The sequence below is a fragment of the Streptomyces sp. NPDC048349 genome (genome assembly GCF_040651925.1).
Classification (GTDB): Bacteria; Actinomycetota; Actinomycetes; order Streptomycetales; family Streptomycetaceae; genus Streptomyces.
This window is the reverse complement of the sequence record NZ_JBEZLA010000024.1, coordinates 42,206-86,697: the sequence shown is the minus strand read 5'-3', so window position 1 is coordinate 86,697 and position 44,492 is coordinate 42,206. Positions and strand designations below refer to the sequence as shown.

44 protein-coding genes are annotated in these 44,492 nt (G+C 71.9%); 13 read left to right on the top strand and 31 right to left on the bottom strand.

What is annotated here, in order from left to right:
* Nucleotides 1-133 precede the first annotated feature (133 nt).
* The 9 genes from trpA to hisI all read right to left on the bottom strand — a co-directional run bounded on the left by trpA (nt 134) and on the right by hisI (nt 7,067).
* Complete coding sequence (gene trpA / locus AB0D44_RS15910) at nt 134-964, bottom strand: tryptophan synthase subunit alpha (protein WP_362590313.1); 831 nt, start codon at nt 962-964, stop codon at nt 134-136.
* Entirely contained in the window at nt 961-2,205 is a 1,245-nt protein-coding gene (gene trpB, locus AB0D44_RS15905; protein ID WP_362590311.1) for a tryptophan synthase subunit beta, read from the bottom strand. Before trpB ends, trpA begins: the two co-directional genes overlap by 4 nt.
* A 214-nt stretch (nt 2,206-2,419) precedes the next feature.
* Nucleotides 2,420-2,632 carry a tryptophan synthase subunit(beta) gene (locus tag AB0D44_RS15900; protein WP_362590308.1) on the bottom strand — a complete coding sequence of 71 codons (213 nt, stop codon included), beginning with the start codon at nt 2,630-2,632 and terminating at the stop codon, nt 2,420-2,422.
* 8 nt (nt 2,633-2,640) lie between these two features.
* The gene (trpC, locus tag AB0D44_RS15895; protein WP_362300112.1) at nt 2,641-3,450 is read right to left on the bottom strand and encodes an indole-3-glycerol phosphate synthase TrpC; all 810 of its coding nucleotides are present in this window, start codon (nt 3,448-3,450) and stop codon (nt 2,641-2,643) included.
* Between the two features lie 171 nt (nt 3,451-3,621).
* Nucleotides 3,622-4,101 (bottom strand): DUF2752 domain-containing protein, encoded by a 480-nt coding sequence (locus tag AB0D44_RS15890; protein ID WP_362590306.1) that lies wholly within the window; start codon nt 4,099-4,101, stop codon nt 3,622-3,624.
* A 53-nt stretch (nt 4,102-4,154) separates the two neighbouring features.
* Complete coding sequence (locus AB0D44_RS15885; protein WP_362590303.1) at nt 4,155-4,406, bottom strand: HGxxPAAW family protein; 252 nt, start codon at nt 4,404-4,406, stop codon at nt 4,155-4,157.
* Between the two features lie 121 nt (nt 4,407-4,527).
* Nucleotides 4,528-5,178 carry a TIGR02234 family membrane protein gene (locus tag AB0D44_RS15880; RefSeq protein WP_362590300.1) on the bottom strand — a complete coding sequence of 217 codons (651 nt, stop codon included), beginning with the start codon at nt 5,176-5,178 and terminating at the stop codon, nt 4,528-4,530.
* A 14-nt stretch (nt 5,179-5,192) separates the two neighbouring features.
* Entirely contained in the window at nt 5,193-6,683 is a 1,491-nt protein-coding gene (locus AB0D44_RS15875) for an anthranilate synthase component I (protein ID WP_362590297.1), read from the bottom strand.
* Nucleotides 6,684-6,698: 15 nt separating this feature from the next.
* A complete protein-coding gene (hisI, locus tag AB0D44_RS15870) occupies nt 6,699-7,067 on the bottom strand; it encodes a phosphoribosyl-AMP cyclohydrolase (RefSeq protein WP_362590295.1) in 369 nt (122 codons plus the stop codon).
* 92 nt (nt 7,068-7,159) lie between these two features.
* Here hisI and AB0D44_RS15865 point away from each other — a divergent pair, with 92 nt between their 5' ends.
* A complete protein-coding gene (locus AB0D44_RS15865; RefSeq protein WP_362590292.1) occupies nt 7,160-7,792 on the top strand; it encodes a TIGR03085 family metal-binding protein in 633 nt (210 codons plus the stop codon).
* Nucleotides 7,793-7,802: 10 nt separating this feature from the next.
* Here the strand turns inward: AB0D44_RS15865 and AB0D44_RS15860 are convergent, their stop codons facing one another.
* The 10 genes from AB0D44_RS15860 to hisD all read right to left on the bottom strand — a co-directional run bounded on the left by AB0D44_RS15860 (nt 7,803) and on the right by hisD (nt 15,625).
* Nucleotides 7,803-8,450 (bottom strand): NYN domain-containing protein, encoded by a 648-nt coding sequence (locus tag AB0D44_RS15860; RefSeq protein WP_362590289.1) that lies wholly within the window; start codon nt 8,448-8,450, stop codon nt 7,803-7,805.
* A gap of 131 nt (nt 8,451-8,581) precedes the next feature.
* The gene (locus tag AB0D44_RS15855) at nt 8,582-9,787 is read right to left on the bottom strand and encodes a DNA sulfur modification protein DndB (protein WP_362590286.1); all 1,206 of its coding nucleotides are present in this window, start codon (nt 9,785-9,787) and stop codon (nt 8,582-8,584) included.
* A 133-nt stretch (nt 9,788-9,920) separates the two neighbouring features.
* Nucleotides 9,921-10,676, bottom strand: a complete 756-nt coding sequence (hisF, locus tag AB0D44_RS15850; protein WP_362590283.1) for an imidazole glycerol phosphate synthase subunit HisF — start codon at nt 10,674-10,676, stop codon at nt 9,921-9,923.
* A complete protein-coding gene (locus tag AB0D44_RS15845) occupies nt 10,673-11,062 on the bottom strand; it encodes a RidA family protein (protein ID WP_362590280.1) in 390 nt (129 codons plus the stop codon). Before AB0D44_RS15845 ends, hisF begins: the two co-directional genes overlap by 4 nt.
* On the bottom strand, nt 11,059-11,796 hold the full coding sequence (gene priA / locus AB0D44_RS15840; RefSeq protein WP_362590277.1) for a bifunctional 1-(5-phosphoribosyl)-5-((5-phosphoribosylamino)methylideneamino)imidazole-4-carboxamide isomerase/phosphoribosylanthranilate isomerase PriA: 738 nt from the start codon (nt 11,794-11,796) through the stop codon (nt 11,059-11,061). Before priA ends, AB0D44_RS15845 begins: the two co-directional genes overlap by 4 nt.
* Nucleotides 11,796-12,440 (bottom strand): imidazole glycerol phosphate synthase subunit HisH, encoded by a 645-nt coding sequence (gene hisH / locus AB0D44_RS15835; protein ID WP_362590274.1) that lies wholly within the window; start codon nt 12,438-12,440, stop codon nt 11,796-11,798. The genes priA and hisH overlap by 1 nt, the downstream gene beginning before the upstream one ends.
* Nucleotides 12,437-12,604 (bottom strand): hypothetical protein, encoded by a 168-nt coding sequence (locus AB0D44_RS15830; protein WP_362590272.1) that lies wholly within the window; start codon nt 12,602-12,604, stop codon nt 12,437-12,439. The genes hisH and AB0D44_RS15830 overlap by 4 nt, the downstream gene beginning before the upstream one ends.
* A 2-nt stretch (nt 12,605-12,606) precedes the next feature.
* The gene (hisB, locus tag AB0D44_RS15825) at nt 12,607-13,200 is read right to left on the bottom strand and encodes an imidazoleglycerol-phosphate dehydratase HisB (protein ID WP_361751629.1); all 594 of its coding nucleotides are present in this window, start codon (nt 13,198-13,200) and stop codon (nt 12,607-12,609) included.
* Nucleotides 13,197-14,324 (bottom strand): histidinol-phosphate transaminase, encoded by a 1,128-nt coding sequence (locus AB0D44_RS15820; protein ID WP_362590269.1) that lies wholly within the window; start codon nt 14,322-14,324, stop codon nt 13,197-13,199. The genes hisB and AB0D44_RS15820 overlap by 4 nt, the downstream gene beginning before the upstream one ends.
* Nucleotides 14,303-15,625 (bottom strand): histidinol dehydrogenase, encoded by a 1,323-nt coding sequence (gene hisD / locus AB0D44_RS15815; RefSeq protein WP_362590266.1) that lies wholly within the window; start codon nt 15,623-15,625, stop codon nt 14,303-14,305. Before hisD ends, AB0D44_RS15820 begins: the two co-directional genes overlap by 22 nt.
* Nucleotides 15,626-15,750: 125 nt before the next feature.
* Here hisD and AB0D44_RS15810 point away from each other — a divergent pair, with 125 nt between their 5' ends.
* From AB0D44_RS15810 to ybaK, 3 genes are read left to right on the top strand one after another with little or no spacing between them, the layout of a single operon-like run.
* The gene (locus AB0D44_RS15810) at nt 15,751-17,346 is read left to right on the top strand and encodes an oxidoreductase (RefSeq protein ID WP_362590264.1); all 1,596 of its coding nucleotides are present in this window, start codon (nt 15,751-15,753) and stop codon (nt 17,344-17,346) included.
* A 34-nt stretch (nt 17,347-17,380) separates the two neighbouring features.
* The gene (locus tag AB0D44_RS15805) at nt 17,381-18,118 is read left to right on the top strand and encodes an LON peptidase substrate-binding domain-containing protein (protein WP_362590261.1); all 738 of its coding nucleotides are present in this window, start codon (nt 17,381-17,383) and stop codon (nt 18,116-18,118) included.
* The gene (gene ybaK / locus AB0D44_RS15800) at nt 18,118-18,612 is read left to right on the top strand and encodes a Cys-tRNA(Pro) deacylase (protein WP_362590258.1); all 495 of its coding nucleotides are present in this window, start codon (nt 18,118-18,120) and stop codon (nt 18,610-18,612) included. The genes AB0D44_RS15805 and ybaK overlap by 1 nt, the downstream gene beginning before the upstream one ends.
* A gap of 123 nt (nt 18,613-18,735) precedes the next feature.
* Here the strand turns inward: ybaK and AB0D44_RS15795 are convergent, their stop codons facing one another.
* The 4 genes from AB0D44_RS15795 to AB0D44_RS15780 form a co-directional block, all read right to left on the bottom strand.
* Complete coding sequence (locus AB0D44_RS15795; protein WP_362590255.1) at nt 18,736-19,380, bottom strand: hypothetical protein; 645 nt, start codon at nt 19,378-19,380, stop codon at nt 18,736-18,738.
* A gap of 49 nt (nt 19,381-19,429) precedes the next feature.
* The gene (locus tag AB0D44_RS15790) at nt 19,430-20,227 is read right to left on the bottom strand and encodes an ABC transporter permease (protein ID WP_362590345.1); all 798 of its coding nucleotides are present in this window, start codon (nt 20,225-20,227) and stop codon (nt 19,430-19,432) included.
* Nucleotides 20,228-20,250: 23 nt separating this feature from the next.
* Complete coding sequence (locus AB0D44_RS15785; RefSeq protein WP_362590342.1) at nt 20,251-21,213, bottom strand: ABC transporter ATP-binding protein; 963 nt, start codon at nt 21,211-21,213, stop codon at nt 20,251-20,253.
* A 103-nt stretch (nt 21,214-21,316) separates the two neighbouring features.
* Nucleotides 21,317-22,627, bottom strand: coding sequence for an NYN domain-containing protein (locus tag AB0D44_RS15780; RefSeq protein WP_362590253.1), 1,311 nt, complete (start codon nt 22,625-22,627; stop codon nt 21,317-21,319).
* A gap of 222 nt (nt 22,628-22,849) precedes the next feature.
* Here AB0D44_RS15780 and AB0D44_RS15775 point away from each other — a divergent pair, with 222 nt between their 5' ends.
* Nucleotides 22,850-23,014, top strand: a complete 165-nt coding sequence (locus tag AB0D44_RS15775; RefSeq protein WP_362590250.1) for a hypothetical protein — start codon at nt 22,850-22,852, stop codon at nt 23,012-23,014.
* Nucleotides 23,015-23,089: 75 nt separating this feature from the next.
* Here AB0D44_RS15775 and dnaE read toward each other — a convergent pair whose 3' ends face one another.
* Nucleotides 23,090-26,632 (bottom strand): DNA polymerase III subunit alpha, encoded by a 3,543-nt coding sequence (gene dnaE / locus AB0D44_RS15770; protein ID WP_362590247.1) that lies wholly within the window; start codon nt 26,630-26,632, stop codon nt 23,090-23,092.
* Nucleotides 26,633-26,800: 168 nt separating this feature from the next.
* On the opposite strand from dnaE, the gene AB0D44_RS15765 reads away from it, so the two are divergent.
* The 5 genes from AB0D44_RS15765 to AB0D44_RS15745 all read left to right on the top strand — a co-directional run bounded on the left by AB0D44_RS15765 (nt 26,801) and on the right by AB0D44_RS15745 (nt 32,722).
* Nucleotides 26,801-28,162, top strand: coding sequence for a DUF2252 domain-containing protein (locus AB0D44_RS15765; protein ID WP_362590244.1), 1,362 nt, complete (start codon nt 26,801-26,803; stop codon nt 28,160-28,162).
* A 59-nt stretch (nt 28,163-28,221) separates the two neighbouring features.
* Nucleotides 28,222-28,911, top strand: coding sequence for a hypothetical protein (locus tag AB0D44_RS15760; protein ID WP_362590242.1), 690 nt, complete (start codon nt 28,222-28,224; stop codon nt 28,909-28,911).
* A gap of 45 nt (nt 28,912-28,956) precedes the next feature.
* Nucleotides 28,957-29,751, top strand: a complete 795-nt coding sequence (locus tag AB0D44_RS15755; protein ID WP_362590239.1) for a DsbA family protein — start codon at nt 28,957-28,959, stop codon at nt 29,749-29,751.
* A gap of 133 nt (nt 29,752-29,884) precedes the next feature.
* Nucleotides 29,885-31,546 carry an alkaline phosphatase D family protein gene (locus AB0D44_RS15750; protein ID WP_362590236.1) on the top strand — a complete coding sequence of 554 codons (1,662 nt, stop codon included), beginning with the start codon at nt 29,885-29,887 and terminating at the stop codon, nt 31,544-31,546.
* A 222-nt stretch (nt 31,547-31,768) separates the two neighbouring features.
* On the top strand, nt 31,769-32,722 hold the full coding sequence (locus AB0D44_RS15745; RefSeq protein ID WP_362590339.1) for a zinc metalloprotease: 954 nt from the start codon (nt 31,769-31,771) through the stop codon (nt 32,720-32,722).
* A 157-nt stretch (nt 32,723-32,879) separates the two neighbouring features.
* Here the strand turns inward: AB0D44_RS15745 and AB0D44_RS15740 are convergent, their stop codons facing one another.
* Nucleotides 32,880-33,458, bottom strand: a complete 579-nt coding sequence (locus AB0D44_RS15740) for a dienelactone hydrolase family protein (protein WP_362590233.1) — start codon at nt 33,456-33,458, stop codon at nt 32,880-32,882.
* A 68-nt stretch (nt 33,459-33,526) separates the two neighbouring features.
* Here AB0D44_RS15740 and AB0D44_RS15735 point away from each other — a divergent pair, with 68 nt between their 5' ends.
* The gene (locus tag AB0D44_RS15735) at nt 33,527-34,570 is read left to right on the top strand and encodes a mechanosensitive ion channel domain-containing protein (RefSeq protein WP_362590336.1); all 1,044 of its coding nucleotides are present in this window, start codon (nt 33,527-33,529) and stop codon (nt 34,568-34,570) included.
* Between the two features lie 7 nt (nt 34,571-34,577).
* Here the strand turns inward: AB0D44_RS15735 and AB0D44_RS15730 are convergent, their stop codons facing one another.
* Nucleotides 34,578-35,159 (bottom strand): helix-turn-helix domain-containing protein, encoded by a 582-nt coding sequence (locus AB0D44_RS15730; protein WP_362590230.1) that lies wholly within the window; start codon nt 35,157-35,159, stop codon nt 34,578-34,580.
* Between the two features lie 63 nt (nt 35,160-35,222).
* Here AB0D44_RS15730 and AB0D44_RS15725 point away from each other — a divergent pair, with 63 nt between their 5' ends.
* The gene (locus tag AB0D44_RS15725) at nt 35,223-35,708 is read left to right on the top strand and encodes an SRPBCC family protein (protein ID WP_362590227.1); all 486 of its coding nucleotides are present in this window, start codon (nt 35,223-35,225) and stop codon (nt 35,706-35,708) included.
* 1 nt (nt 35,709) lies between these two features.
* Here AB0D44_RS15725 and AB0D44_RS15720 read toward each other — a convergent pair whose 3' ends face one another.
* The 5 genes from AB0D44_RS15720 to AB0D44_RS15700 all read right to left on the bottom strand — a co-directional run bounded on the left by AB0D44_RS15720 (nt 35,710) and on the right by AB0D44_RS15700 (nt 40,556).
* Complete coding sequence (locus AB0D44_RS15720) at nt 35,710-37,296, bottom strand: Na+/H+ antiporter (protein ID WP_362590224.1); 1,587 nt, start codon at nt 37,294-37,296, stop codon at nt 35,710-35,712.
* A gap of 127 nt (nt 37,297-37,423) precedes the next feature.
* A complete protein-coding gene (locus tag AB0D44_RS15715) occupies nt 37,424-37,846 on the bottom strand; it encodes a GNAT family N-acetyltransferase (protein WP_362590333.1) in 423 nt (140 codons plus the stop codon).
* A 44-nt stretch (nt 37,847-37,890) separates the two neighbouring features.
* Nucleotides 37,891-38,832, bottom strand: coding sequence for an RluA family pseudouridine synthase (locus AB0D44_RS15710; RefSeq protein ID WP_362590221.1), 942 nt, complete (start codon nt 38,830-38,832; stop codon nt 37,891-37,893).
* Nucleotides 38,833-38,873: 41 nt separating this feature from the next.
* Nucleotides 38,874-39,434 carry a signal peptidase II gene (lspA, locus tag AB0D44_RS15705; RefSeq protein ID WP_362590218.1) on the bottom strand — a complete coding sequence of 187 codons (561 nt, stop codon included), beginning with the start codon at nt 39,432-39,434 and terminating at the stop codon, nt 38,874-38,876.
* 123 nt (nt 39,435-39,557) lie between these two features.
* Nucleotides 39,558-40,556: a TraR/DksA family transcriptional regulator gene (locus tag AB0D44_RS15700; protein WP_362590215.1), complete on the bottom strand. Its 999-nt coding sequence runs from the start codon at nt 40,554-40,556 to the stop codon at nt 39,558-39,560.
* A 549-nt stretch (nt 40,557-41,105) separates the two neighbouring features.
* Between AB0D44_RS15700 and ileS the strand changes: the two genes are divergently transcribed.
* A complete protein-coding gene (gene ileS, locus AB0D44_RS15695) occupies nt 41,106-44,252 on the top strand; it encodes an isoleucine--tRNA ligase (RefSeq protein ID WP_362590212.1) in 3,147 nt (1,048 codons plus the stop codon).
* Nucleotides 44,253-44,492: the final 240 nt, after the last annotated feature.

Sequence of the window (44,492 nt, the reverse complement as noted above, 5' to 3'; positions counted from 1 at the left end):
GGAGCAGCTCTTCCTGCCCGTCCTGCACACCCACGCGCTGGAACGCACCGAGAACGACGCCGAATGGCTCCGCCTCCCCGCCCCCACTTCCACCTGATCGGGCTACAGAACTCGGTCAGGTGTGCGCTTCACGTCAGCTCCTGCGTACGCCTTCCGCAAGCTCGCCCGCCAGCGACCGTACGGCGGCCAGCCCGGCCTGCTGGTCCGGCGCGTCCAGCAGCAGCTTGACGAAGGCCGAGCCGACGATCACGCCGTCCGCGAAGCCGGCCACCTCCTTGGCCTGCTCGGCGTTGGAGACGCCCAGGCCCACGCAGACCGGCAGCTCGGTGGTCCGGCGGGTGCGTCCGACGAGCTCCTTGGCCTCGGCGCCGACCGAGGCGCGGGTGCCGGTGACGCCCATCAGGGAGGCCGCGTACACGAAGCCGGAGCCGGCCGCCGTGATCGTGGCCAGCCGCTCGTCCTTGCTGCTGGGAGCGACGACGAAGACGGTCGCCAGACCGTGTTTGTCCGCGTGCTCGCGCCACAGCGCGGACTCCTGGACCGGCAGGTCGGGCAGGATGCAGCCGGCGCCGCCCGCCGCCGCCAGCTCGGCGGTGAACCGCTCGACGCCGTACCGGTCGATGGGGTTCCAGTACGTCATCACCAGGATCGGGGCACCGGTGGCCTCGTGCGCCTCGCGGACCGTGCGGATCACGTCGGCGATCTTGACTCCGCCGCGCAGGGCGATGTCGTCGGCGGTCTGGATGATCGCGCCGTCCAGGACCGGGTCGCTGTGCGGGAGCCCGACCTCGACCACGTCCGCGCCGCCCGCGATGACGGCCTTGACCGCCTCGATGGCGCCGTCGACGGTCGGGAAGCCCGCCGGGAGGTAGGCGACGAGGGCCGCGCGGTCCTCGGACTTCGCCTTGGCGAGGGTGTCGCCCAGCAGCTGGATGCGCCCGGTCTTCTCGCTGGCCGTGCTCACTTCGACTCCTCCTCGGCGGCGTCGTACAGCCCGAAGTAGCGGGCGGCCGTGTCCATGTCCTTGTCCCCGCGGCCGGAGAGGTTGACCACGATCAGCCCCTCGCGGCCCAGCTCCTTGCCCAGCTCGAGGGCGCCGGCCAGGGCGTGCGCCGACTCGATCGCCGGGATGATCCCCTCGGTGCGGGAGAGCAGGCGCAGGGCCTGCATCGCGGCGTCGTCGGTGACGGCGCGGTATTCGCCGCGGCCCGTGTCCTTGAGGTACGAGTGCTCCGGGCCGATGCCCGGGTAGTCCAGACCGGCCGAGATGGAGTACGGCTCGGTGATCTGGCCCTCCTCGTCCTGCAGGACGTACGAGCGGGAGCCGTGCAGGATCCCGGGCTCGCCCGCGGTCAGCGTGGCCGCGTGCTCGCCGGTCTCGACACCGTGCCCGGCGGGCTCGAAGCCGACCAGGCGGACCTCGGTGTCGGGGATGAAGGCGTGGAAGAGGCCGATGGCGTTGGATCCGCCGCCGACGCAGGCCGCGACGGCGTCGGGCAGCCGGCCGGCGCGCTCGATGATCTGGCGGCGTGCCTCGACGCCGATGACCCGGTGGAAGTCGCGGACCATGGCCGGGAAGGGGTGCGGGCCGGCGACCGTGCCGAAGAGGTAGTGGGTGCGGTCCACGTTGGCGACCCAGTCGCGGAACGCCTCGTTGATGGCGTCCTTCAGGGTCCGGGAGCCGGACTTCACGGCGATGACCTCGGCGCCCAGCATCCGCATCCGGGCCACGTTCAGGGCCTGGCGCTGGGTGTCGATCTCGCCCATGTAGACGGTGCACTCGAGGCCGAAGAGCGCACAGGCGGTGGCGGTGGCCACGCCGTGCTGGCCGGCGCCGGTCTCGGCGATGACGCGGGTCTTGCCCATGCGCTTGGTGAGCAGCGCCTGGCCCAGCACGTTGTTGATCTTGTGCGAGCCGGTGTGGTTGAGGTCCTCGCGCTTGAGGAAGATCCGCGCGCCGCCGGCGTGCTCCGCGAACCGGGGCACCTCGGTGAGGGCGCTGGGACGGCCGGTGTAGTTGACCATCAGGTCGTTCAGCTCGGCCGTGAAGTCCGGGTCGTTCTTGGCCTTCTCGTACTCGACCGCGACCTCGTCCACGGCGGCGACGAGCGCTTCCGGGATGAACTTGCCGCCGAAGTCGCCGAAGTAGCCCTCGGCGTTCGGAACGTGACCCTCCGGGTCCGGGATGAAGAATTGGCTGGACATGCCAGTGCTCCTACGGGAACGGGATGCGACGAGTGGTCTTCACCGTATGGCGCCGCCCGCCCGCGACACGCGTACGCACGCACCCCCACGGGAGTCGGTCGCACGGCCTGCGGAACGAGGACCCGCCGCCGGAGCCGTCGGGCCCGGGCAGCGGGCCGCAGGGGACCGCCACGAAGCGGCACGATGGGTCTCGTACCGCCCGCCGGGGGTCCTCCTACGGCGCGTCTCCGGGGCGCCATCGCATGCCGTTGACCTGACCGGGCTCGGAGCCGATCACGTACCGGACCCGCCGCCCGTGCACGCGCCGGGCCGGGGCGCGGCAGCCGCGGGGGCGGCAGCCGCGCGCCAGGGGCGCGTACGCCGCCGGCACGCCGACCGGGCCGCGACGGCCGGGTCGGGTGCTGGCGGAGGGACGGTCGTGGGCCATGGGGGCGGTCAGCTCCGCCCGTGGCGCAGGGCGGGGTGGGCGCCGGCGGCGACGAGGTCGGCCACGGCCGCCTTCGGGTCGCGTCCGGTCACCAGGGACTCCCCGACGAGGACGGCGTCGGCGCCCTCGTTGGCGTAGGCGATCAGGTCGTGCGGACCACGGATGCCGGATTCGGCGATCTTGACGATGTGGGCCGGGATCTCGGGGGCGACGCGCTCGAAGGTGGAGCGGTCGACCTTGAGGTCCTTGAGGTTGCGGGCGTTGACACCGATGATCTTGGCACCGGCGGCGACTGCGCGCTCCACCTCCTCCTCGTCGTGCACCTCGACGAGCGGGGTCAGGCCGATGGACTCGGCCCGCTCGATGAGGGAGACGAGGGCCTCCTGCTCCAGCGCCGCGACGATCAGCAGCACGAGGTCGGCGCCGTAGGCGCGGGCCTCCCAGAGCTGGTACGCCGTGACGATGAAGTCCTTGCGCAGGATCGGGATGTCCACGCGGGCGCGGACGGCCTCCAGGTCGGCCAGCGAGCCGCCGAAGCGGCGCTGTTCGGTGAGGACGGAGATGACCGCCGCACCGCCCGCCTCGTAGTCGGCGGCGAGCCCGGCCGGATCGGCGATCGCTGCCAGCGCGCCCTTGGACGGGCTGGAGCGCTTGACCTCGCAGATCACCTTGACGCTGTCACCGCGCAGTGCGGCGACGCCGTCCTTGGCCTGGGGCGCCTTGGCGGCACGCTCCTTGAGCTCGTCGAGGCTCACGCGGGCCTGCCGTTCGGCAAGGTCTTCGCGGACCCCTTCGATGATCTCGTCGAGCACACTCACGCGAGCGGCCCCCTTCCGGGTCGATGACGGTCGGCCGCCTTGCAGACACGTACAACTGCAAGGTCAGCAATCAAATGGTATCCGCAGGAGGCCTTGCCCTCCGCACGCGGTTGACGCCGTCCCAGTAACTGGACATTCGGAATCGGGCCCTCATCCGGGCCCGTACGGGCCTCAGGGGGCCAGCGCGGATCCGAAAGAAAGATTTCGGACGACGGCGAACACCAGGGCCGCCCCGCCGATCCCCCACCAGTACCGCGGGCGCAGGGCCAAACGGGGCACGGGTCCGCCGCGAAGGGCGCGCACCAGCCACAGGAGCATGAATCCCGCGAAGACGAAGTAGCCGGTGACGGCCAGGGCATTTGCCCCGAAAGCCGCGATCAGATCGCCGTGGGCGAACGCGTGCGCGCTGCGCAGGCCGCCGCAGCCGGGGCACAGGATTCCGGTCAGCCGCAGCAGCGGACAGACCGGGTAGTGGCCCGGTTCGTTCGGATCCACGGTGCCCACGTAAGCAAACGCCGCGGCCGCCGCGGCCAGGGTGAGCGCCGGTGCGCGCAGGCGCCGGGCCCGGCTCACCGGTGCGGCGGGCGCGGGCCGCGGCGGGCGGGCATCGGGGGTGTCGGAGGCGTCCACCCGCTGATTGTCACCGGTCATGACAAAAGGCGCAGCCCGACGGGGCCGCGCCTTTCGGTTCCTGCGTACCGCGCTCAGACCTTGGCGGGGACCTTGGAGGCCGCGATGACCTCGGCGAGGTCCTTGTGCGCGGCCTTGGGCGCACCCATGCCCGCCGCCTTCATCGCCAGGCCGACGACACCGCCGACCGCGACCACGACCATGCCGGCCCAGAAGCCGAGCGGGTTCGCGAGCACCATGAAGGCGCCGGAGATGCAGAAGCCGATGAAGGCGATGATGACACCGGTCCAGGCGGCCGGGGTGTGTCCGTGGTCTGTGCCCGCCATGAGTTGCTCCTCGTTGCTCTGTCGCGGTGCTCTGTCGAGCGCGCGGTGTGTCGCGGTGTGTGTCGAACGCTCGGTGCCCATTGTCCCGCACCGGGCGGGGCCGCCGTCCACGGGGGGTCGGTCAGCCGGTCGGGTCCTCGCCGCGGTCCAGAGCCTTCCACAGATCCTCCGGCCGGTCCGGATCCACCACGGCCGGCTTGCGGGTCCGCGGGCTGCCGCTCCGCTCGTAGCGGCCGCCCATCGCGGGCCAGCTGCGGCCGAAGCGCAGGGCCAGCAGCCCGGCGGCCAGGATCAGGGCCGCGCCGGCGGCCGTGACGTACGGCCACGCCGTCTGGGTCAGTCCCGCCACCTGGGCGGCGGTGTCCGCGGTGGTACGCGCGGCCTCCGCGTCCAGGGCCCGGCGGCCGTCGGCGGCCAGGACCGCGGACAGGGCGGCGCCCAGGCCGCTGAGGGCCAGCAGTCCCGACACCAGCAGCCGGCCCTTGCCGCGTACGGCGAAGACGGCGACCAGGGCGGCGAGGGCGACGATGGCCAGGGCCGCGGGCAGACCCGTGACGGCCTGCCCGTCCGCGGTCACGGCGAGCGAATCGCCGCCGACGGCCGCGGTGCCCCGGGCCCAGACCCGGCCGGAGGCGAGCAGGACGACGGTGGAGCCGAGGGTGCCGAGGAGCAGGGCGACGGCCACGCTGCGGCGGCTGCTCTTGCTGCCGGGGGCCTCGGCTTCGTTTCCGACGGGGGGCGGGGGCGGGGGTACGGCACTCACGTACCCCACTATCCCCTACGCCCTCAAGAGCGGTGGAGGCGGTTCGCCGCTCCCACCGCGCGCAGCACGGCGGCCGCCTTGTTGCGGCACTCGTTGTCCTCCAGCTCGGGCACCGAGTCGGCCACCACCCCGGCGCCCGCCTGCACGTACGCGGTGCCGTCGCGCAGCAGCGCGGTGCGGATGGCGATGGCCGTGTCGGAGTCGCCGGCGAAGTCCAGGTAGCCCACGCAGCCGCCGTACAGGCCGCGGCGGGAGGGCTCCAGCTCCTCGATGATCTGCATGGCGCGGGGCTTGGGCGCGCCGGAGAGGGTGCCCGCCGGGAAGCAGGCGGTGAGCACGTCGAAGGCGGTCCTGCCCTCGGCGACCCGCCCGGTGACGGTGGACACGATGTGCATGACGTGCGAGTAGCGCTCGATGCTCATGAAGTCGACGACCTCCACGGAGCCCGGCTCGCAGACCCGGCCCAGGTCGTTGCGGCCCAGGTCGACGAGCATCAGGTGCTCGGCGCGCTCCTTGGGGTCGGCGAGCAATTCCTCGGCGAGGTCGTGGTCCTCCTGCGGGGTGGCGCCGCGGTGCCGGGTGCCGGCGATGGGGTGGACCATGGCCCGCCCGTCCTCGACCTTGACCAGCGCCTCGGGGCTGGAGCCGACCACGTCGAAGCCGTTCTCGAAGCGGAAGAGGTACATGTACGGGGAGGGGTTGGTGGCGCGCAGCACCCGGTAGACGTCCAGCGCGGAGGCCTCGCAGGGGGTCTCGAACCGCTGCGAGGGCACCACCTGGAAGGCCTCGCCGGCCCGGATGCGCTCCTTGATGTCCTCGACGGCCGCCTGGTACTTCTCGCCGCCCCACAGCGCCGAGAACTCCGGAAGCTCGGAGGCGGGCAGCGGGGTCGGGGTGTACGGCGCGGGCCGGGCGAGGTCCGCCTCCATGGCGTCCAGGCGCGCCACGGCGTCGGCGTACGCCTCGTCCACACCGGTGTCGAGGTCGTTGTGGTTGATGGCGTTGGCGATGAGCAGGACGGTGCCGTCCCAGTGGTCCATGACCGCCAGGTCGGAGGTGAGCAGCATGGTCAGCTCGGGCAGTTCCAGGTCGTCGGCCGTGTGCTCGCCGATGCGCTCCAGGCGGCGCACGATGTCGTAGCCGAGGTAGCCGACCATGCCGCCGGTGAAGGGCGGCATCCCGCCCGCGAGGTCGCGGGGAGTGTGCAGGGCCTCGACGGTGGCGCGCAGCGCGTCCAGGGGGTCGCCGCCGGTCGGTACGCCCACGGGCGGGGTGCCGATCCAGTGCGCCTGCCCGTCCCGCGCGGTCAGGGTCGCGTCGCTGCGCACGCCGACGAAGGAGTACCGGGACCAGGAGCGGCCGTTCTCGGCGGACTCCAGCAGGAAGGTGCCGGGGCGTTCGGCGGCCAGCTTGCGGTAGAGCCCGACGGGGGTGTCGCCGTCGGCCAGCAGCCGGCGGCTCACGGGGATGACGCGGCGGTCGGCCGCGAGCTTGCGGAACGTATCGAGATCCATGTGCGTGGGGCCTACCTAGTCGGCGTCGCGGAGGAGGACATCGTCGTCGAAGCAGGTGCGGGCGCCGGTGTGGCAGGCGGCCCCGACCTGGTCGACCTTGACGAGCACGGTGTCGGCGTCGCAGTCGAGGGCGACGGACTTCACGTGCTGGAAGTGGCCGGACGTGTCCCCCTTCACCCAGTACTCCTGGCGGCTGCGGGACCAGTAGGTGCAGCGGCCGGTCGTCAGGGTGCGGTGCAGGGCCTCGTCGTCCATCCACCCGAGCATGAGCACCTCACCGGTGTCGTACTGCTGGGCGATGGCCGGTACCAGGCCGTCGGCGGAGCGCTTGAGGCGTGCGGCGATGGCGGGATCGAGGCTGCCGGAGCGGGGGGACGTACTCATGGGGCCATTGTGCCGGGCCGCGGTGCCCGGCACGGATCTCCGTCCGCCTGATGAGCGGGCGCGCGCCGCGTTCCAGCCGTAGGCTGGCCCGCATGTCTACCCATGCGAAGCGTGAACGACTGCTGCTGGCCGACCTGTTGGAGGCGGCCGGACCGGAGGCGCCGACGCTGTGCGACGGCTGGACCTGCCGGGTACTGGCGGCGCACGTGGTGGTGCGGGAGCGCCGCCCGGACGCGGCGGGCGGCCTGCTGCTGAACGTGCTCAAGACCCGCTTGGACGCGGCGATGGCGGAGTACGCGGCCAAGCCGTACGAGGAGCTCATCCAGCTGATCCGCACCGGCCCGCCGAAGATGTCGCTCTATGCCCTGAAGCAGATCGACGAGGCGGCGAACGCGGTGGAGTTCTTCGTGCACGCGGAGGACGTCCGGCGGGCCCAGCCGGACTGGTCCCCGCGGGAGCTGGACCCGGTGTTCTCGGACTCCCTGTGGTCCCGCCTGGAGAAACTGGCCCGCCTGACGGGCCGCCGCTCCCCGGTCGGCCTGGTCCTGCGCCGCCCGAACGGCCAGACGGCGGTGGCGCACAAGGGCGCACCGGTGGTGACGGTGACGGGCGAGCCGGGCGAGCTGACCCTGTTCTGCTTCGGCCGCCAGGACGCCGCCGCCGTCACCCTCGACGGCGAAAAGGAGGCCGTCGCCAAACTGACGACGGCCAAGCTGGGCATCTAGATCATGGCTCTCACTTCCACCCGGCGGGACGGCTGTAGACGGCTCCCGTGGCGGCCTCGGTGACGGTGTCGGGCAGCTGGCTGTTGCGCAGGGCCGCCTCGTTGATCGTGAACGCGCCGACCGAGCGGAAGTGCGGGCTCGGCCGCGCGTAGCCGGGCGGCAGGGCCAGGTAGATCTTGCGCAGCGGGTCCAGTCGCTGGGCGGCCTCGACCGCGGGCACCAGGTCGGAGTCAGCGGACACGATCAGCGCGACGTCCGAGGCTCCTCGCGCGCTGTCCTCGACGAGGCGGGCGCCGATGGCCACGTCGGTCCGCTTCTCCTCGAAGCGGCGGAACCGGCGGGGCGGGGTGCAGCCGCACCGGTACCCCTGCCGGCAGGAGGCGCAGCGCGGCTTCTGGACGGTGTAGTGGCCGAGCTCGGTCCGCACGTCCCGGGGGCGGTGCGCGGCGAGCGCGTCCAGGTGCGTCTTCTGGTCCGCGAGTGCCGCGGGGTCCTTCACGACCAGGGTGGTGCAGTACTGGACGCGCTCGAGGGTGTCGTCGGGCCGCAGCCGCTCCACCAGCGCCGCGAGGTCCAGCCAGAGGTACCGGTGGCCGAAGGCGGCTCGGATGGAGTAGTCGAGGTTGGGCCCGTCGACGTAGGCGATCACGCTGCTCACAGGTTCTCCCGGCGGGGACGGCCCGCCTGTTAGTGTGACGTCATACGAGTTCGGCGGTCACGCCGACAGGAACGGCCCCGGCGACGGGGCCGTTTTTTCGTGCTCGTCCGTGCGTGCGTGCCCGGGGCCGTTCAGAGCGCCGGTGAGGACGGCTCGCCGCGGACGACCCGGTAGGCGGGGCTCGCGGGATCGTTCAGGGCGCCGAACACGGCGTACGCGGACTGCTTGGGCCCGTTGATCGTGTACTTGCCCTTGGGGGTCTGGGTGAGCACGGTGCCCAGCCAGTGGTCACCCTTGCGCCAGTCGACCGCCTTGAGGCCGGCGAGCAGGCCTTCGAGACGCACGGCGCGCTCCTCGCCCGAGACGTCGAGCAGGGGCCGGCCCATGGCTCCGACCGCGGCGAAGACGCTGCCCATGGCCGCGACGCACTCCTCCCGGTCGGTGATCTCCTCGGCGAAGGCCTCCGCGTAGGCCGCGAGCCATGCGCGCGCCGCGGATTCCAGGTCGGCCAGATCGACGTGGCCGATGGGGGCGGGCTTGGTCCCGTACTGCACACCCGAGATCCCGTGCACCATGTTGATCACGAACTGGCGCAGGTCCTGGAGTTTGACCACCTTGGGGCTGTTCTTCTTGATCTGCCGCGAGATGCGCTCGACCTTGCCGCGGAAGAAGGGGATCTCCTCCGACAGCCGTCCGACGACGTCCATCAGCGGGTCGGTGGTGTCCATGCTGAGTGCGATGGCCGAATTGACCCGGACACCGAGCACGTTGAGGTCGTAGAAGAACTTGCGGGCCTCCAGCGGGGGCCTGTCGTCGTGCACCACGGCGCTCAGGTACACGGTGTCGTGCAGGTTCTTGGTCTCCTGGCCGACGGCGGGGTTCCGCTGCAGGTAGTAGTGGCTGGCCAGCTGGGTCTCGCCGTCGATGGCGATCAGTTTCAGGCCGTGCGGGACACAGAGGAAGCTCTGCTGCGCGCCGCCCTGGTCCGCGTACTGCACGAGGGAGAGGGGTTCTTCGGTCCACAGGTGGATGGGGGGGAGCACGCCCGCGCGGTCCCCGGTCACGAAACTCTCGATGTACGCCGCGTACTTGGGGATGTTGGTCTTCTTCCCCAGCTCCAGGCCCCGCTGGACCAGCGAATGCAGTTCGACGTCCTCGTCCTTGACGTCCGTGGGCCGCAGCTTGGCGTTTCCGGGCTGCAGGACCACCGGGTCGTGGGTGATCACCCTCAGCTGTTTGAACGGGACGCGGATGTGCGTCGTCCGCTCGTCCACCTGCAGGCAGCGGATGAACGTGCCGGCGGAAAGGTCGAGCACGTCGGAATTCAGCTTGGCCACAGTCCCCACCCGTCTCCTCAGCCTCATTGCTGATGTGAACCAGGGTAGGGGTCAACTCCAGTTCGCCGCAGGGCTTTCTCGAGAAAGGACTTCCGTCATCTTGAGAAGGCCCCGCGGCGACACCGCGGCGGGCTCAGCGGACCGGGTGGCCCGCTTCGCGGAGGGCGGTTTTGACCTCGGAGATCCGCAGGTCGCCGAAGTGGAACACCGAGGCGGCCAGGACCGCGTCGGCGCCCGCCGCGATCGCCGGCGGGAAGTGCTCCAGCTTGCCCGCGCCGCCGGAGGCGATCACCGGGACGGTCACGTGCCTGCGCACCGCCCCGATCATCTCGGTGTCGTAGCCGTCCTTGGTGCCGTCGGCGTCCATCGAGTTCAACAGGATCTCCCCGGCGCCCAGTTCGGCCGCCCGGTGGGCCCATTCGACGGCGTCGATGCCGGTGCCCCGGCGGCCGCCGTGGGTGGTGACCTCGAAGGAGCCCGAGGCGGTGCGCCGGGCGTCCACCGAGAGGACCAGCACCTGCCGGCCGAAGCGCTCCGCGATCTCCCGGATGAGCTCGGGCCGGGCGATGGCGGCGGTGTTCACGCCCACCTTGTCCGCTCCCGCGCGCAGGAGTTTGTCGACGTCGTCCGCCGTGCGGACACCACCGCCGACCGTGAGCGGGATGAACACCTGCTCGGCGGTGCGCCGCACCACGTCGTAGGTGGTCTCGCGGTTGCCCGAGGAGGCCGTGATGTCGAGGAAGGTCAGCTCGTCGGCGCCCTCGGCGTCGTACAGCCTGGCCATCTCGACCGGGTCTCCGGCGTCGCGCAGGTTCTGGAAGTTGACGCCCTTGACGACCCGGCCGTTGTCCACGTCCAGGCAGGGGATCACCCGTACGGCGAGGGTCATGCCCCGTCTCCCTTGTACGCCTCGACCTCCACCTCGACGACCATGCCGGGGTCGACGAAGCCGGAGACGATGATCATGGATGCGGCCGGGCGGACCGCGTCGAACAGCTCCTTGTGGGCGCGGCCCACCTCGTCCACGTCCCGCGCGTGGGTGAGGTACATGCGGGTGCGCACGACGTCCTCGGGGCCGAGGCCGGCCTGGGCGAGGGCCTTGAAGGCCACGCCGAAGGCCGTGATCGCCTGGTCGTACGGGCCGCCGCCGTCGGCCGCGGTGCAGCCGGAGACCAGGACGAGGCCGTTCGGGAGCTGGACGGCGCGCGAGTAGCCGATGACGTCCTCGTAGGGGCCGCCGGAGGAGATGCGGCGCACTTCGGAAGGGCTGCTCATGCGTTGACCACCTTCAGGGCTTCTTCCAGGGTGAAGGCCTTGGCGTACAGGGCCTTGCCGACGATGGCGCCCTCGACGCCCAGCGGGACCAGCTCGGACAGGGCGCGCAGGTCGTCCAGGCAGGAGATGCCGCCGGAGGCCACGACGGGCCGGTCGGTGGCGGCGCAGACGCCCCGCAGCAGCTCCAGGTTGGGGCCGGTCAGCGTGCCGTCCTTGCCGATGTCGGTGACGACGTAGCGGGCGCAGCCCTCGGAGTCGAGGCGGGCGAGGGTCTCGTACAGGTCGCCGCCCTCGCTGGTCCAGCCGCGCCCCTTGAGGGTGGTGCCGCGGACGTCGAGGCCGATCGCGATCCGGTCGCCGTGGTCGGCGATGGCCTTGGCGGCCCACTCGGGGGTCTCCAGGGCGGCGGTGCCGAGGTTGACGCGGGTGCAACCGGTGGCGAGGGCCGCGGCGAGCGAGGCGTCGTCGCGGATGCCGCCGGACAGCTCGACCTTGATGTCCATGGCGCGGGTGATCTCGGCGACCAGGGCGCGGTTGTCACCGGTGCCGAAGGCGGCGTCGAGGTCGACGAGGTGCAGCCATTCGGCGCCGGAGCGCTGCCAGGCGAGGGCGGCCTCGAGCGGGGATCCGTAGGAGGTCTCGCTGCCGGACACCCCGTGCACGAGGCGGACGGCCTGGCCGTCGCGGACGTCGACCGCGGGGAGGAGTTCCAGCTTCGCTGCGGGCTCGGTCATCACAGGGTCTCGATCCAGTTGGTGAGGAGCTGGGCTCCGGCGTCGCCGGACTTCTCGGGGTGGAACTGGGTGGCCCACAGGGCCCCGTTCTCCACCGCCGCGACGAACGGCTCGCCGTGGGTGGCCCAGGTGACGCGGGGGGCGCGGATCGCCGGGTTGGTGACCTCCAGGGTCCACTCGCGCGCCGCGTAGGAGTGCACGAAGTAGAACCGGGCGTCGGCGTCCAGGCCGGCGAAGGCCTGGCTGTCGGCCGGGGCGTCGACGGTGTTCCAGCCCATGTGGGGGACGATCGGGGCCTTGAGCGGGCCGACGGTGCCGGGCCACTCGTCCAGGCCCTCGGTCTCCACACCGTGCTCGATGCCGCGCTCGAAGAGGATCTGCATGCCGACGCAGATGCCCATGACCGGGCGGCCGCCGGACAGCCTGCGGCCGACGATCCAGTCGCCGCGGGCCTCCTTGAGGCCCTGCATGCAGGCGGAGAAGGCGCCGACGCCGGGGACGAGGAGTCCGTCGGCGTCCATCGCCTTGTCGTAGTCGCGGGTGATCTCGACGTCGGCACCGACGCGGGCCAGGGCGCGCTCGGCGGAGCGGACGTTGCCGAAGCCGTAGTCGAAGACCACGACCGTCTTGCGTGCTGCGCTCATTCCCAGATTCCTTGGATTCGCAGGACTCCGGCCGCGAGGCACATGGCGGAGCCGATGGCGAGCAGGACGACGACCGACTTGGGCATCTGCTGCTTCTGGAAGGAGTAGACGCCGCCGGCCAGGAACAGGCCGACGACGATCAGGATCGTGTTGAGCCCGTTCACGGTTAGAGGGCGCCCTTCGTCGACGGAAGGATGCCCGCCGCGCGCGGGTCGAATTCGGCGGCGTAGCGCAGGGCCCGCGCCAGGGCCTTGAACTGGCACTCCACGATGTGGTGGGCGTTGCGGCCGTAGGGGACGTGGATGTGCAGGGCGATCTGGGCCTGCGCGACGAAGGACTCGAAGATGTGCCTGGTCATCGTCGTGTCGTAGGAGCCGATCATCGGCGCCATGTTCTCGGGCTCGGTGTGCACGAGGTAGGGGCGGCCGGACAGGTCGACGGTCACCTGGGCGAGGGACTCGTCGAGCGGCACGGTGCAGTTGCCGAAGCGGTAGATGCCCACCTTGTCGCCGAGGGCCTGCTTGAAGGCGGCGCCGAGCGCGAGGGCGGTGTCCTCGATGGTGTGGTGGGTGTCGATGTGCAGGTCGCCGTCGGTCTTGACGGTGAGGTCGAAGAGGCCGTGGCGGCCGAGCTGGTCGAGCATGTGGTCGAAGAAGCCCACGCCCGTCGACACGTCGACCCGGCCGGTGCCGTCGAGGTTTATCTCGACGACGACGGAGGTCTCCTTCGTGGTCCGTTCGACCCGTCCGATGCGGCTCATGCGTGCTGCTCCTTCTTCAGTGCGCGAACCGCTTCCAGGAACGCGTCGTTCTCGTCCGGGGTGCCCGCGGTGACCCGCAGCCAGCCCGGTACGCCGTTGTCCCGGACCAGGACACCCCGGTCGAGGATCTTCTGCCAGGCGGTGTGCGAGTCCTCGAACCTGCCGAACTGGACGAAGTTCGCGTCGGACTCGGTGACCTCGTAGCCGATGGCCCGCAGTTCGGCGACCAGGCGGTCGCGCTCGGCCTTGAGCTGCTCGACGTAGCCGAGCAGGGTGTCGGTGTGCTCCAGGGCGGCCAGCGCGGTCGCCTGGGTGACGGCCGACAGGTGGTACGGCAGGCGCACCAGCTGGACGGCGTCGACCACGGCGGGGTGCGCGGCCAGGTAACCCAGGCGCAGGCCGGCGGCGCCGAAGGCCTTGGACATGGTCCGGGAGACCACCAGGTTCGGCCGTCCCTCGATGAGGGGCAGCAGCGAGTCGCGGTGGCTGAACTCCACGTACGCCTCGTCCACGACCACCAGGGAGGGCTTGGCCGCCTGCGCCGCCTCGTAGAGGGCGAGGACCGTCTCGGCCTCGACCGCGGTGCCCGTGGGGTTGTTGGGCGAGGTGATGAAGACGACGTCGGGCGCGTTCTGCGCGATGGCCTGCTCGGCCGCCTCCACGTCGATGGTGAAGTCGGGGCGGCGCGGCCCGGAGATCCACCCGGTGCCGGTGCCCCGGGAGATCAGCGCGTGCATCGAGTACGAGGGCTCGAAGCCGATCGCCGTGCGCCCCGGCCCGCCAAAGGTCTGCAGCAGCTGCTGAATGACCTCGTTGGAGCCGTTGGCGGCCCATACGTTCTCCCGGGTGACCGGGTGCTTGCCCGTCCGGGTGAGGTAGGCGGCGAGCTCGGTGCGCAGCTCGACCGCGTCCCGGTCGGGGTAGCGGTTGAGGGTGCGGGCGGCCTCGGCGACGCGCTCGGCGATGCGCCGTACGAGCGGCTCGGGCAGCTCGTACGGGTTCTCGTTGGTGTTCAGCTGGACGGGCACGTCGAGCTGCGGGGCGCCGTACGGGGACTTGCCGCGCAGCTCGTCCCGGATGGGGAGGTCGTCGATACCGATGGTCACTGCGTCGGCACCTTCCATCCGAAGCGGGCCTTCAGGGCGGCGCCGTGCGCGGGCAGGTCCTCGGCCTCGGCCAGCGTCACCACGTGGTGGGTGACCTCGGCGAGGGCCTCGCGCGTGTAGTCGACGATGTGGATGCCGCGCAGGAAGGACTGTACGGACAGGCCGGAGGAGTGGCAGGCGCAGCCGCCGGTGGGCAGCACGTGGTTCGACCCGGCGCAGTAGTCGCCGAGCGAGACCGGGGCCCAGGGGCCGACGAAGATCGCGCCGGCGTTGCGCACGCGGGCGGCCCAGGCGGCCGCGTCGGCCGTCTGGATCTCCAGGTGCTCGGCGCCGTACGCGTCGACGACCTTGAGGCCGTCCTCCAGGCTGTCGACCAGCACGATCGCGGACTGCTTGCCCGCCAGCGCCGGCTTGATCCGGTCGTGGACGTGCTTCGAGGCGGCGACCTGCGGCTCCAGCTCCCGCTCGACGGCGTCCGCGAGCTCCGCGGAGTCCGTGACGAGGACGGCCGCGGCCAGCGGGTCGTGCTCGGCCTGGCTGATCAGGTCGGCGGCCACGTGCACCGGGTCGGCCGTGGAGTCCGCGAGGACCGCGATCTCGGTCGGGCCGGCCTCGGTGTCGATGCCGATCTTCCCGGTGAAGTAGCGCTTGGCGGCGGCGACCCAGATGTTGCCCGGGCCGGTCACCATGTTCACGGGCAGGCAGTCCTCCGTGCCGTACGCGAACATCGCGACGGCCACGGCGCCGCCCGCCGCGTACACCTCGTCCACGCCGAGCAGCGCGCACGCGGCGAGGATCGTGGGGTGCGGCAGTCCGCCGAACTCCTTCTGCGGCGGGGACGCGAGCGCGATCGACTCGACGCCCGCCTCCTGTGCCGGTACGACGTTCATGACGACGGAGGACGGGTAGACCGAGCGGCCGCCCGGGGCGTACAGCCCCACGCGCTCCACCGGAACCCACTTCTCGGTCACCGTGCCGCCGGGGACCACCTGGGTGGTGTGCTCGGTGCGGCGCTGGCCCCGGTGGACGATCCGGGCGCGCCGGATCGACTCCTCCAGTGCGGCGCGGACGGCCGGGTCCAGCTGCTCCAGGGCGGCCGCGAGGGCCTGCGCGGGCACCCGGACCTGCGAGAGCTCGACCCCGTCGAACTTCTGCGCGTACTCGATCAGCGCCGCCGTGCCACGATGATGGACGTCCTCGCAGATGGGCCGCACCTTCTCCAGGGCGGCTTCCACGTCGAACTCGGCACGGGGCAGCAGATCGCGCAGGGCGCCACCCTCGGGGAGGGCGTCACCGCGCAGGTCGATACGAGAGATCACCCCCCAATTCTCTCAGACCGCCTCACACCGCCGTCCGCCCGTATCACTGGCTGATACACGCCCCGCATGTCACAGGCGCCGGATAGCGTTCCGTTACACGTAAGTGACTGCGGAGGGGGGCCGCCATGACCGAGGCACGCGCGGGCGAGGAGCCGGCCGACCTCAGCGCGCCCGAGCGCCGCATGTGGAGCGCGTACCGCACGGGCAGCGTCTGCGATCTGAGCGTCCGCGCCGCGGACCGGGACGATCCGCACGCCGGGCACGTCTGGGGCCCCGAGCGCAGCGTCCGCGCCGAGGTGGTGGCCCTGTTGCTGCTGCACGGGCCCTCCCCCGTGCCGGGCAAGGTGTCCTCGCTCAAACTCCGCGGCGTACGGATCACGGGGCGGCTCGACCTGTCCGGGGGCACCGTCAGCCCGTACGTGGAGTTCCAGTCCTGCCGCTTCGACAGCGAGATCCAGCTGTCCGAGACCCGCTTCGGCACCTTGCGCCTGGTCAACTGCGCGATACCCCGGCTGGAGGCGGCCCGTCTGCACACCGAGGGCGACCTGCACATGCCGCGCTGCCGGGTCGCCCGGGGCGTCCGGCTGACCGACGCGCAGATCGGCACCGACCTGCTGGTCAGCCAGGCGGTGGTGCAGCGGGACACCAAGGGGCGGGCCATCTCCGCGGACGGGATGTCGGTGGCGCAGGACTTCCAGGGCGAGCTGCTCGAGACGTACGGGGAGGTGAGCCTGCGCGGCGCGACCGTCGGCGTGTCGATGAACCTGCGCGGGGCCCGCCTGCGCAATCCGTACGGGAAGTACGCGCTGAACGCCCCGCAGCTGACCGTCGAGCGGACCCTGTACCTGACCTCGATCGCGCTGGACTACGTCCCCGGCTCGGGCTCCTCCACCCCGCCCTACGGCCTGGGCCTGACGCCGACGCGCGGGCAGCGCGCGCAGCGCTTCGAGTGCCGGGGCGGGATGCGGCTGGACGACGGCCGCTTCGGCGACGCGATCGACTTCTTCGGGGCGCGCTTCGTGCTCACGGAGGAGCAGGAGATATCCCTGCGCAGGATCCAGACCCCGGAGTTCCGCTTCGTGGGCGAGCGGCCGGAGCGAGGGCGGGTCGTGGTGTCGGGGGCCAAGGTGGTCAAGCTCGTCGACACCTCGACCAGCTGGCCGGGCCCGGGCGGGGTGTCCATCGAGGGGTTCGTCTACGAGAACCTCGCCCCCCGCGGCCACTTCCCCCTCTCCCGCCGGCTCGCCTGGGTGGAGGCGGCGACCCCCGAGTACTCGCCGGAGCCGTACGAGCGCCTCGCGGCCGTGCTGCGGGCCAGCGGTGAGGACGCGGACGCCCGGGAGGTGCTGCTGGCCAAACAGCGGCGGCGCCGGACGACGCTGCCGCCGGCCGCCAGGGCCTGGGGCTACCTCCAGGACTGGACGGTGGTCTACGGCTACCGCCCGGGCCGGGCCGCGCTGTGGATGGCGGTCCTGTGGGCGGCGGGCGCGCTGCTGTTCTCCCAGCACCGGCCGCCGCCCATCAAGGAGAACGAGCACCCCGAGTGGGATGCCGCCCTGTACGCCCTGGACCTGCTGCTCCCGGTGATCGACCTCGGCCAGGAGGCCCAGTGGAAGGTGGACGGCGGCTGGCAGTGGGGAGCGGCCGCGCTGGTGCTCCTGGGATGGATCCTGGCCACCACGGTGGCGGCGGGCGCCTCCCGGCTGCTGAGGCGAGGGTGACGGCGCCGGCCCGGCGGCCACTACCCTGTGCCTCGTGACCACCGTTCGCCTGCCCCTCTTCCCGCTGAACTCGGTGCTGTTCCCGGGACTCGTCCTCCCGCTGAACATCTTCGAGGAGCGTTATCGCGCCATGATGCGCGAGCTGCTGAAGACGAGCGAGGACGAGCCGCGCCGTTTCGCGGTCGTCGCCATCCGCGACGGCCGCGAGGTCGCGCCGACCGCGCCCGGCCTGCCCGACCAGACGTCGCTGCCCGAGCGGGGCCCGGCCGCGGGCTTCGGCGCGGACCCGGTCCAGGCCTTCCACCGCGTGGGCTGCATCGCGGACGCGGCGACGATCCGCGAGCGGGAGGACGGCAGCTTCGAGGTGCTCGCGACCGGCACGGCGCGGGTCCGGCTGCTCTCGGTCGACTCCTCGGGTCCCTTCCTCACGGCAGAGCTGGAAGAGCTCCCGGAGGACGCGGGCGAGGGAGCGGGAGCCCTGGCCGAAGGGGTCTTGCGGGCCTTCCGCACCTACCAGAAGCGGCTGGCGGGGGCCCGCGAGCGGTCCCTGACCGGCGCGGAACTGCCCGACGACCCGTCGGTGGTCTCGTACCTGGTGGCAGCGGCGGCGGTGCTGGACATCCCCGCGAAGCAGCGGCTGCTCCAGGCCCCGGACACGGCGACCCGCCTGGCGGAGGAACTCAAGCTCCTGCGCACCGAGACGGCGGTGATCCGCCACCTCCCCTCGCTGCCCGCGGTGGACCTCACCCGCACCCCGACGAGCCCGAACTGATGGCGAAGAAGGCGAAGCAGGCGGCCGGAACCCCGGCGATCGCGGCCCTGACGGCGGCGGGCGTCGCGTTCGCGACGCACGCCTACGAGCACGACCCGGCGCACCCCTCGTACGGGGAGGAGGCGGCGCAGGCGCTCGGGGTTTCGCCGGCGCAGGTCTTCAAGACCCTGGTCGCGGACGTGGACGGCGTCCTGACGGTGGCGGTGGTCCCGGTGGCGGGATCGCTGGACCTGAAGGCGCTGGCGACCGCGGTGGGCGGCAAGCGGGCGGCGATGGCGGATCCCGCGGTGGCCGAGCGCACGACGGGCTACGTACGGGGCGGGATCTCGCCGCTGGGTCAGCGGCGGCGCCTGCGGACCGTGCTCGACGCGTCTGCATCGGCGCACGCCACCATCTGCTGCTCGGCGGGGCGCCGGGGCCTGGAGATCGAGCTGTCCCCGTCGGACCTGACGACCTTGACCGGCGCCACCGTGGCCCCCATCGCCCGCCCCTGATCCAGCCGGCGCCGGCCCTCCCCCGGGCCCTCCCCGGGGGCTCCGCCCCAGGCCGCGCGCCTCACACGCCGGCGAGGCTGAAGAGGCCCGCTCCCGGCCCCCCGGTGCTCCGGGCGGCGGCTGTCAGGGGTGGAGGGGCTCCGGCGGGTCCGGGTGGGTCGGGTGGTGGTAGCCGGTCCAGCCGGGCGGCGGGCCCGGCTCCGGGTCGCGGGGCGACCAGAGGGCGGTGAGGCCCAGGTGGGCCAGGACCGCGGTCATCGGCCAGACCAGCAGCGCCCCGTGCGCCAGCAACTGCAGCGGCGCGTCGAACGGCACCCCCTTGCCCGCCGTCGCGGCAGCGGCGGCCAGGTCCGGCGACGGCCCCAGCCACAGCCCGAACCGCCACCCCACCAGCGCGGCGAACAGCGACCCGGCCGCCAGCCCGATCACCAGCGGCACCCCGCCGCCCCGGCGCCACAGGAAGGTACCGGCGGCGCTGAGCACGCCCAGGCCCGCCGAGAGCAGGAAGAAGGTCCCGTCGGACCCGATCCGCGCCTCGCTCTCGCTGTTGCGCAGGAACACCGACTCCCCGTTGGAGACGTACTGCACGCGCGGCGCCAGCCAGACCCACAGCAGCCCGAGGAGCAGGCCGGCCACGCCGACCGCCAGGGCCACGACGGCCCCGTCCCGGACGTCCTCGGCGGTGACGCCCGCGGCGGCGGCCTCCGGCTTCTCGGGCGGGAGCGGGGGCGGGTCGAAAGGAGACGGCGGGGTCACGGCTTCGGTCACCCCCACATCGTGCCAGGTCTCCCGGAGGGCGGGCCGACCGGCACCGGCGTCAGCGGACCGCCGCCCGCCGGTACGCCCACGTGGCCACGGCCAGCGACAGCACCCCGACCGCCCCGCACACGCCGAGGTCGACGGCGACGACGGCCCAGTCCGGCTCCGGGGCGAAGGTCTGCGCGAACGCCTCCACCCCGTACGTGGACGGCAGCAGGTCCCGCGCCCACACGATCACGGCCGGCATCCGCTCGGGCGGCAGCACCCCCAGCAGCAGCGCGGCCGACATGCCGAGCTGCCCGGCCAGCGTGGCCAGTTCCTGCCGCGGCGCCAGCAGCCCCAGCGCCGCGCCGAGCCCGGCCAGCGCCGCCCCGGCCAGCGGCACCACCGCGGCCAGGATCCACAGCCCGCCCATCGGCAGCCCGAAGAGCACGCACCCGAAGACGGCCGTGACCAGCGTCCCCGGCAGGGTGAAGGAGGCGTACGCGGCGGCCGCGCCCAGCACCACCGAGGCGGGCGGCACGGGCAGCGTGGCGTAGTGGTCGAGCCCGCCGCTCGCCCGCAGCTGCCCGAAGTACTGCGCGAGCAGGTTCAGCGCGACGAAGGCGACGACGAGGACGGAGGAGCCGGCCACGACGGCCCGGGCCTCCGAGCCCCCGTCCACCACCCCCCGCATCAGGACCATGATCCCAATGGACTGGAAGGTGGCCACGAACAGCAGCGGGATCCTCGCCACCCGCGCCCGGGACAGCTGCGCCCGGTAGACGGCGGCCAGCGCGGGCAGGAGCCTCGCCCTGGGCGCCAGCGGCGCGGGGACGGGCTGGGCGGGGGCCGGCCGCGGGACGGTCGTCGGCAGGGCGGCGCCGGCCGTTCGGTCGCTCACGACTTCACCAGGCCCTTCGCCTTGCCGCCGAGCGCCAGGTAGACGTCCTCCAGGCTCGGCGTGGCCAGCGTGAAGTCGTCGAGGGCGGCGAAGGCCGGCCCCCCGGTGACCGCGGCGACCGCGGCCCGCGCCTCCTCGGCCGGCAGCCGCAGGACCCAGCGCCTGCCGGACTCGACGGCGCGCTCCCGCAGCGCCGCGACCTGCGGCACGTCCAGCGGGGCGGCATCGCGCCACACCAGTTCGAGGCGGACCTCGCCGGAAACCCTGGCCTTCAGCCCGGCCGGGGTGTCGCAGGCGATGACCTTGCCCTGGTCGATGACGGCGACCCGGTCCAGGACGGTCTCGGCCTCGATGACGTTGTGGGTGACGAGGACGACGGTGGCCCCGTGCCGCTCGCGCCGCCGGTCCACGGCCGACCACACGGCGCGCCGCGCCACGGGGTCCATGCCGGTGGTGGGTTCGTCGAGGACCAGGACGGGCCGGTCCCCCACCAGCGCGGCGGCGAAGCACGCGAGGCGCCGCTGCCCGCCGGAGAGTTTCGTCAGCGGCCGCCCGGCGATCCCGGTCAGGCCGAGCTCCTCCAGTACGGCGTCCCGCGCGGCCCGCGCCGCGCCGGCGTCGAGCCCGCGCAGCCGGCCGGTGGTCTCGGCGGCCAGCGACACGGTGAGCTCGTCCAGCGCGGTCGACTCCTGCCCCAGGTAGGCGAGGAGGCGCGCGGCGCGCTCGGGGTGGCGTACGAGGTCGTGGCCGAGCAGGGTCACGGTGCCGGAGTCGGGCCGCATCAGCCCGGTGAGCTGGCGGACCAGCGTGGACTTGCCGGCGCCGTTGGGCCCGAGCAGGCCGAAGATCTCGCCGGGCCGGACGTCCAGGCAGACGCCGTCGTTGGCACGGGTCTCGGGCAGGGCCGGGGACCCGCGCCGACCGCGTACGGCGGGATAGGTCTTGACCAGGTCACGCACCGCGCAGACGACGTCGGAGCCGGCTTCCGCGGCCGCCGCCGTGCCGCTCTGCTCTTGTGCTGTGCCCGTCCTCACGAGGGAGCAGCCTACGCGGCTCCCGCCCCTACTCGGCCCCCGGGGTCGCCGGGGCGTTCGCGTTCGGGGGAGCGGAGGCCGGGGCCGCGGCGGGTACGGCGGCCACGTGTTCGGCGGCTGCGCGGACGTCGATCTCCCGCCAGAACCCGGCGCGGATGGCGTAGCGGTCGTGCTCGTCGATCTGGTCGTCCTTGTGCGCGAGCAGGCCGAACCGGGCGGCGTAGCGCAGCAGCTCGCCGTCGATCCGGTGCGGGATGCGCGGGTACATGGTGGCCAGCTTCTGCAGGTGCACGGTCTCGGGGAGCCGTTCCATCCAGCGCCGGGCGAACACCTGTCCCACCTCGAACGGGTCGCCGCCGACGGTGGTGATGTCCTCCTCCCGGTCGGCCCAGCGCTGTTCGGCGCTGGTGAGCTGCGCGAGGGTGGGCAGGGAGGCGGTCTCGGCGGGTTCGCCGAGCGGTCCGGCCCGGTCGATCCAGCCCTTGTCGGAGGACCAGCGCAGGGCGCTGCCGGCCGGGGCCTGCCCGCCGTGCTGCCCGTTCGGCGCCGCCGCCTGCTGGCCCGGGGCGCGCAGGGAGCCGGCGAGGTCCTTGGGCGTGGGGACGGCTCTGCCGCCGCCGGCGGCGGGCGCGGGGACGGGGAGCCCGCCCCCTTCGTCGTCGCCGGCGGCGGCGGAGCCGTTGCGGGCGGCCTCGGCGAGGGCGGCCTCGGGCAGCGGGGCGGAGAGGATGGCGGCGATGTCGGGGCGGGGCGCGGGCGGCGGGGAGCACAGGCCGGTGAGGTCCTTGGCGCGGACGGCCCGGGTGATCCACGCCCGGTCGAGGACGCGGCGCTCGTCGGCTTCGGCGACGAGGTCCTCGGACTGGTTGTAGTCCCCGTCGGCGGCCTGTACGGCCCACAGGTGGACGGCGACCCCGTGTTCCTTGGCGGACATCAGGCCGGGCAGCAGGTCGCCGTCGCCGGTGACCAGGACGACGTCGGAGCAGGCGCGGTTGCGGGCCAGCTCGGTGAGTTCCGCGTGCATGGCGGCGTCGACGCCCTTCTGGGCCCAGCGGCCGTCGCTGCGGGTCAGGGCGCCGAGGCGAACGGTGACGCGGGGCATGACGCGCAGCCGCCGGTGCTCGGGCTGGGGCACCCGGTCGGGTGCCCCGTCGAACCAGTAGATGCGCAGCAGGGGCTGCTCGGTGTCGGCCTCGGCCCGCTCGCGCAGGCCCTGGATGAGGGCGGCATGGTCGACGGTGATGCGGGAGCGTGAGGGCTCCCCTGCGAGAAGGCTCGCGGCGGCGCCCAGCAGATAGCCGGCGTCCACCAGGACGACGCAGCGGTCCACGCGTTCCACCCTCTTCCCTGGGGGTCCTCTGTGTTTTACGTCGGGTGCCCCGAGTCTGCCCGACCGCAAGGGTGTTGACGGCCGGAACTCGATCATCGGCGTGGCGGATCTCACAAAGGAGCGGCGGCGAGTCCCGGCTACGCGCGGTAATGATCCAAAATGCGCGGTTTCTGGCGTTGTGTGAGTGTGAAGGCGGTCCTGGCCCCTAGACCCCATCACGGAGGCTCCACCATGGCCAAGAACAAGCAGCAGAAGCAGCCGAAGCAGCAGGCCCGCTCGTCCTCGCAGGACCCGTCGAGGAGCTCGACGGAATCCTCGTCCGAATCGTCCTCGCACGCGCCGAGTCCGATGGATCTGGCGCACAAGAGCAAGTCGAAGAAGTTCGGCCACAACTGACGCGGCCGCCGCGCACGACCCGAAGGGCCTGACCGGCATCGCCGGGCAGGCCCTTCACGTGCGGCACGGGGCGTGCTATCCGGCCAGGCAGGACGGGCCGAGCAGCACCTTGAGGTCGCCGAAGAGGGCGGGGTCGGGCTGGACCCGGTGCTTGTCCAGGCGCAGCACGGTGGTGGTCCGCGGGCCCTGGAGCTTGATCCGCACCTCGGTGTTGCCCTTGTGGTGGCGCAGGATCTCCCCCAGTCGGGTCACCATCGGCGGGGTGACCTTGACGGTGGGGATGGTGAGGACCACGGGTGCGTTGGTGCCGGCCGAGGAGAGGTCGGGGACCATCATCTCCATCGCGACCAGGCGCGGCACGTCCTCGCGCTTGTCCAGGCGGCCCTTGACGAAGACGACGGTGTCCTCGACCAGCTGGGTGGAGACGAGCTGGTAGGTCGCGGGGAAGAACATGCACTCGATGGAGCCGGCCAGGTCCTCGACGGTGGCGATGGCCCAGGCGTTGCCCTGCTTGGTCATCTTGCGCTGGAGGCCGGAGATGATGCCGCCGATGGTGACGACGGCGCCGTCGGAGTGCTCGCCGCCGGTCAGCTGGGAGATCCCGGCGTCGGTCTTGTCGGAGAGCACGTGCTCCAGGCCGAAGAGCGGGTGGTCGGAGACGTAGAGGCCGAGCATCTCGCGCTCCTGGGCGAGCAGGTAGGACTTCTCCCACTCGACGTCGGAGAACTCGACGTCCAGGCCGAAGCCGGGCTCGTCGCCCGCGCCCTCGTCGCCCATCCCGCCGAAGAGGTCGAACTGGCCCTCGGCCTCCTTGCGCTTGACCGCGACCACGTTGTCGATCATCGACTCGTGGTGGGCGACCAGTCCCTTGCGGGTGTGGCCCATCTCGTCGTAGGCGCCGGCCTTGATCAGCGATTCGATGGTGCGCTTGTTGCAGACGACGGCCTCGACCTTGTCCAGGAAGTCGGGGAAGGAGGAGTACTTCCCCTTGGCCTTCCTGGTCTTGATGATCGAGTCGACGACGTTCTGGCCGACGTTGCGCACCGCGGTGAGGCCGAAGAGGATCACGTCGTCGCCCTGGGCGGCGAAGTTGGACTCCGACTCGTTGACGTTCGGCGGGAGCACCTTGATGCCCATGCGCCGGCACTCGTTCAGGTAGATCGCGGACTTGTCCTTGTCGTCCTTGACCGAGGTGAGCAGGCCGGCCATGTACTCGGCCGGGTAGTTCGCCTTGAGGTAGGCCGTCCAGTAGGAGACCAGGCCGTAGGCGGCCGAGTGGGCCTTGTTGAAGGCGTAGCCGGCGAAGGGGACCAGGACGTCCCAGAGCTTTTGGATGGCCTCGTCGGAGTAGCCGTTCTTGCGGGCGCCCGCCTGGAAGATGGTGAAGTTCTTCGCCAGTTCCTCGGGCTTCTTCTTGCCCATCACGCGGCGCAGGATGTCGGCCTCGCCGAGCGAGTACCCGGCGATGATCTGGGCGGCCTTCTGCACCTGCTCCTGGTAGACGATCAGGCCGTAGGTGACCGCGAGCACCTCTTCGAGCGGCTTCTCCAGCTCGGGGTGGATCGGGGTGATCTCCTGCTGCTTGTTCTTGCGCAGCGCGTAGTTCGTGTGCGAGTTCATGCCCATCGGGCCCGGGCGGTAGAGCGCGGACACGGCGGAGATGTCTTCGAAGTTGTCGGGCTTCATCAGGCGCAGCAGGGAGCGCATGGGCCCGCCGTCGAACTGGAAGACGCCGAGGGTGTCGCCGCGGCCCAGCAGTTCGAAGGTCTTGGGGTCGTCGAGCGGCAGGGCCAGGAGATCGATGTCGATCCCCTTGTTGGCCTTCACCATCTTGACGGCGTCGTCCATGATCGTGAGGTTGCGCAGGCCGAGGAAGTCCATCTTCAGCAGGCCGAGCGACTCGCAGCTCGGGTAGTCCCACTGGGTGATGGTGACGCCGTCGGTGTGCCGCACCCAGACGGGCACGTGGTCGGTGATCGTCTCGCTGGACATGATCACGCCGGCGGCGTGCACGCCCATCTGGCGGACCAGGCCCTCGACGCCGCGGGCGGTGTCGATCACCTTCTTCACGTCCGGCTCGTTCTCGTACATCGCGCGGATCTCGCCGGCCTCGCTGTAGCGGGGGTGCGAGGGGTCGAGGATGCCGGAGAGCGGGATGCCCTTGCCGAGGACGTCGGCGGGCATGGCCTTGGTGAGGCGGTCGCCCATGGCGTACGGGTAGCCCAGGACGCGCGCGGAGTCCTTGATCGCGTTCTTGGCCTTGATGGTGCCGTAGGTGCCGATCATGGCGACCTTGTCCTGGCCGTACTTCTCCGTCACGTACCGGATCACCTCGACGCGCCTGCGCTCGTCGAAGTCGATGTCGACATCGGGCATGGACACGCGCTCGGGGTTCAGGAAGCGCTCGAAGATCAGGCCGTGCGGGATCGGGTCGAGGTCGGTGATGCCCATGGCGTAGGCGACGATCGAGCCGGCCGCGGAGCCCCGGCCCGGGCCCACCGCGATGCCCTGGTTCTTGGCCCACATGATGAAGTCGGCGACCACGAGGAAGTAGCCCGGGAAGCCCATCGAGATGATCGTGTCCATCTCGTACTCGACCTGCTTCATGCGGTCCTCGGGGATGCCCCCGGGGAAGCGGCGGTGCATGCCGCGCATGGTCTCCTCGCGGAACCAGCTGACCTCGGTGTGACCCTCCGGAATGTCGAACTTCGGCATCAGGTTCCGGAACGTGAACATGCCCTCGGTGTCGATCTGGTCCGCGACCAGCTTGGTGTTGGCGCAGCCCTCCTGCCAGGCGTCCGAGGAGTCGATCGCGTACATCTCGTCGGTCGACTTCAGGTAGTAGCCGGAGCCGTCGAAGCGGAAGCGGTCGGGGTCCGAGAGGTTCTTGCCGGTCTGGATGCACAGCAGGGCGTCGTGGGCGGCGGCCTCGCTCGCGTAGGTGTAGTGCGAGTCGTTCGTCACCAGCGGCGGGATGCCGAGCTTCTTGCCGATCTCCAGCAGCCCGTCGCGGACCCGGCGCTCGATCTCGATGCCGTGGTCCATCAGCTCCAGGAAGTAGCGGTCCTTGCCGAAGATGTCCTGGTACTCGGAGGCCGACTTCAGGGCCTCGTCGAACTGGCCGAGCCGAAGGCGCGTCTGGAGCTCGCCCGAGGGGCAGCCGGTGGAGGCGATCAGCCCCTCGGACCACTTGGAGATGGTCTCCTTGTCCATGCGCGGCCACTTGGTGAGCCAGCCCTCGGCGTACGCGTCGGAGGACAGCCGGAAGAGGTTGTGCAGGCCGGTGGCGTTCGACGCCCAGATCGTCTTGTGGGTGTAACCGCCGGAACCGGAGACGTCGTCGCGCTTCTGGTGCGGCTGGCCCCACTGGATGCGCCGCTTGTTGCGCCGGGACTCGGGGGCGACGTACGCCTCGATGCCGATGATCGGGGTGATCCCGGCCTTCTGGGCGCTGTGGAAGAAGTCGTAGGCCCCGTGCAGGTTGCCGTGGTCGGACATGGCGATGTGCGTCATGCCCATCTCGTTGCACGCGTTGAACATGTCCTTCAGCCGCGCGGCACCGTCCAGCAGCGAGTACTGGGTGTGGACGTGCAGGTGCGTGAACGGCGGCTTGGTCACGGTGGGGGTCCTCCGGTGGGGAGAGAGGGACGGCAGCTACGAATCCTACGTCGACCGGGTGACAGATCCCGGGCACCGGCCGGTACGGTCATCCGTTGCAGAGCCAAGGGCACCTGTCCGAAATGCGATCCCACCGGATCCACCCCGCACCACCAGGAGGCATCCGCCATGGCGGTTCCCGAGACGACCGACGAGCAGCGCGCCGAGCAGATACTCGACGTGTTCGACACCGCCTTCGGTGAGCTCCTCGCCGCCGACCCCGCCGCCTTCCAGGTCAAGTTCCGGAAGATGGCCGCCTCGGCCTTCGCCTTCTACCGCGGCACGGCCTGCCTCTTCTACGCGGACCTGGAGCGGGACCGGCACGGCGGCCCGTACCTGGACGACCGGACGGGCCGGGTGTGGATCCACGGCGATCTGCACGCCGAGAACTTCGGCACGTACATGGACTCCCACGGGCGACTGATCTTCAACGTCAACGACTTCGACGAGGCGTACGTCGGCCCCTTCACCTGGGACCTGAAGCGGTTCGCGGCCTCCGTCGCCCTGATCGGCTACACCAAGGCGCTCAGCGACGACCAGATCAGCGAGCTGGTCCGGGTCTACGCGGGCGCCTACCGGGAGCGGATCCGCGCCATGGCCACCCGGGGCCTGCATGCGTACGAGGACGAGGTGCCCTCCTTCACCCTGGACACCTCCCAGGGCCCGCTGCTGGACGCGCTGCGCTCGGCCCGTTCCCGTACCCGCTTCTCCCTGCTGGATTCGATGACGGAGATCCGCGACTTCGAGCGCCGCTTCACCCCGGGCCCCGGCACCATCGAGCTGGACGCGGCCACCCGCTACAAGGTGCTGGCCGCCTTCGACGGCTACCTGGAGACGCTGCCCGACGAGTCCCTGGTGCGGCCCGACTCCTACCGGGTCAAGGACGTGGTGGGCCGCCGGGGCGTCGGGATCGGCTCGGCGGGCCTGCCCTCGTACAACATCCTGCTGGAGGGGCACAGCGACGCCCTGGAGAACGACGTCGTGATCTACCTCAAGCAGGCGCAGACCCCGGCGGTCTCCCGGCACATCACCGACCGCGCCGTGCGCGAGTACTTCCGGCACGAGGGCCACCGCACGGTGATCTCCCAGCGCGCCCTGCAGGCCCATGCCGACCCGTGGCTGGGCTGGACGGAGCTGGACGGCTGCGGGCAGCTGGTGGCCGAGGTCTCCCCGTACGCGGTGGACCTGGACTGGTCGGACCTGGACGACCCGGAGGAGATCGCGGCCGTCGTCGCGGACCTGGGCCGGGCGACCGCGACCATGCACGGGGCGGCGGACGCGGACGAGAGCGGCCAGACGCTGGTCCCCTTCTCGACCGAGCGGGCCATCGACGCGGCCATCGCGGCCGACGAGGAGGGCTTCGCCGCCCTGCTGGTGGACTTCGCCCACGCCTACGGGGCCCGGGCGCGCGCCGACCACCAGATCTTCGTGGACCTCTTCCGCAACGGCCGGCTCACTCCCCCGGCCGCCACCGGGAGGCGCCCCCGCTGAAGCGGCGGGAAGAGGACCTGCGGGAGGCTTCCATAGGGACGCATGGCACACTCGCGGCGATGGACATATCAGAGGTGAGACTCCGGGGGCTGCGGGCCGCGCTGTTCAGCGCGGCCGTCGTGCTGCTCTCCGCGGGCTCGCACGTCCTGATGTCCCGGGTGCCGCTGCCGCCCGCGCTGGTGGGCGGCGCCTTCGCGGCCGTCTTCGTGATCGCCTACGCGCTCGCCGGCCGTGAGCGGGGCTTCGGCCCCATCGCCGGGCTGCTGGTCCCGCTGGAGCTGGCCGCCGACACCGTCTTCACGGCCGGACAGCACCTCTGCTACGGCCCGGCGGGCGGCCCGGTCTCGGGTCCGCTGCGCGCCCTGGGCCTGGAGGAGCTGTGCGGCGGCCCCGCAGTGGGCGGGCCGCTGGCCGAGGTGGCCGGGCCGGCCGGCGATCCGGCCGCGCTGCTGTCCTCGCCCGGGCCGTGGACGCCCTGGCTGCTGCTCGCCGCGCACGTGTCGGTCGGGCTGCTCGCCGCCGGATGGCTCCGCCACGGCGAGCGGGCGCTGGGCCGGCTGCTGCGCGCGGCCGCCGCCTGCGCCTTCCGGCCGCTGCTGCTGACCGGTGCTCCCGGGGCGGTGGCCGCGGCACCCGTGGAGCGGTTCCGGCCGCCGGCCGCGGCGGGCACCCGGGCCCGTACGCGCTTCCCCGCACATTCCGTGGGACGGCGGGGACCTCCCGTGCGCGGCGCTCTCGCAAGCGCCTGACGCACGTACGGCACCCCCATCACGTCACACCCCACGGAGACCACCATGAGTTCACGCAACAGCCAGGCCAACAAGGCTGCCGCCCGCGAGCGGCTGCGCGCCGAGCGCGAGGCGCAGGCGAAGAAGGACAAGATGCGCCGCCAGGTGATCGTGGCCGGCGCGGTCGTCGCCGCCCTCGCCCTGGCCGGCGGCGTCGGCTACGCGATCATGCAGTCCAACCAGCCGGGCTACTGGGACAAGGCCGCCAAGGCCGAGCTGATCAAGCCGAAGAACACCGAGGGCGAGGACGGCACCACGGTCGTGGTCGGCAAGGCCGACGCGAAGAAGACCCTCGAGGTCTACGAGGACTCGCGCTGCCCGGCCTGCGCCCAGTTCGAGCAGGCGGTCGGCGGGCAGATGAAGAAGGACGTCGAGGCCGGCAAGTACAAGCTCCAGTACTTCGGCGCCACCTTCATCGACAACGCCGTCAAGGGCGAGGGCTCGAAGAACGCCCTGAGCGCCTTGGGCGCAGCGCTGAACGTCAGCCCGGAGGCGTTCTTGGACTACAAGGCGGCCCTCTACTCCAAGGAGCTGCACCCGGAGGAGACCGTCGACAGCTTCGCCAAGGACGACTACCTGCTGAAGGTCGCGGACACGGTCCCGGCGCTCAAGGGCAACGCCGAGTTCAAGAAGGCCGTCGAGGACGGCACGTACGACCGGTGGGCGCTGGAGATGTCGAAGGCCTTCAACAAGTCCGGTGTCACGGGTACGCCGACGCTGAAGATGGACGGCAAGAAGATCGACACCCCGGGGACCCCGGAGGCGTTCACGGCCGCGATCGACAAGGCCCTGCAGGGCTGAACCCCGGCCATTTTCGGAGGCCTCGTTTCCGGACAAGGCAGGCCCAACGGGCGGGCGGACTCCCAGAGTTCGCCCGCCCGTTGCGTTCCCGGTCTTGCCCCCGCGGTCATACCGGCCAGTAATATGATGATCCGTGACCAGTCATCTCCCTTCCCCTGCGACCGCGGCAACCCCCCGCCGTCGCACGGTCGTTCTCGCTGCCGCGGCCACGGCCGCCCTGGCCCCCCTCGGCTCGCTGGGGGCCTCGGCCGCCCATGCCGCCGAGAGCGCACCGGCCTTCCTGCACGGCGTCGCGTCCGGCGACCCGCTGCCCGACGGGATCCTGCTGTGGACCCGTGTCACCCCCACCGCCGAGGCCGTGCCGGGCTCCGGCCTCGGCCCCGCCGTCCAGGTCGCCTGGGAGGTGGCCGCGGACAAGAACTTCTCCGGCGTCGTCGCGAGCGGCACCGTCACGGCGAGCGCCGCCACCGACCACACGGTCAAGGTGGACGTGCGCGGACTGCAGCCGCAGACCCCGTACTGGTACCGGTTCACGGCCGGCTCCACGGTCTCCCCGACGGGACGCACCCGCACCACCCCCGGCCACGACGTGACCACCTCCGGGGTCCGCTTCGGCGTGGTGTCCTGCGCCAACTGGGAGTCCGGCTACTTCTCCGCCTACCGGCACCTGGCCGCCCGCACCGACCTCGACGCGATCCTGCACCTGGGCGACTACATCTACGAGTACCAGTCCGGGGGGTACCCGGAGGCCAAGTACGTCGTCCGCGCGCACGAGCCCCGGCACGAGATCGTCTCGCTCGCCGATTACCGCACCCGGCACGGCACGTACAAGACGGACGCCGACCTCCAGGCGCTGCACCACGCCCACCCGGTCATCGCCATCTGGGACGACCACGAGTTCGCCAACGACGCCTGGGCGGGCGGCGCGGAGAACCACACGGCGGGCGCCGAGGGCGAGTGGGCGGCCCGCGCGGCCGCCGCCAAGCAGGCGTACTTCGAGTGGATGCCCGTCCGCGCCTCCATAGCGGGCACCGTCTACCGGCGGCTGCGCTTCGGCACCCTGGCCGACCTGCACCTGCTCGACCTGCGCTCCTTCCGCTCCCAGCAGGTCAAGGTCGGCAGCGGCTCGGTGGACGACCCCGAGCGCACGCTGACCGGGCGCGCCCAGCTCGACTGGCTGAAATCGGGCCTCGCGACCTCCGACGCCACCTGGAAGCTCGTCGGCACCTCGGTGATGATCTCGCCGGTGGCCTTCGCCTCGCTGCCCGCGCACCTGATCGGCCCGCTCGCCAAGCTGCTCGGCCTGCCCGAGGGCGGCATAGCGGTCAACGTGGACCAGTGGGACGGCTACACGGACGATCGAAAGGAACTCCTGGGCCACCTGAAGGACCGGGGCGTGAAGAACACGGTCTTCCTGACGGGCGACATCCACATGGCGTGGGCGAACGAGGTCCCCGTGAACATGGCCACCTACCCCGGTTCGGGGACGGCGGCGACCGAGTTCGTGGTCACCTCGGTGACCTCGGACAACCTGGACGACATCCTGCACGTGCCGGCGGACACCGCCTCACTGGTCGCCGAGTCGGCGATCAAGGCCGCCAACTGGCACGTGAAGTGGCTGGATATGGACGCGCACGGCTACGGCGTGCTCGACGTGACGGCGGAGCGCTCGCAAATGGACTACTACGTGGTGTCCGACAAGCGGCGCCAGGACGCCACGGCCGCCTGGTCCCGCTCGTACCGCACCCTGAACGGCACGCAGAAGGTGGAGCGCGCCTACCAGCCGGTTCGCTGATTGACCGTCAATTCTCCTGTGGGACGGGGCGCCTGGTACAGACCAGGCGCCCCTGTGCGTTTTCGGCAACAAATCTTTTACGCAAGGCTCTTGACCTGAAGATGTCATGCACACATAAGCTTCGCGCCAGCTGAAGAGATCCTTCACGCCAACAACCCCCCACCGCGAGGAGCACACGTGCGCGCAATTGCCCGCATATCCCCCCTTCTTCGCCGCCGCCTGATGGGCACGGCGGTCCTGGCCGGAACCTTGGCATTCACCCCGCTGGCCGCCCCCACCACGCTGGCGGCCGCGAAGTCCCCCGCCGAGGTGTGCGCCGAGGAAGGTACGACCGGGGCCGCCGCCAACGCCCGTGTCGCCCGCGCCCACGAGGAGCACGCGGACGAGCCCAACGAGGTCACCGACGCCCAGGCGAAGGCCATGGACGCCGACCTCAAGGCGAAGCTGGACAAGGCCCTGAAGAACCAGCCGCAGCGCAGCCTGGCCGCGGCCGAGGCCGTCGTCAACATCCCCGTGTACTTCCACGTCGTGCACTCGGGCACCGCCGGCAAGCTCTCGGCGACGGACATCAACAACCAGCTGTCGGTCCTCAACGCGGCCTACGGCGGCCAGGGCACCGGCAATGTGAACACGAACTTCCAGTTCACCCTCGCGTCGACCGACTACACGGACAACGCCGCCTGGTACAACCTGGCCTCCGGTTCCCAGGCCGAGAAGGACATGAAGAACGCCCTGCGCCAGGGCGGCCCCGGCGCGCTGAACTTCTACACCGCCAAGCTCTCCGGCGGTCTGCTCGGCTGGGCGACCTTCCCGACGTCCTACAACTCCGCCCCCAAGATGGACGGCGTGGTCGTCCTGGACAGCTCGCTGCCCGGCGGCTCCGCGGCCAACTACAACGAGGGCGACACCGCGACCCACGAGGTCGGCCACTGGCTGGGCCTGTACCACACCTTCCAGGGCGGTTGTAACGGGAACGGCGACTACGTCTCCGACACCCCGGCCGAGAAGAGCGCCGCGTACGAGTGCCCGACCGGTCGCGACAGCTGCGCCAGCAAGCCGGGCGCGGACCCGATCCGCAACTTCATGGACTACACGTACGACTCGTGCATGTACCAGTTCACCGCCGGCCAGGTGGCCCGCATGTCGAGCAGCTGGACGGCCTACCGGGCCGGCTGACGCCTCGGATCCGAACAAGCCGCCGTTCCCCAGGCGTCAGTGAGCGCGCCCGGGGAACGTGATCGGCGGACGGTTCCGTCCGGCCAGGACCCCCGGCAACGGGGACAGGGCACGGTCCGGAGAGCGCCGGACCGTGCCCTGCCGCGTCGCACCGGGTCTACAGGCCGTCGAGGAAGCCGAGGGCGACCTTCCAGGCCTGCTCGGCGGCCTCGGCGTCGTAGTCGTCCAGCCCCGGGTCGGTGAACAGGTGGCCGGCGCCGGGGTAGCTGTGGACCTCCACATCGGCCCCGGCCCGCTGCATGCGCAGGTACCAGGCCGTCAGCCAGTCGTGCGGCTCGAAGGGGTCCGGGTCCGCGACGTGCAGCTGCACGGGCAGCGCGTCCACCGAGGCGTCGTCGTCCAGGTCCGCCGTCCCGTGCAGGAGCAGCAGCCCGCGCGCCTTGTCGTCGGCCAGCGCCAGGTGCTGTGCGAGGGAGCCGCCGAAGGAGAAGCCGGCGTAGACCAGGCCCTGCTCGGAGTGCGGCGCGGAGGCCAGCACCGCCCGCTTGAGCAGCTCGTCGCGGCCTACCTCGTCCTGGTGGGCCATGCCCTCCTCGACGGTCCCGAAGGTGCGCCCCTCGAAGAGATCCGGCACGTGCACCTGGTGCCCGGCCTTGCGCAGCCGGTCGGCAGCCTCGTGCACCGCGGGCCGCAGCCCGTACGTCGAATGGAACAGCATGATGTTCATACCCACCATCGTGCCAGTTTCCGCCTGACGCTTCCGGTTACGCCCAGACCCTTCCGGTTACGTTCATACGCATGGAGATGGACACCGTCCTGCGCCCCGCCCTGTTCGTCGCCGGGGCGCTGGTCGTCACCCTGATCGCCGGCGGAGTGGTGGACCTGCTGCTGCGCCGCGCCGACGCCCGGCACCCCGAAACCCCCCTGTGGGGCCTGCTGCGCCGGTGCCGCGTCCCCTTCCAGGTGGTGCTGTGCACCTCACTGCTGCGCGGGTCCCACCGCCAGGCGGGAATCCTCCCCGAGCACGCCTTCGGCATCGGCCGCTTCCTGACCCTGGTCCTGATCGCCTCCACGGCCTGGCTGGCCGTGCGCATCGCGACGGCCGCCGTCGACTCCACGTACGCGCGCTACGCCTCGGTGACCCAGGACGACGCCCGAGTCCGGCGGGTCCGCACCCAGGTCACGCTGATCCAGCGGGTGGTCACGGCGGTGGTGATCGTGGTCGCCGCGGCGGCCATGCTCCTGACCTTCCCGCCGATGCGGGCGGTCGGCGCCTCGATGCTGGCCTCCGCGGGCGTGCTCGGGATCGTGGCGGGCATCGCCGCCCAGTCCTCGCTGGGCAACCTGTTCGCCGGACTCCAGATCGCCTTCGGCGACACCGTCCGCATCGGCGACACGGTCGTGGTCGACAAGGAGTGGGGCAAGGTCGAGGAGATCACGCTGACCTTCCTGACCGTCCGCACGTGGGACGAGCGCCGCATCACGATGCCGGTCTCGTACTTCACGAGCAAGCCCTACGAGAACTGGTCGCGCGGCGGCGCGCAGATGACCGGCACGGTCTACTGGCACGTGGACCACAGCGCCCCCGTCGACCTGATGCGGGCCCAGCTCCAGACGATCCTGAACGACATCCCGGAGTGGGACGGCCGCGGCTCGAGCCTCGTGGTGACGGACACCACCCCGCACACGGTCGAGGTCCGGGCGGTGGTGACGGCGAAGGACGCGGACGACGTGTGGACGGTCCGCTGCGCGGTCCGCGAACGCCTGATCGCCTGGCTGGTGGCCCACCACCCCTACGCGCTGCCCCGCGTCGCGACCTCCGAGGCCGCCCCCCGGCCGCAGGCCTGACCCCACCTCAGCCGAGGAGCGTGGCGGTGCACTCCTCGGCGAGGTCCTCGGCGTGCGGCGGCAGCTCGCGGCCGGCGCGCAGGTGGCGGCGGACGACGGCCAGCGGCAGGTCGATGAGGGCGAGGGCGATGCGGTCCTGCCCCTGGGGACCGGTCACGCCGAGGGCCTCGCCGAGCGCCCCAAGGGCGGTGTAGACGCGCAGGTTGCCCCGGTCGGCGCGGTCCCTGTGCTCCTCGGACCAGTCGGCGCGGCCGAACTCCTCGGCGCCGTGGAGCAGTAGCGCGGCCTCGGCCGGATGGGCCCGGCTCCAGGCGACGACGTGACGGGCCGCGGCGCGCGCGGCCCGGCGGGAGTCGGGGTCCGCGGCGAGCGCGGCGAGGTAACCCGCCTGGAAGTCCTCGACGGTACGCAGCCACACCTCGGCCAGCAGCGCCGCGCGCCCGGCGAACCGGTGGTACACGGAGCCGCTCGGCGCCCCGACCGCCTGGGCCACGGCGGACATGGTCACCGCCGCGGGCCCGCCGGCGGCGGTGAGGAGCACGGCGGCGTCGAGGAGCCGGCCGGTGTCGAAGCGGGGTGGTCGCGCCATGAATCAGAGAGTACCCTCCAATTAATTAGAGAACAGTCTCTAATTAATTGGGGAGGAAGACCCATGCCCGTCTTCAACGTGCACGAACGCCTGCTGGCGGCCAAGGCGGACGAGGTGGGCGCGCTGCTCGACAGCCTGTCCGACGGCGCGGCCGACCGGCTGTGGCCCTCGCGCAGCTGGGGAACGCTGGAATTCGACCGTCCGCTCTCGGTCGGCGCGGTCGGCGGCCACGGGCCGGTCCGCTACACGGTCGCCGCGTACGTGCCGGGGACCTGGATCCGCTTCACCTTCACGGGGCCGCGCGGCTTCCACGGCTTCCACGAGTTCGCCGTGCTGCCCCTCGACGAGGAGCACACGCTGCTGCGGCACACCCTCGCGATGCGGGTGACCGGACTCGCCCGGCTGACCTGGCCCCTGGCCTGGCGGTGGGGGCACGACGCCTGCCTGGAGGACTCCCTGGACCTCGCCGAGCGCGCCACCACCGGCGCCCTGCCCCGCCCGGCCCGCTGGTCCCGCTACGTCCGGCTGCTCCGCATGCTCGCCCGCTGAGCTACCGCAGGCTCCGTACGTCCAGGTACCGCAGCACCCGGTCCACGATCTCCGGATCGGCGCCGGGTTCGCTGCGTGCGGCGAGCACCTCGTGGCGGGCGGCCGACAACATCTCGCGCTGAATGCGCTGGACGTCCCGGATCCGCTGCACCCGCTGCACGTACGCCTCCCGCCGCTCCTCGTCCACCATGTCGGGGCTGATCCGGGCCCCCACGTCGTACGCACGCCGGTACAGCGTCTCCACCAGGTCCTCCGGCAGGTCCTCGACCTCCTCGATCTCCTTCAGCCGCCGCTTCGCGGCCTTCGCGGCGCGGATCGCCAGCTGCCGTTCGCCCTCCCGCTCCGCGTCCGAGTCGGCCTCCACCCCCAGCCGCCGCACCAGCCACGGCAGGGTCAGCCCCTGCAGCACCAGCGTCGCCATGATCACGGCGAAGGCGATGAAGACGATCTGGTCGCGCGCGGGAAAGGGGTCGCCCGCCGCCGTGTGAAGGGGGATCGCGAGGGCCAGGGCCACCGAGGCCACTCCCCGCATCCCGGCCCACCACATGACCACGCTCTCCCGCCAGCTCAGGGGGATCTCCTCGTCGTAGTCGCGCCCCGTGTGCAGCCTCTTGGCCAGCCAGCCCGCCGGCAGCAGCCAGATCAGCCGTACGCCGACCACCACCGCGATCACGGCCGCCGCCCAGCCGGCCATCTCCCACTCGCGCCCGCGCGCCGTGCCGAACACGTTGTGCAGCTCCAGCCCGATCAGCCCGAACGCCACGCCCGTGACCAGCATGTCGACGACTTCCCAGAAGGTGTGCCCGGCGAGCCGCCCCAGCACGTCGTCCGCGTCGTTGGCGTACTCGGCCAGGAACAGGGCGGTCGTCAGCACGGCCAGCACGCCGGATCCCTGGAACTCCTCGGCCAGCACGTACGAGACGAAGGGGACGAGCAGCGTCAGCCCGATCTGCAGCGTGGCGTCGCCCAGCCGCCCCATCAGCCGGTTGGCGGCCCAGCCGAGCGCGAGCCCCACGGCCACGGCGACCACGGCGGACAGGACGAACTCCCCGAGCGCGTCGGGCCAGGAGAAACTGCCGCTGACGGCCGCGGCGACGGCCACGTGGTAGAGCACGATGGCGGTCACGTCGTTGAAGAGCCCCTCGCCCTCCAGGATCGACACCATGCGGCGGGGCAGCCCGAGGGAACCGGCCACTGCGGTGGCGGCGACGGGGTCGGGCGGGGCCACGAGCGCGCCGAGCGCGACGGCGGCCGCGATCGGCAGCCCGGGCACGACGGCGTGCGCAACGGCGGCGACGGCGGCGGTCGTCACGAAGACCAGCGCCACGGCGAGCAGCAGGATCGGCCGGACGTTGGCCGCGAACTGGCGCCAGGAGGTCCGCTGCACGGAGGCGTACAGCAGCGGCGGCAGCACCAGCGGAAGGATGTACTCGGGCGGCACGTCGACGTTGGGCACGGCGGGCACCAGCGCGAGGACGACTCCGCCGATGGTCATGAGGACGGGCGCGGGCAGCCCGAGCCGGTCCCCGAGCGGCACCGTGACCACGGCCCCGAGAAGCAGCACGAACAACAGAGCAAGCTGGTCCACGCACCCACCCTGCCAGCCGCTGCGCCCGGCCCGGGCGGTGACGACCCGGCCCCGCGTGTCGGCGCTCAGCCCCGAACCCCTACGGCGCTGCGCGCCCGCGCCCTCCACGCCGGCGGGGCTGCAACGGCTACGGCACGGGCCGGCGCATCGCGCGGTGCGCGATGCCCGCGTCCTGGAACTCCGGGCCGTACGCCGCGTACCCGAGCCGCTCGTAGAAGCCGAGCGCATGCGTCTGCGCGCCCAGGTCCACCGCGGTCAGCCCCAGCCGGACCGCCTCCGCCTCGATCGCGCGGACCAGCGCCACGCCCACGCCCAGCCCGCGCGCGGCCTTGCGTACGGCCAGCCGCCCGAGCGAGCCGACGTCCTCGGACCCCGTCTTGCCCAGCGCCGCGGGCCCGTACAGCAGCCGCCCGGTGCCCAGCGCCACCCCGTCCGCGCCCACGGCCAGCACGTGCACCGCGTCCGCGTCGTACGCGTCGTACTCGATCGACTCCGGCACGGACTGCTCGACCACGAACACCTCGGTCCGGACCGCGAAGCAGGCCGCCATGTCGGCCTCCCCCGAGGCCACCCGGACGGTGAAGCCGGCGGACGTCACTCGCTCTCGGCCCGGATCACGTCCAGCGCGTGCTGGAGGTCCGCCGGGTAGGTGCTCTCGAACTCCACCCACTGGCCGTCCGACGGGTGCTCGAACCCCAGCCGCACCGCGTGCAGCCACTGCCGGGTCAGCCCCAGGCGCTTGGCGACGGTCGGGTCGGCGCCGTACGTCAGGTCGCCGACGCACGGGTGCCGGTGCGCGGACATGTGCACGCGGATCTGGTGCGTACGCCCGGTCTCCAGCTTGATGTCCAGCAGCGAGGCGGCCCGGAAGGCCTCGATCAGGTCGTAGTGCGTGACGGACGCCTTGCCGTCCTGGGTCACTGCCCACTTGTAGTCCGCGCTGGGGTGGCGCCCGATCGGCGCGTCGATCGTGCCGCTCATCGGGTCCGGGTGCCCCTGCACCAGCGCGTGGTAGCGCTTGTCCACGACCCGCTCGCGGAACTGGTTCTTCAGCGAGGTGTAGGCCCGCTCCGACTTGGCGACGGCCATCAGGCCGGACGTGCCGACGTCCAGACGGTGCACGATGCCCTGGCGCTCGGAGGCGCCGGAAGTCGAGATCCGGTAGCCGGCCGCGGCGAGGCCACCGATGACGGTGGTGCCGGTCCAGCCGGGGCTCGGGTGGGCGGCGACGCCCACCGGCTTCATGATGACGACGATGTCGTCGTCGTCGTGGACGATCTCCATGCCCGGGACGGGCTCGGCGACGACCTCCACCGGCCGCGGCGGCGCGGGCATCTCGACTTCGAGCCAGGCGCCACCGTGTACGCGCTCGGACTTCCCGACGACGCTGCCGTCGACCGACACCTTCCCCGCGGCCGCGAGTTCGGCCGCCTTCGTCCGGGAAAATCCGAACATACGGGCGATGGCGGCGTCGACGCGCTCGCCCTCGAGGCCATCGGGAACGGGCAGGGTGCGGATCTCGGGAATCGTACTCACCTGTCGAGTATGCAGGACTCGGCCGGGGAGCTTTCCCTCGATCAGTCCTTGTGGACGGTCCCGTCCGGGTCCAGACCGCGGAAGGACAGCAGGACGATCAGGATGCCGCCGCACACGATCGCCGAGTCGGCGAGGTTGAAGACGGCGAAGTGGGACGGCGCGATGAAGTCGACGACCGCCCCCCGGAACACTCCCGGCGAGCGGAAGATCCGGTCGGTCAGATTGCCCAGCGCGCCACCGAGCAGCAGGCCCAGCGCGATGGCCCACGGCAGGCTGTAGAGCTTGCGCGCCAGCCGCACGATCACCACGATCACGGTGGCCGCGATGCAGGTGAAGATGATCGTGAAGGCCTCGCCGAAGCCGAAGGCGGCTCCCGCGTTGCGGACCGCCTCGAACCTCAGCACGTCACCGACGATCTCGATCGGCGGCTGGTGCTCCAGCTTCGCCACGACCAGCATCTTGCTGCCGAGATCCAGCAGGTACGCGAGGACGGCCACGACGAGCAGGGCCACGATCCGCCGGTGCCCCCTGGGCTCGGCGGACTCGGGCTGGGTGTCGTCCCCGACGTCCGGCGTACCGATGATGCGCTCCGCCTCTGCCACGTGAGTCCCTCGAACTGGTTCGGACCAGGCTCCTGCTGGACCCTGACGAGACACGAGGGTACGACAGGGTCCTCGCCCCACGCCTGCCCCCCGCCTCCGGCGCCCGCTACGACGCTCCGCTCCCTAGTGCCTGCGTTCCTGCTTCTGCTTGCAGTCGACGCACAGGGTGGCCCGGGGGAAGGCCTGCATCCTGGCCTTGCCGATGGGCTTGCCGCAGTTCTCACAGATCCCGTACGTGCCCGCCTCCAGGCGTTCCAGGGCCCGCTCGGTCTGCTCCAGCATCGAGGTGGCGTTCGCCGCGAGGGCCAGCTCGGACTCCCGGGTGATGTTCTTGGTGCCGGTATCGGCCTGGTCGTCGCCCGCGCCGTCGCCCGAGTCGCGCATCAGGCCCGAGATGGCCACCTCCGAGGCATCGAGCTCGGCACGCAGTCTGAGCACCTCGCTCACCAGCTCGCTGCGGGCCTCGTCGACCTCTCCCTGGGTCCAGGGGTCCTCCCCGGGCCGTACGGCGAGCTCACCGGGCGCCGTGGCAGCCGTGACCCTCGTCTTGGGCAGCCCACTGGTGGCGGCCGCAGCCGCCTTCCTCGCCGTACCGGTGCTCTTCTTGGCAACCACGTTCCGGACTCCCGTCTGTTTCGCGGCCTGCGCCGCCCCCTCGGCCCCGGCCGGTGTGGCCGTGGCCTGCCGCTTCGCGACGGCGTTCGCCTTCTTGACGGCGGCCGCCTCCTCGGACGGCGCCTTGCCGGCCGCCGCCTTCTTGACGGCGGCCGCCTCCTCGGACGGCGCCTTGCCGGCCGCCGCCTTCTTGGCCGCCGTCTTCGCGGCCGCCTTCTTGGCCGCCGTCTTCGCGACGGTCGCCTTCTTCTTGACGGCCGCCTCCTTGACGGCCGCCTCCTTGACGGTCGCCTTCTTGACGGCCGCCGCCGCGTCCTTCGCCGGTGCCGCCGTCTTCGCGGGTGCCTTCTTCTTCGCCGGCGCCGCCTTCTTCACGGCGACCGCCTTGACGGCGTTCGCCCTCTTCGCCGGCGCCTTCTTCACGGGTGCTTCGGCCAGCGCCTCTCCGGCAGTACCGGCGATCTTCTTCGCCACCATGGCCGCGGCCCCTTCACATACTGTGATCATTGCTCGCGAATCGTGCCGGAACGATAAATCGGCACCGACCCCGCGGCAACGGGGCACGCATCCCGCGAGGTCAACCTGCATCCGTTGTGCCCATCCGGAAGCCCGGTAATCCGCCCCACGCGCCCCACGGGAGTCCGTACCGGCGCGCAGGGCCGTTCGGGTCACCCGCCAAGCCCTCCCGCGCCCCCGCCGCGCCGTGCCCGCGGCCCCCGCGCGGGCGCCCGTAAACCGGTCTGCCGAGCGCCCCCCGGCCCCGTACACTGGCCCCAGCGAAAGGCATGGATGGGGACGAGTAGCGTCGGACGCAGCCAGGAGCGACCCGGGGACGGTGAGAGCCCGGGGGCGAGCGCGATGTGAAGGATCACCCCGGAGCCGCCGGAAGAAAGCCCGTACGGATCCCCGTAGGGCCGGTAGAACCGGCTTCGCACCCCAATGAGGGGGCCGCCGGACCACGTCCGGGGGCCAAGGAGGGTGGTACCGCGGGAGCAGCCCAAGGCTCTCGTCCCTCCGGACGGAAGTGACACCCCGCCGGAGGAAGAGTTCAGCCTCATGACCACACCGCCGCAGTACCGCCCGGTCCCCGCCCAGGTCGACCTGCCCGCCCTCGAGCACGCCGTCCTCGACTTCTGGCGCGAGAGCAAGACCTTCGCCAAGACCCTGGAGCAGTCCGAGGGCCGCCCCGAGTGGGTCTTCTACGAGGGCCCGCCGACCGCGAACGGCATGCCCGGCGCGCACCACATCGAGGCCCGCGTCTTCAAGGACGTCTTCCCCCGGTTCCGCACCATGCGCGGCTACCACGTCGCCCGCAAGGCCGGCTGGGACTGCCACGGCCTGCCCGTCGAGCTCGCCGTCGAGAAGGAGCTCGGCTTCAACGGCAAGCAGGACATCGAGGCCTACGGCATCGCCGAATTCAACGCCAAGTGCCGCGAGTCCGTGACCCGCCACACCGACGCGTTCACCGAGCTCACGACCCGGATGGGCTACTGGGTCGACCTGGACGACGCCTACCGGACCATGGACCCCGAGTACGTCGAGTCCGTGTGGTGGTCGCTGAAGGAGATCTTCAACAAGGGCCTGCTCACCCAGGACCACCGCGTCGCCCCCTGGTGCCCGCGCTGCGGCACCGGCCTCTCCGACCACGAGCTGGCCCAGGGCTACGAGACGGTCGTCGACCCCTCCGTCTACGTCCGCTTCCCCCTGACCTCCGGCCCGCTCGCCGGCGAGGCCGCGCTCCTGGTCTGGACGACGACCCCCTGGACCCTGGTGTCCAACACCGCCGTCGCCGCCCACCCGGAGGTCACGTACGTCGTCGCCACCAACGGCGAGGAGAAGCTCGTCGTCGCCCAGCCGCTGCTGGAGAAGGCCCTCGGCGAGGGCTGGGAGGCCACCGGCGAGACCTTCACGGGCAAGGAGATGGAGCGCTGGACGTACGAGCGCCCCTTCTCCCTCGTCGAATTCCCGGCGCCCGCCCATTACGTCGTGAACGCCGAGTACGTCACGACCGAGGACGGCACCGGTCTGGTCCACCAGTCCCCCGCCTTCGGCGCCGACGACCTCGCGGTCTGCCGCGCCTACGGCCTACCCGTCGTGAACCCGGTCCGCCCCGACGGCACCTTCGAGGAGGAGGTCCCGCTGGTCGGCGGCGTCTTCTTCAAGAAGGCCGACGAGAAGCTGACCGCCGACCTCGACGCGCGCGGCCTGCTCTTCAAGCACATCGCCTACGAGCACAGCTACCCGCACTGCTGGCGCTGCCACACGGCCCTGCTCTACTACGCGCAGCCGTCCTGGTACATCCGCACCACCGCCGTCAAGGACGCGATGCTGCGCGAGAACGAGAAGACCAACTGGTTCCCGGACTCCGTCAAGCAGGGCCGCTTCGGCGACTGGCTGAACAACAACATCGACTGGGCGCTGTCCCGCAACCGCTACTGGGGCACCCCGCTGCCGATCTGGCGCTGCGAGGAGAACCACCTCACGTGCGTGGGCTCGCGCGCGGAGCTGTCGGAGCTGTCGGGCACGGACCAGTCCGCCCTGGACCCGCACCGCCCGTACATCGACGACGTGACCTTCACCTGCACCCACGAGGGCTGCTCCCTGGAGGCCGTCCGCGTGCCGGAGGTCATCGACGCCTGGTACGACTCGGGCTCGATGCCGTTCGCGCAGTGGGGCTACCCGTACAAGAACAAGGAGATCTTCGAGAAGCGCTACCCGGCGCAGTTCATCTCGGAGGCCATCGACCAGACGCGCGGCTGGTTCTACACGCTGATGGCGGTCGGCACCCTCGTCTTCGACAAGTCCTCCTACGAGAACGTGGTGTGCCTCGGCCACATCCTCGCCGAGGACGGCCGCAAGATGTCCAAGCACCTGGGCAACATCCTCCAGCCGATCCCGCTCATGGACCAGCACGGCGCGGACGCGGTGCGCTGGTTCATGGCCGCCGGCGGCTCCCCGTGGGCGGCCCGCCGGGTGGGCCACGGCACGATCCAGGAGGTCGTCCGCAAGACGCTCCTCACGTACTGGAACACGGTCGCCTTCCAGGCGCTGTACGCCCGTACGTCGAACTGGGCGCCCTCCGCCTCGGACCCGGCGCCGGCGGACCGCACGGTCCTCGACAAGTGGCTCCTCTCCGAGCTCCACACCCTCGTCGCCGAGGTCACGGAGGCGATGGAGTCGTACGACACCCAGCGCGCCGGCAAGCTCCTCTCCTCCTTCGTGGACGACCTGTCCAACTGGTACGTCCGCCGCTCGCGCCGCCGCTTCTGGCAGGGCGACGCGGCCGCGCTGCGCACGCTGCACGACGTGGTCGAGACCGTGACCCGCCTGATGGCGCCCCTCACCCCCTTCATCACGGAGCGGGTCTGGCAGGACATGGTCGTCCCGGTGACCCCCGGGGCGCCCGAGTCGGTGCACCTGTCCTCGTGGCCCCAGCCGGACGCTTCCCAGGTGGACGCGACCCTCTCGCAGCAGATGCTGCTGGTACGCCGCCTCGTGGAGCTGGGCCGGGCGACGCGGGCCGAGTCCGGGGTCAAGACCCGCCAGCCTCTCTCCCGGGCGCTGGTCGGTGCGGTGGGCTTCGACGCGCTCTCGCCCGAGCTCCAGGCCCAGATCACGGAGGAGCTGAACGTCTCCTCCCTGGCCTCGCTCTCCGAGGTCGGCGGGTCCCTGGTGGACACCACGGCCAAGGCCAATTTCCGTGCGCTGGGCAAGCGCTTCGGCAAGGGCGTCCAGGACGTGGCGAAGGCCGTGGCCGCGGCCGACGCGGCGGCGCTGTCGCTGGCCCTGCGCTCGGGCGGGGCCTCGGTGGAGGTGAACGGCGAGCCGGTCACCCTCACCCCGGAGGAGGTCATCATCACGGAGACCCCGCGCGAGGGCTGGTCGGTGGCGTCCGACTCGGGCGCGACCGTCGCCCTGGACCTGGAGATCACCCCGGAGCTGCGGCTCGCGGGCCTGGCCCGTGACGCGATCCGCCTGATCCAGGAGGCCCGGAAGAACTCCGGCCTCGACGTGGCGGACCGGATCGCCCTGCGCTGGTCGTCCACGGACCCGGAGGTCGTGACGGCCCTGTCGGACCACGCGCCGCTGATCTCGGACGAGGTCCTGTCCACGGACTTCGCCCCGGGCGAGGCCGACGCCACGTACGGCGAGCCCTTCACGGACGACTCCCTGTCCCTGACCTTCCGCCTCCGCAAGGCGTAACCCAACACCGCGCCCTTGCCCTGGCCGGGCCCAGCTCTCCGGGTACGGACCCGGCCGCCCTGGCCCTGGCCGGGCCCAGCCCTCCGGGTACGGCCCGGCCGCCCTGGCCCTGGCCGGGCCCAGCTCTCCGGGTGCGGGCCCGGCCGCCCTTGCCCTGGCCGGGCCCAGCTCTCCGGGTACGGACCCGGCCGCCCTGGCCCTGGCCGGGCCCAGCCCTCCGGGTACGGCCCGGCCGCCCTG

What these genes read in the sequence shown, in the direction of transcription:
- AB0D44_RS15700 (WP_362590215.1), bottom strand. Translation starts at nt 40,556, where the DNA reads ATGATCACAGTATGTGAAGGGGCCGCGGCCATGGTGGCGAAGAAGATC.
- AB0D44_RS15865 (WP_362590292.1), top strand. Translation starts at nt 7,160, where the DNA reads ATGTCTACCCATGCGAAGCGTGAACGACTGCTGCTGGCCGACCTGTTG.
- ybaK (WP_362590258.1), top strand. Translation starts at nt 18,118, where the DNA reads ATGGCGAAGAAGGCGAAGCAGGCGGCCGGAACCCCGGCGATCGCGGCC.
- AB0D44_RS15775 (WP_362590250.1), top strand. Translation starts at nt 22,850, where the DNA reads ATGGCCAAGAACAAGCAGCAGAAGCAGCCGAAGCAGCAGGCCCGCTCG.
- AB0D44_RS15890 (WP_362590306.1), bottom strand. Translation starts at nt 4,101, where the DNA reads ATGACCGGTGACAATCAGCGGGTGGACGCCTCCGACACCCCCGATGCC.
- AB0D44_RS15765 (WP_362590244.1), top strand. Translation starts at nt 26,801, where the DNA reads ATGGCGGTTCCCGAGACGACCGACGAGCAGCGCGCCGAGCAGATACTC.
- AB0D44_RS15740 (WP_362590233.1), bottom strand. Translation starts at nt 33,458, where the DNA reads ATGGTGGGTATGAACATCATGCTGTTCCATTCGACGTACGGGCTGCGG.
- hisB (WP_361751629.1), bottom strand. Translation starts at nt 13,200, where the DNA reads ATGAGCCGCATCGGACGGGTCGAACGGACCACGAAGGAGACCTCCGTC.
- AB0D44_RS15820 (WP_362590269.1), bottom strand. Translation starts at nt 14,324, where the DNA reads ATGGAAGGTGCCGACGCAGTGACCATCGGTATCGACGACCTCCCCATC.
- AB0D44_RS15810 (WP_362590264.1), top strand. Translation starts at nt 15,751, where the DNA reads ATGACCGAGGCACGCGCGGGCGAGGAGCCGGCCGACCTCAGCGCGCCC.
- AB0D44_RS15875 (WP_362590297.1), bottom strand. Translation starts at nt 6,683, where the DNA reads ATGGATCTCGATACGTTCCGCAAGCTCGCGGCCGACCGCCGCGTCATC.
- hisH (WP_362590274.1), bottom strand. Translation starts at nt 12,440, where the DNA reads ATGAGCGCAGCACGCAAGACGGTCGTGGTCTTCGACTACGGCTTCGGC.
- AB0D44_RS15735 (WP_362590336.1), top strand. Translation starts at nt 33,527, where the DNA reads ATGGACACCGTCCTGCGCCCCGCCCTGTTCGTCGCCGGGGCGCTGGTC.
- AB0D44_RS15715 (WP_362590333.1), bottom strand. Translation starts at nt 37,846, where the DNA reads ATGGCGGCCTGCTTCGCGGTCCGGACCGAGGTGTTCGTGGTCGAGCAG.
- AB0D44_RS15845 (WP_362590280.1), bottom strand. Translation starts at nt 11,062, where the DNA reads ATGAGCAGCCCTTCCGAAGTGCGCCGCATCTCCTCCGGCGGCCCCTAC.
- AB0D44_RS15730 (WP_362590230.1), bottom strand. Translation starts at nt 35,159, where the DNA reads ATGGCGCGACCACCCCGCTTCGACACCGGCCGGCTCCTCGACGCCGCC.
- AB0D44_RS15760 (WP_362590242.1), top strand. Translation starts at nt 28,222, where the DNA reads ATGGACATATCAGAGGTGAGACTCCGGGGGCTGCGGGCCGCGCTGTTC.
- AB0D44_RS15885 (WP_362590303.1), bottom strand. Translation starts at nt 4,406, where the DNA reads ATGGCGGGCACAGACCACGGACACACCCCGGCCGCCTGGACCGGTGTC.
- AB0D44_RS15745 (WP_362590339.1), top strand. Translation starts at nt 31,769, where the DNA reads ATGGGCACGGCGGTCCTGGCCGGAACCTTGGCATTCACCCCGCTGGCC.
- trpB (WP_362590311.1), bottom strand. Translation starts at nt 2,205, where the DNA reads ATGTCCAGCCAATTCTTCATCCCGGACCCGGAGGGTCACGTTCCGAAC.
- ileS (WP_362590212.1), top strand. Translation starts at nt 41,106, where the DNA reads ATGACCACACCGCCGCAGTACCGCCCGGTCCCCGCCCAGGTCGACCTG.
- priA (WP_362590277.1), bottom strand. Translation starts at nt 11,796, where the DNA reads ATGACCGAGCCCGCAGCGAAGCTGGAACTCCTCCCCGCGGTCGACGTC.
- AB0D44_RS15900 (WP_362590308.1), bottom strand. Translation starts at nt 2,632, where the DNA reads ATGGCCCACGACCGTCCCTCCGCCAGCACCCGACCCGGCCGTCGCGGC.
- AB0D44_RS15755 (WP_362590239.1), top strand. Translation starts at nt 28,957, where the DNA reads ATGAGTTCACGCAACAGCCAGGCCAACAAGGCTGCCGCCCGCGAGCGG.
- hisI (WP_362590295.1), bottom strand. Translation starts at nt 7,067, where the DNA reads ATGAGTACGTCCCCCCGCTCCGGCAGCCTCGATCCCGCCATCGCCGCA.
- AB0D44_RS15725 (WP_362590227.1), top strand. Translation starts at nt 35,223, where the DNA reads ATGCCCGTCTTCAACGTGCACGAACGCCTGCTGGCGGCCAAGGCGGAC.
- hisF (WP_362590283.1), bottom strand. Translation starts at nt 10,676, where the DNA reads ATGACCCTCGCCGTACGGGTGATCCCCTGCCTGGACGTGGACAACGGC.